42 protein-coding genes and 3 pseudogenes are annotated in these 50,018 nt (G+C 67.1%); 23 read left to right on the top strand and 22 right to left on the bottom strand.

The annotated features are described in order from the left end of the window. The 3 genes and pseudogenes from ABT352_RS38850 to ABT352_RS38840 form a co-directional block, all read right to left on the bottom strand. Nucleotides 1-149: transposase (locus ABT352_RS38850; protein ID WP_502992946.1), on the bottom strand; the 149-nt coding region annotated here is incomplete at its 3' end. After that, nucleotides 107-322: pseudogene (locus tag ABT352_RS38845) on the bottom strand (type I-E CRISPR-associated protein Cse1/CasA); the annotation flags it as partial. The pseudogene ABT352_RS38845 and the gene ABT352_RS38850, both read right to left, overlap by 43 nt. A gap of 46 nt (nucleotides 323-368) precedes the next feature. Beyond that, on the bottom strand, nucleotides 369-932 hold the full coding sequence (locus ABT352_RS38840) for a hypothetical protein (RefSeq protein ID WP_350950058.1): 564 nt from the start codon (nucleotides 930-932) through the stop codon (nucleotides 369-371). 122 nt (nucleotides 933-1,054) lie between these two features. Here ABT352_RS38840 and ABT352_RS38835 point away from each other — a divergent pair, with 122 nt between their 5' ends. Further along, a complete protein-coding gene (locus tag ABT352_RS38835) occupies nucleotides 1,055-4,075 on the top strand; it encodes a Tn3 family transposase (protein ID WP_350950057.1) in 3,021 nt (1,006 codons plus the stop codon). Nucleotides 4,076-4,232: 157 nt separating this feature from the next. On the opposite strand, the gene ABT352_RS38830 is transcribed toward ABT352_RS38835, so the two are convergent. After that, nucleotides 4,233-4,889: a TetR/AcrR family transcriptional regulator gene (locus ABT352_RS38830; RefSeq protein ID WP_350950056.1), complete on the bottom strand. Its 657-nt coding sequence runs from the start codon at nucleotides 4,887-4,889 to the stop codon at nucleotides 4,233-4,235. An 80-nt stretch (nucleotides 4,890-4,969) separates the two neighbouring features. Here ABT352_RS38830 and ABT352_RS38825 point away from each other — a divergent pair, with 80 nt between their 5' ends. Further along, entirely contained in the window at nucleotides 4,970-6,370 is a 1,401-nt protein-coding gene (locus ABT352_RS38825; protein ID WP_350950055.1) for an MDR family MFS transporter, read from the top strand. Nucleotides 6,371-6,642: 272 nt separating this feature from the next. Further along, a pseudogene (locus tag ABT352_RS38820) lies at nucleotides 6,643-7,316 on the top strand (recombinase family protein). A gap of 376 nt (nucleotides 7,317-7,692) precedes the next feature. Here ABT352_RS38820 and ABT352_RS38815 read toward each other — a convergent pair. Next, nucleotides 7,693-7,818: a hypothetical protein gene (locus ABT352_RS38815; RefSeq protein ID WP_350950054.1), complete on the bottom strand. Its 126-nt coding sequence runs from the start codon at nucleotides 7,816-7,818 to the stop codon at nucleotides 7,693-7,695. A gap of 210 nt (nucleotides 7,819-8,028) precedes the next feature. Here ABT352_RS38815 and ABT352_RS38810 point away from each other — a divergent pair, with 210 nt between their 5' ends. From ABT352_RS38810 to ABT352_RS38780, 7 genes are all read left to right on the top strand, one after another. Then, the gene (locus ABT352_RS38810; RefSeq protein ID WP_350950053.1) at nucleotides 8,029-11,022 is read left to right on the top strand and encodes a hypothetical protein; all 2,994 of its coding nucleotides are present in this window, start codon (nucleotides 8,029-8,031) and stop codon (nucleotides 11,020-11,022) included. Nucleotides 11,023-11,691: 669 nt separating this feature from the next. Continuing rightward, nucleotides 11,692-13,266 (top strand): tetratricopeptide repeat protein, encoded by a 1,575-nt coding sequence (locus tag ABT352_RS38805; protein WP_350950052.1) that lies wholly within the window; start codon nucleotides 11,692-11,694, stop codon nucleotides 13,264-13,266. Further along, on the top strand, nucleotides 13,218-14,261 hold the full coding sequence (locus ABT352_RS38800) for a hypothetical protein (protein ID WP_350950051.1): 1,044 nt from the start codon (nucleotides 13,218-13,220) through the stop codon (nucleotides 14,259-14,261). Before ABT352_RS38805 ends, ABT352_RS38800 begins: the two co-directional genes overlap by 49 nt. A gap of 262 nt (nucleotides 14,262-14,523) precedes the next feature. Then, nucleotides 14,524-17,583 (top strand): Tn3 family transposase, encoded by a 3,060-nt coding sequence (locus ABT352_RS38795; protein WP_350950050.1) that lies wholly within the window; start codon nucleotides 14,524-14,526, stop codon nucleotides 17,581-17,583. A gap of 273 nt (nucleotides 17,584-17,856) precedes the next feature. After that, nucleotides 17,857-18,390 (top strand): hypothetical protein, encoded by a 534-nt coding sequence (locus ABT352_RS38790; RefSeq protein WP_350950049.1) that lies wholly within the window; start codon nucleotides 17,857-17,859, stop codon nucleotides 18,388-18,390. A gap of 34 nt (nucleotides 18,391-18,424) precedes the next feature. Next, nucleotides 18,425-22,228: an nSTAND1 domain-containing NTPase gene (locus tag ABT352_RS38785; RefSeq protein ID WP_350950048.1), complete on the top strand. Its 3,804-nt coding sequence runs from the start codon at nucleotides 18,425-18,427 to the stop codon at nucleotides 22,226-22,228. 437 nt (nucleotides 22,229-22,665) lie between these two features. Next, on the top strand, nucleotides 22,666-23,625 hold the full coding sequence (locus ABT352_RS38780; RefSeq protein ID WP_350950047.1) for a tyrosine-type recombinase/integrase: 960 nt from the start codon (nucleotides 22,666-22,668) through the stop codon (nucleotides 23,623-23,625). Here the strand turns inward: ABT352_RS38780 and ABT352_RS38775 are convergent. Then, the gene (locus ABT352_RS38775) at nucleotides 23,622-23,879 is read right to left on the bottom strand and encodes a hypothetical protein (protein ID WP_350950046.1); all 258 of its coding nucleotides are present in this window, start codon (nucleotides 23,877-23,879) and stop codon (nucleotides 23,622-23,624) included. The two genes, ABT352_RS38780 and ABT352_RS38775, sit on opposite strands and share 4 nt — an antisense overlap. A 203-nt stretch (nucleotides 23,880-24,082) precedes the next feature. On the opposite strand from ABT352_RS38775, the gene ABT352_RS38770 reads away from it, so the two are divergent. Further along, nucleotides 24,083-24,820: a hypothetical protein gene (locus ABT352_RS38770; RefSeq protein ID WP_350950045.1), complete on the top strand. Its 738-nt coding sequence runs from the start codon at nucleotides 24,083-24,085 to the stop codon at nucleotides 24,818-24,820. A 1-nt stretch (nucleotide 24,821) separates the two neighbouring features. On the opposite strand, the gene ABT352_RS38765 is transcribed toward ABT352_RS38770, so the two are convergent. The 3 genes from ABT352_RS38765 to ABT352_RS38755 form a co-directional block, all read right to left on the bottom strand. Beyond that, nucleotides 24,822-25,055 (bottom strand): site-specific integrase, encoded by a 234-nt coding sequence (locus tag ABT352_RS38765; protein WP_350950044.1) that lies wholly within the window; start codon nucleotides 25,053-25,055, stop codon nucleotides 24,822-24,824. Between the two features lie 11 nt (nucleotides 25,056-25,066). Further along, a complete protein-coding gene (locus tag ABT352_RS38760; protein ID WP_350950043.1) occupies nucleotides 25,067-25,213 on the bottom strand; it encodes a hypothetical protein in 147 nt (48 codons plus the stop codon). Nucleotides 25,214-25,422: 209 nt separating this feature from the next. After that, the gene (locus tag ABT352_RS38755) at nucleotides 25,423-25,593 is read right to left on the bottom strand and encodes a hypothetical protein (protein WP_350950042.1); all 171 of its coding nucleotides are present in this window, start codon (nucleotides 25,591-25,593) and stop codon (nucleotides 25,423-25,425) included. 243 nt (nucleotides 25,594-25,836) lie between these two features. Here ABT352_RS38755 and ABT352_RS38750 point away from each other — a divergent pair, with 243 nt between their 5' ends. Next, nucleotides 25,837-26,343 carry a hypothetical protein gene (locus ABT352_RS38750; RefSeq protein ID WP_350950041.1) on the top strand — a complete coding sequence of 169 codons (507 nt, stop codon included), beginning with the start codon at nucleotides 25,837-25,839 and terminating at the stop codon, nucleotides 26,341-26,343. A gap of 866 nt (nucleotides 26,344-27,209) precedes the next feature. Then, the gene (locus tag ABT352_RS38745) at nucleotides 27,210-28,760 is read left to right on the top strand and encodes an AbiJ-related protein (RefSeq protein ID WP_350950040.1); all 1,551 of its coding nucleotides are present in this window, start codon (nucleotides 27,210-27,212) and stop codon (nucleotides 28,758-28,760) included. Nucleotides 28,761-28,838: 78 nt separating this feature from the next. Here the strand turns inward: ABT352_RS38745 and ABT352_RS38740 are convergent, their stop codons facing one another. Together ABT352_RS38740 and ABT352_RS38735 are read right to left on the bottom strand one after the other, a co-directional pair. Further along, nucleotides 28,839-30,395, bottom strand: a complete 1,557-nt coding sequence (locus ABT352_RS38740) for a serine/threonine-protein kinase (RefSeq protein ID WP_350950039.1) — start codon at nucleotides 30,393-30,395, stop codon at nucleotides 28,839-28,841. Then, a complete protein-coding gene (locus ABT352_RS38735) occupies nucleotides 30,392-30,574 on the bottom strand; it encodes a hypothetical protein (protein ID WP_350950038.1) in 183 nt (60 codons plus the stop codon). Before ABT352_RS38735 ends, ABT352_RS38740 begins: the two co-directional genes overlap by 4 nt. Before the next feature lie 3 nt (nucleotides 30,575-30,577). Here ABT352_RS38735 and ABT352_RS38730 point away from each other — a divergent pair, with 3 nt between their 5' ends. Further along, nucleotides 30,578-30,709: a hypothetical protein gene (locus tag ABT352_RS38730; protein ID WP_350950037.1), complete on the top strand. Its 132-nt coding sequence runs from the start codon at nucleotides 30,578-30,580 to the stop codon at nucleotides 30,707-30,709. 74 nt (nucleotides 30,710-30,783) lie between these two features. Here the strand turns inward: ABT352_RS38730 and ABT352_RS38725 are convergent, their stop codons facing one another. Next, a complete protein-coding gene (locus tag ABT352_RS38725; protein ID WP_350950036.1) occupies nucleotides 30,784-30,951 on the bottom strand; it encodes a hypothetical protein in 168 nt (55 codons plus the stop codon). A 129-nt stretch (nucleotides 30,952-31,080) separates the two neighbouring features. Between ABT352_RS38725 and ABT352_RS38720 the strand changes: the two genes are divergently transcribed. Continuing rightward, a complete protein-coding gene (locus ABT352_RS38720) occupies nucleotides 31,081-31,317 on the top strand; it encodes a hypothetical protein (RefSeq protein WP_350950035.1) in 237 nt (78 codons plus the stop codon). A gap of 5 nt (nucleotides 31,318-31,322) precedes the next feature. On the opposite strand, the gene ABT352_RS38715 is transcribed toward ABT352_RS38720, so the two are convergent. After that, nucleotides 31,323-31,562 (bottom strand): tyrosine-type recombinase/integrase, encoded by a 240-nt coding sequence (locus tag ABT352_RS38715; RefSeq protein ID WP_350950059.1) that lies wholly within the window; start codon nucleotides 31,560-31,562, stop codon nucleotides 31,323-31,325. Nucleotides 31,563-31,665: 103 nt separating this feature from the next. On the opposite strand from ABT352_RS38715, the gene ABT352_RS38710 reads away from it, so the two are divergent. After that, nucleotides 31,666-32,037: a hypothetical protein gene (locus ABT352_RS38710; protein ID WP_350950034.1), complete on the top strand. Its 372-nt coding sequence runs from the start codon at nucleotides 31,666-31,668 to the stop codon at nucleotides 32,035-32,037. Between the two features lie 1,660 nt (nucleotides 32,038-33,697). Then, nucleotides 33,698-35,656, top strand: a complete 1,959-nt coding sequence (locus ABT352_RS38705; protein ID WP_350950033.1) for a SpoIIE family protein phosphatase — start codon at nucleotides 33,698-33,700, stop codon at nucleotides 35,654-35,656. A 150-nt stretch (nucleotides 35,657-35,806) separates the two neighbouring features. Here the strand turns inward: ABT352_RS38705 and ABT352_RS38700 are convergent, their stop codons facing one another. Beyond that, nucleotides 35,807-36,880, bottom strand: a complete 1,074-nt coding sequence (locus ABT352_RS38700) for a tyrosine-type recombinase/integrase (RefSeq protein ID WP_350950032.1) — start codon at nucleotides 36,878-36,880, stop codon at nucleotides 35,807-35,809. 273 nt (nucleotides 36,881-37,153) lie between these two features. Between ABT352_RS38700 and ABT352_RS38695 the strand changes: the two genes are divergently transcribed. Beyond that, on the top strand, nucleotides 37,154-39,376 hold the full coding sequence (locus ABT352_RS38695) for an NACHT domain-containing protein (RefSeq protein ID WP_350950031.1): 2,223 nt from the start codon (nucleotides 37,154-37,156) through the stop codon (nucleotides 39,374-39,376). A gap of 63 nt (nucleotides 39,377-39,439) precedes the next feature. Here the strand turns inward: ABT352_RS38695 and ABT352_RS38690 are convergent, their stop codons facing one another. Both ABT352_RS38690 and ABT352_RS38685 read right to left on the bottom strand, forming a co-directional pair. Beyond that, on the bottom strand, nucleotides 39,440-40,357 hold the full coding sequence (locus ABT352_RS38690; protein ID WP_350950030.1) for an AAA family ATPase: 918 nt from the start codon (nucleotides 40,355-40,357) through the stop codon (nucleotides 39,440-39,442). Between the two features lie 2 nt (nucleotides 40,358-40,359). After that, nucleotides 40,360-41,859: a TnsB C-terminal domain-containing protein gene (locus ABT352_RS38685; RefSeq protein ID WP_350950029.1), complete on the bottom strand. Its 1,500-nt coding sequence runs from the start codon at nucleotides 41,857-41,859 to the stop codon at nucleotides 40,360-40,362. Between the two features lie 180 nt (nucleotides 41,860-42,039). Here ABT352_RS38685 and ABT352_RS38680 point away from each other — a divergent pair, with 180 nt between their 5' ends. From ABT352_RS38680 to ABT352_RS38670, 3 genes are all read left to right on the top strand, one after another. Beyond that, nucleotides 42,040-42,654 (top strand): recombinase family protein, encoded by a 615-nt coding sequence (locus ABT352_RS38680; RefSeq protein WP_350950028.1) that lies wholly within the window; start codon nucleotides 42,040-42,042, stop codon nucleotides 42,652-42,654. Between the two features lie 64 nt (nucleotides 42,655-42,718). Further along, the gene (locus ABT352_RS38675; protein ID WP_350950027.1) at nucleotides 42,719-43,279 is read left to right on the top strand and encodes a hypothetical protein; all 561 of its coding nucleotides are present in this window, start codon (nucleotides 42,719-42,721) and stop codon (nucleotides 43,277-43,279) included. Between the two features lie 153 nt (nucleotides 43,280-43,432). Continuing rightward, the gene (locus tag ABT352_RS38670) at nucleotides 43,433-44,506 is read left to right on the top strand and encodes a tyrosine-type recombinase/integrase (protein WP_350950026.1); all 1,074 of its coding nucleotides are present in this window, start codon (nucleotides 43,433-43,435) and stop codon (nucleotides 44,504-44,506) included. A gap of 266 nt (nucleotides 44,507-44,772) precedes the next feature. Here the strand turns inward: ABT352_RS38670 and ABT352_RS38665 are convergent, their stop codons facing one another. The 3 genes from ABT352_RS38665 to ABT352_RS38655 are packed head-to-tail and all read right to left on the bottom strand — an operon-like array spanning nucleotide 44,773 to nucleotide 46,779. Beyond that, nucleotides 44,773-45,936 carry an HD-GYP domain-containing protein gene (locus tag ABT352_RS38665; RefSeq protein WP_350950025.1) on the bottom strand — a complete coding sequence of 388 codons (1,164 nt, stop codon included), beginning with the start codon at nucleotides 45,934-45,936 and terminating at the stop codon, nucleotides 44,773-44,775. Next, complete coding sequence (locus ABT352_RS38660; protein ID WP_350950024.1) at nucleotides 45,926-46,531, bottom strand: RNA polymerase sigma factor; 606 nt, start codon at nucleotides 46,529-46,531, stop codon at nucleotides 45,926-45,928. The genes ABT352_RS38665 and ABT352_RS38660 overlap by 11 nt, the downstream gene beginning before the upstream one ends. Then, nucleotides 46,528-46,779, bottom strand: coding sequence for a hypothetical protein (locus ABT352_RS38655; protein WP_350950023.1), 252 nt, complete (start codon nucleotides 46,777-46,779; stop codon nucleotides 46,528-46,530). The genes ABT352_RS38660 and ABT352_RS38655 overlap by 4 nt, the downstream gene beginning before the upstream one ends. A gap of 499 nt (nucleotides 46,780-47,278) precedes the next feature. Between ABT352_RS38655 and ABT352_RS38650 the strand changes: the two genes are divergently transcribed. Further along, nucleotides 47,279-48,211, top strand: a complete 933-nt coding sequence (locus ABT352_RS38650) for a phytanoyl-CoA dioxygenase family protein (protein WP_350950022.1) — start codon at nucleotides 47,279-47,281, stop codon at nucleotides 48,209-48,211. A 100-nt stretch (nucleotides 48,212-48,311) separates the two neighbouring features. On the opposite strand, the gene ABT352_RS38645 is transcribed toward ABT352_RS38650, so the two are convergent. From ABT352_RS38645 to ABT352_RS38640, 3 genes and pseudogenes are all read right to left on the bottom strand, one after another. Next, nucleotides 48,312-48,491, bottom strand: a complete 180-nt coding sequence (locus tag ABT352_RS38645) for a hypothetical protein (RefSeq protein WP_350950021.1) — start codon at nucleotides 48,489-48,491, stop codon at nucleotides 48,312-48,314. A gap of 374 nt (nucleotides 48,492-48,865) precedes the next feature. Then, a pseudogene (locus ABT352_RS40820) lies at nucleotides 48,866-49,067 on the bottom strand (IS1634 family transposase); the annotation flags it as partial. A gap of 345 nt (nucleotides 49,068-49,412) precedes the next feature. Beyond that, nucleotides 49,413-49,715 (bottom strand): WD40 repeat domain-containing protein, encoded by a 303-nt coding sequence (locus ABT352_RS38640; protein WP_350950020.1) that lies wholly within the window; start codon nucleotides 49,713-49,715, stop codon nucleotides 49,413-49,415. Between the two features lie 45 nt (nucleotides 49,716-49,760). Here ABT352_RS38640 and ABT352_RS38635 point away from each other — a divergent pair. Beyond that, nucleotides 49,761-50,018 (top strand): transposase (locus ABT352_RS38635; protein WP_350950019.1); only part of this gene is annotated, 258 nt, incomplete at its 3' end.

The following is a 50,018-nucleotide window of genomic DNA, read 5'->3' as shown; positions in this document are numbered from 1 at the left end:
GAGTAGATCGTGGACCACGGCCCATACCGCTCCGGCACATCACGCCAGCCCGACCCGGTGCGAAACCGCCACAAGATCCCGTTGAACTGATCACGTACCCGCCGCTGATGCGGGCAACGGGTAGTCCGTCGTCCCACAGCTGCTGCCACTGCTCCAGATCATCGGGGCCGTCAATCGCGTCGTGCACGATCGCCAGCAGCAGCCGCAACAACGCGAACTCCTGGGTGCACATATCCCCCACCAGCCGCCGCACGTCCTCGGCCTGGGCGAACACCTGCTGCAGCGACAACTCATCCTGGCTGCCGCCGTGGCGCTGCACCATCAGCCACGGCTCGCGGGTCAAATCAAACGACAGCGGGGCGGTGGGTTCAGTGGGCACGGCTCACCTTCAGACCATCGGTGGGGGTGTAGTGCAGGTCATAGCCCGCCAGGTGGGCCTGGCCCTGCTCATCGAGCATCAAGATCAGCTCCCCGGCCAGCCACGGGCTGTCGGGACTCTGCCAGGCCGGCACGCAGTCGGCCTCCAGCTCCGCGATCGCCCGATCCACGATCTGGGGGGCGGAGAAGTGGTAGGGCAACCGCAGACCACAGGAGGCCACGATGCGCGCCAGCTGCGGGTCAGGGGCGGCGTCGGTGGGCAGCTCCAGCCCGCCCTGCCCCGCCCCCAGCCACGGCAGCGTGATCAACGTTCCGTTGGGGCGGCGCTGCACGACCAGCACCTCTAACGACTCGGCGCCATCACGAACCTGGGCCCGGCCGATGCGGGTGTCGTCGGCGTCGCCGACCCCGGCGTCGACCCAGCCGATCAGCGCCCGGCCGGCCAGGCCGACCTCGTTGATTTGAAAACCGCGGGCCTTGTCTTGTTGCTGCCCCTGGTGGGGGGGCAGACCAAGTACGCCGGAAAGGGGCAACGGGCTGGTCGGAGCCCGCACTGAAGCCTGATGTGTAACCGTCTGCGCTGGTTCGGTTGCGGTTTGGTGAACGGCGGGCGGGTGTTGATCATCTGCCGTTACGGTGGGCGGGTTTTGGAGGTGTTTAGCCGGAAAGGGCTCGCGTGACGTCGATCGAGCGGACCGCCTACCCGCAGTTCAAGCGCCTGACCTCGGCGCGGGTGCCGCACGTGTTCTTCACCCCGACCGCCGAGGAGAGCGCCTGGGCCCAAGAGCGGACAAGCAGTCCACAGGCGCTGTTCGCACTGGTGCTGGCGCTGAAGTGCTTTCAGAAGATGGCACGCTTCCCTTCCCGGCAGGAGATCCCCGAGGTGGTCGTCGACCATGTGCGGCGCTGCCTGGCGCTCGGGCCGGACACCGAGCCCGACCATGGGGCCGGGCGCACCGCCAAGTGGCACCGTAAGCAGATCCGGGCGCGCCAGGGCGTGATCTATGACCAGCCGCGGGCGCGGGCCGTGGCCGCTAAAGCGATCGCAGAGGCGGCGCTGGCGAAGAACAACCCGCCGGACCTGATCAACGTGGCGCTGGAGCGCCTGGTCGAGGCGTCCCTGGAACTGCCGGGGTTCACCACGCTGGATGAGATGACCGCCACCATCCGGGCCAGGGTCAACACCGAGATCTTCACGCGCGTCGTCGAGCGGATGGGACCGCAGGGCCGCCAGCGGGTGCAGGCGCTGCTGACGACGATGGGCCCGGACGGAAGGTCGATGTTCAACCGGCTGAAGAAACCGGCCCAGCGCCCTACCTGGACACGTTTTGCGGCCCAGGCCAAGTACCTGGATGAGATCGACGCCCTCGGCGATACCGGGGCGTGGCTGGACGGGGTGGCCCCCACTAAGATCGCTGACTTCGCGGGAGAGGCCGCCGCCCAGGACGCCGATACCCTGTCGCGCTATGACCCGGTCAAACAGGTGGCGCTGCTGGCGTGCCTGCTGCACACCGCGCGGATGCAGGCCCGCGACGATTTGGCCGAGATGTTGTGCAAGCGGGTGGCGGCCAACCTGAAGAAGGCCAAGGCCGCGCTGGAGGAGATCCGTCAGCGCCAGCGCACGGTCAGCGAGCGGCTGATCGGCACCTACCGCACCGTGCTGGAGCATCTCGACCCCGAGGGCTCCGCACCGGGTGAGGGCGCGGCCCGTGCGGTCGCCGCGGTGCACCGGGCCGGCGGGTTCGATGCCCAGCTGGCCGACATTGAATCGGTGTCGGCCTTCCACGGCGACAACTACGAGGTGCTGGCGCACCGGTTCTTCAAAAAGGACCGGGCGGTGATGTTCGACTTGGTCACCAAGCTGGAGCTGAAGGCCACCTCCCGTGATGACTCGGTGCTGGTGGCGCTGGAGCACGCTCGCACCCACGAAGCCAAGCGGCGCGACTTCATCCCGCTGCCCCCGCCGGTCAGTGCGGGCGGCCTTGAGTCGGGCATCATGTTCGCCTCGGGCAACTGGCGGCGCGCCATCACCGACCGCCGCCAGCCGGGCATGGTGGCGCGCCGCCATTTCGAGGTGATGGTGTTCACCTACCTGGCCGAGGAGCTGCGCACCGGCGATATCGCGGTGATCGGCGGAAGCGAGTACGCCGATTGGAGCACCAACCTGCTGTCATGGGCCGAATGCGAGCCGCTGCTGGAGGGATTTTGCGCCCAGGTCGGGCTGCCGCCCACCGCAGTCGGCTTCATCGAGCATCTGCGCGGCACGCACCTGGCAGCGGCCGCGCACCTGGACGCCGGATACGAAGACAACACCGACCTGACGATCACTGAGGAGGGGGCGCCCGCTCTCAAGCGGCGCCGCGGCCCTACCGCACCGAAGGCCGCCGAGGACCTGGCCGCGGCGATCGCCCGGCGCATGCCCGAGCGCTCGCTGCTGTCCATCGTGGCGCGCACCGCGCACTGGCTGGGCTGGCACCACCACTTCGGCCCGGCGTCCGGCTCGGACCCGAAGATCAAAGATCCGCTGTTTCGGTACTCCCTGGCGGTGTTCACCGGCGGCATCAACATCGGCCCGTACGAGGCCGCCAAGCACCTGACCGGCATCTCGGCCCGGGAGCTGTCGATGGTGCGCAACCGCCACATCGACATCACCAAGCTGAACGCCGCGATCGCCTGCGTCGTCAACGCCTTCGCCGAACTCGACGTGGCCAAGGCGTGGGGGGACGGCAGCGCGGTGGCCGCCGACGGCACCCAGGTGGAGATCTACATCGACAACCTGCTGGCCGAGACCAGCATCCGGTACGGCGGGGTGGGCGGCATCGCCTACCACTACATCTCCGACACCTACGTGGCGTTGTTCTCCCGGTTCATCCCGTGCGGGGTGTGGGAGGCGGTGCACCTGATCGAGGGCCTTTTGGCCAATACCTCCCAGGTGCAGCCGACCACCGTGCACGCCGACACCCAGGGCCAGTCGACACCGGTCTTCGCCCTGGCCACGCTGTTCGGCTTCGACCTGATGCCGCGCATCCGCAACTTCAAAGACCTGACCTTCTTTCGTGCCAGCTCCCAGCTGGTCTACCCGCACATCGACGAGCTGTTCGGCGAACGCGGCCGCAACGTGATCGACTGGGAGCTGATCGAGCGGCACTGGCGCGACCTGATGCAGGTGGCCATCTCCATCAGCGAGGGCCGTCTGTCCTCGGCCACCTTGATGCGGCGGCTGCGCTCCAACTCTCGCAAGAACCGCATCTACAAGGTCTTTCGCGAGGTCGGCCGCAGCGTGCGTACGGTGGCGCTGCTGCGCTACCTGGCTGATCCGGCGCTGCGCGCCCGCGTCACCGCGGCCACCAACAAGGTCGAGACCTACAACGCCTTCTCCCAGTGGCTCGGGTTCGGCAACACCGGCGTGATCGCCCACAACGACCCTGAAGAGCAGGAAAAGCTGATCAAGCTCAACACCCTGCTGGCCAACCTGGTCATTTTTCACAACGCCTTAGACCTGATGGACGTGGTGCGCGGCCTAATCGCCGAAGGCTGGCCCATCACCGCCGAAGAGCTCGGCGCGCTGTCGCCCTACCTGCGTGCCCACATCAGCCGATTCGGCGCCTATGCCACCGACGAGATCGGTGTGCGGCCCGCGGCGTTCAACCCCGAGCTCACCGAGATCGACTTCACCACGGTCGGCCTGGCCGCCTGAACCCGAGATCGGCCAGGTCGTGCTCACAGCCCTGGTTTGATCACGTGCTGCGCCTCCGTCAGCTATGGCGAGCCGCAAAGCCTTCGGTAACGGATCGCCTCCTTCGTGCTGTTACCTTCCTGATGGTCTGTTGGCCAATGGCTTGCCGCGTCGGGTGTCATGGCTGGTCTTGGTGAGCGGGAATGTCGGGTCGGTACGCGCGCAGAAAGATCCGTATGCCGCCCGCGACCAGGTGGTTGATCTCGGCGTCGTCGAGGTGCACGGCTCCGTACCAGGAGCGGTGGTTCACCCGGCCGGTGACCAGCAGCCCGAGGAACTCGGCGGCTTCCATCGGGTCCGGGATGTCAAGCAGCCCTTGCTCGGACAACTCGGTCAGCCGGTCAGCGAGAGCGTGCTGGACGGAACGGTTCGCCGAGTTCGGCTCCAGCAGGGCGGGGAAGTGTGTCGACTCTGCGATCATCAGGCGCATCACGGCGGCCCGTTCCGCCGATCGCGCGATTTCGGTGGCGAACTCGCGGCCGAAGACGGTCAGGGCGGTCTCTACGTCATCGATCTGACCGAGAGTGCGCTCCAGCAGCTTCTGGAACTCCTCCGTCTGTGCGCTTTTGGTCTCCTCCAGGGTTGACAGGAACAGTTGTTCCTTGTCGCCGTAGTAGTCGTAGATGGTGCGTTTGGAGACGCCCGCGCCGGCGGCGATGGCGTCGACGCTTGCACGCGTGTACCCCTCCCGCACGAACACCTCAAGTGCCGCGCGTACGATCGCGGCGCGTTTGGCCGGTGACCCTTGACGGAGCGGGGGCGGGCTGTTCGACATGGCTGGTTCCTTCACAAGCATTCACTATACCGTGCAGTGTAGCCAGCGAACTACACTACACTACACAGTACAGTGCGGCCATGAGTGACACCCCAACCACCACGCGCCTGGACAGCGCCCTGCTGAAGCTCAGTGCCGTTGTCGTCGCAGGCACCATCACCGCCATGCTGGACATGACAATGGTCACCGTCGCGCTGACCGACCTGACCCGCGCCTTCCACGCCCCCATCGCCACGGTTCAGTGGGTCAACACCGCATATCTGCTGTCGATCGCGATGGTCATCCCCCTGGCCGGCCGGCTGGCCGAGCGGTTCGGCACCCGGACCATGTGGCTGTTCGCCCTCACCGCCTTCCTTGCCGGTTCGCTGCTGTGCGGGGCCGCCTGGTCGGTAGGCAGCCTGATCGCGTTCCGGGCCACGCAAGGCGTCGGCGGCGGCATGATCGTGCCGCTGAGCATGATGATCCTCATCCGGGCCGCCGGCCCTGAGCGCCGCGGTCGGGTGATGGCGATCGCGGCCGTGCCCGCGCAGTTCGCGCCCCTCGTCGGGCCACTGCTCGGCGGCCTGATCGTCGACAGCGCCGGCTGGCGCTGGATCTTCTACATCAACGCGCCCATCTGTCTGCTCGCGCTGCTGCTGTCCTACCGTGGTCTCTCCGACGACGGCCGGCGGGAAGCCCGGCACCTGGACCTGACCGGCGTGGCACTGCTGTCCCCTGCCCTCGCGCTGATCGTCTACGGCCTGTCTCGGACCGGCACCCCCGGCGGCGGGCTGCTCCCGCTGGCAGTCGGCACGGCCCTGCTGGCCGCGTTCGTCCGTTACGCGCTGCGCACCTCCGACACCCCGCTGATCGATCTACGCCTGTTCACCCACCGGGCGTTGGCCGCAGCCTCGGCGCTCAACTTCATGTCCCGGCTGTCGATCTTCGGAGCGCTGATCCTGATCCCCCTGTACTACCAGCAGGTCCGCGGCCACAGCGCGCTCACCGCCGGCATGCTCCTGGTCCCCCAGAGTCTGGGCACGATGCTCGCCCTGCCCTACGTCGGCAAACTGACCGACCGCATCGGCGCCCGTCCCGTCGTGCTGACCGGGATCGCCGTGACCACGCTCGGCGCCCTCGCCTACACGCAGGTCACCGCACACACCCACGACCTGATCCTGGCCGCCTCACTGCTGGTCTGGGGCATCGGGATCGCCGCCGTCGCCGTCCCGGTCTCGGCCGCCGCCTACCAAGGTCTGCCACCCACCGCGATTCCGGGCGCGACCAGCGCCATCACCATGATCCAGACGATCGGCGCCTCGGTCGGCGCAGCCGTACTGGCAGCGATCCTGCAAAACCGTACAGCCCATCACCCCGGCGCGCCGGGGGCCGCCTTCGCGGACACCTTCTGGTGGATCCTCGGCGCCACCGCCCTCGCACTGATCCCCGCCCTTCTTCTCCCCATGCAGCGAGCCAGCGAGCCAAGGACTGAGGCCAGGTGAACCCCCGATACTGCGAACGGGCCAGGCTCGGGAGCATTGGTCGAGCGGTAGCGTCCCACAACGGCCTTCCCGGAGCTGTAGCGAGAGACAAAGCAACCCGCGAGTAACTCAAATCGGATCCCCGCGGTAGGTCTACAGGCCATCACAATCGTCAAAAAACCATCGTTTATTGACGATCATGGCAGAAGAGTCTTCGAGCCCCGGAAACCCTTCAAAAACCCCTTCAACAACCCCAGTGCTTCAACAACCCCTGAAGACCGTTTGTTGAGAAAATGGCGGCCGTGACGCCCCTTTCCGATCCGCCCACCGACTTGCTCGCCGCCTTCCCGGCCCGTCCCAGCGACATCCGCATCGGTTACGCCCGCGTCTCCACCAGCGACCAAAAGCTCGAACGCCAACTCGACGCCCTGACCGCCGCCGGATGCCGTCGCATCTTCGCCGACACCAAGTCCGGCAAGAACGTCGACCGGCCCGAACTGAAGGCATGCCACGCCTTCCTGACCGCCGGCGACACGCTCACCGTTCCCTCGCTGGACGCTACGGCCGCTCCCTGGCCGATCTGATCACCATGGTCGGCGAACTACGCCGCCGCGAGATCGGCTTCACCTCGCTGCACGAGAACCTCGACACCACCACCCCGGGCGGACGACTGGTCTTCCACGTCTTCGCCGCGCTGGCCGAGTTCATCCGCGAACTCATCGTTGCCGGCACCCGCGAGGGCCTGGCCGCGGCCAAGGCACGCGGCCGGGTCGGCGGCCGCCCTACCGTGGTCACCCCCGACCTGCTACGCGCCGCCCAGGACATGCTGCCCAACCCCGAACACTCGGTGACCTCGATCGCCAAACTCCTCGGCGTGAGCCCAGGAACGCTCTACAACCACATCCCCAACCTGCGCGAACTGCGCGCCGCCCGCCGCCCGCCCGAACTGGAAACAGGCAGCCGCTGATCCACACTCCCGATCAGCGCGGACTCTGACCAGCCCATTGCCCCTTTCCGGCGTACTTGGTCTGCCCCCCTATGAAAGTTCGCGATCTCTGCGGGTCTGCGATGGCTCTGAGCCGGGGCCGACGAATGAGGGCATGCTGTTGGCGCGGTGTCGCCGACGGGTGGCGATCAAACGGATCGCAGCGGTGGCTACCGGGACCATCCCCGTGGGTGTGAGGAGCACCCTTGCGAGAGCGGCTGTTGTGAGGCGTGGGCGGGAGCAGGCGAAGGGAGATTAACCCTCACACCTTCATTGCCGAGCCCTTCTTTCGCATGATGCGAGGGCTGTGTCTGGCCTCCGCATCAGATACGGAGGCCAGATCAGAGGGTGGGACGGGTTAACGGTGGGTGATCCACCAGATAGCCAGGGTGATGGGAGCCGCTGCCGCTGCCGCGGCGGCGCCGCGGATAGCGGCAGCCAGGGCGGCGCGAGTCAGACGGCGCACGAACCGGCGGTCGATCATGGGTGAGTCTCCTTCCAGCGGGCCCCGAGCTCGTGGTGTCGGGACTGGTAGGGGCGATTGAGCCACTCCGGAATGTTTTCCGGCTTTCGCCCCTCTGTGCCCGGCAGAGCAGGCAGGGTAGGAGACCTGGGAGAAGATGAATGGAGCGGGTTTTCCGGATGGTTTCCGATCCGGATCCGGCGCCGGAAGATGCGAAGCGAGAGAGGAAAAGTGAGCAAGCCCGAACCCGGGCCTGAGGATGTGACGGCCCGGTACGCGACGGCGCTGCGCGCGCTGTATGCGGCGGCCGGTTCCCCGACCGGTGCGACGATCACCCAGCAGGCCGAGGCGCAAAAACCGTCGCTGAAGGTAACCTCTTCGTCCTGGAGCGACTGGCTCAACGGCGTGAACGTCCCATCCAATCCGATGGTCGCGACGTGGTTGATCGAGGAGTTTCTGCGGCCGCGGGCCCGGCAGCGCACCCCGGCTTTTGTGGCTCAGCCCTCTGGATGGTGGCAGGAGACTCGGCGTGCGGCACTGGCGCAACGACGCCAGGGTGTAGGCCGGGGCGGGCGTCCCCCAGCGCCGCATCCGCAGCCCGCACCCGAAGCCGTACCTGCCGAGGGGGAGCAAGTGCGGTGCCGAGTGGGATCAGCGTCGACTTCCGATACAGCGACCACACCGGACGACGAGAAGACCGACAGCCGCACGATTTGCGTATGGCGTCCGGCGGATCTGGCGATCCACCGGACGCTGCGCAGCGGCCTGTCAGAGGAAGCTGAACCGGAGCTGCCCGGCTACCTGCGCCGATCCCATGACGAGAGGTTGGATCGGTTACTTCAAAACCCGGCGGACAGTGCCTTGATCGTGCTGCGCGGCGGATCCTCAACCGGGAAGTCCCGCGCGCTGTATGAGGCTATCCTTCAGCACGAGATGCTGCGGGACTGGCCGCTGCGCTTTCCCCGGGATGCACGCCAGGCAAGGAAGACACTGGACGGTGGGCTATCAGTGCCCGGCGTGCTCTGGCTCGGCGATTGCCAGGACCTGCTGACCAGCGCCGACGGCGCCGCTGTGGCCGCCGATCTGGGAGCGCTGCTGGACGGCGGCGCCGCCGGTCCGGTTCTGATCGTGGCGACGCTGTGGCCAGGAGACTGGGAGAGACTAACCACCGAGCCCAGTGCGCGCCCGGTGCGCGACCTGTTACTCCACCAAGCGACCGTGGTTGACGTGCCGGCCTCATTTACCGAGCGAGAGATGGAGGCCGTACTCGCGGACCCCGCTGCCGATCGGCGTCTGGTCACGGCCGTGCGCACCGCTGGCCCCGACCGCTTGGTCATCCAGACGCTGGCCGGCGGTCCGCTGCTCGTATCGCAGCACGAGCAGCCAGCCACTGCGGAAGGTTGGTACGCCAGGGCCATCGTTGCGACTGCGATGGACGCCAGGCGGATGGGAATGCTCCGCCCGATCCCACCCGCACTGATGCGCGCGGCTGCGCCCGCCTACCTGGAGGGGGACGCTCGCATCGACCCGCCGGAGGACTGGTTCGAACGCGGTCTGAGACGCGCGTCCCGGGACCCGCACTATGGCGTGACGGCCCTGTTCGCCCGGCGGAAGCAGCCTGGCTCGGGACCGGCCGATGGCTACGACCTGCACGACTACCTCGTCCAGCACGGCCAACAGTCCCGCCATGGCAACACCGTTCCCGCCGTGCTGTGGGAGGCGCTCCTCGCGCATGTCGATGACCACGAGGATGCGTTCCGGCTGGCCCTTAACGCGGAACATCGATTGCTACACCGCTACGACCTGCCGCTATACCGGCGATGCCGGGAACTCGGTGGCGAGGGCACCGAGGTCCATGTCGTAAACCTGATGGCCCGTAACGGTGAGCTTGAGGAAATGCGCGCCGAGGCTGCGGCCGGTAGCCGCTGGGCCGGGATGCGGTGGGCTTACGCGCTGATCGAATCAGATCGGATCGAGGAACTGTTCGACCACGCCGCCGCCGGCGACCGTTATGCCGCTGAGGCGCTGGGAGATCACGTGGCCCGGATGAGCGATCCGCACCTAGGCTGGGACCTGCGAGTGCCCGGCGCGGACCTGCGGGCGATCTCGTCGGCTTATGCCCAGGCGCGTACCTTGCTGAATGAGAACCCGGCTGCGGCCGAGCAGTTACTGTCCGAGCACGCCCGGCAGGGTTTCCACTGGGCAGGGCACACACTGGTGGCCATGCTCGATGGCCAAGGTCGTGCGGACGATGCCCTGGCCGCGCTTCGCTGGATCAGGCCGACGCAGCACCCGCAGCACTGGGCTGTGCAGGAACTCTATGGACGACTGGCCGAGCAGGCGGCCGTGACCGAGTTGCGCGAGCTGGCCGAGCAGGACGACGGCGCAACCTGGGCGCTGTGCCGGGCATTGAAGAACGCGGGCGACGCGGACGGGCTCCGATGGCTGGCCGATCGAGGAAACGACGAGGCCACCAGGGCTGTGTGCGATCTGCTGATCGAGCGGAACGAGCTGGAGGAGGCGGCGACCCGGTTGCGGGCACAGTTCCGAGCGAGACCGTACCAGACGGTGGATGTCGGCCGTTTTGTCTCGGTTCTGGTGCGGCTGGAGCAGTGGGATGAGATCGGCGATTTGGCCCGTGGCGGCATCCGCGAGGCGATGGCGGTCTGGTTCGAGTGGAGGCTGGGGGGCAACGAGATCACGGAGATTGCCGAACTGGCTGTGGCCGGAAACCAGGAGGCGGTCACCTACCTGGCTCGTTGGTACCTCGACCACGACCGGATGGCCGATGCGATCGAACTGGTGCGCATCACCGACTCGATAGTGGCACAGAATGCGGTGGTTCAGGCGCTGGTGGCGGCAGGGCGGGCCAATGATGCAGTCGCGCTTCTGGAATACCGGCTCGAGCACGCGAGCCCCGACGACAGGTTTGCCATCATCAGTCTCGGCGCGCTGCTTGACCAGCTAGGTCGGGGCTGGGAGAAGTACCGGGTCCTGCTCAAGCACGCCCGTCAGCCGGGCTCACTGGCTCAAGAGCCAGTCGCGCGCGTCGCCGCAGGCCTCAACGACGTCGCCACGCTGTTCGAACAGGTGGTTCGCTACGGTAGCGGAGCGGCGGCGACCCAACTGCGTGAGCTGGCTAGCAGGGGCGGACTGCCTCCGGACCAGGCAGCGGCTCTTTTGGCAAACGGCTTGACCCCGGATGGTGAGATCGATTACAGCTGACCGTGCCGCTGGGGAAGACGCATCTGGGACGCCCAACTGCACGCTTCTCGGCAGGAGAGAGGACGCCGAATCGGCCTCCTCCTCCCATCTGAGCTAGCTCTTCTGGGGTGTCACATTGGTGTGTTTGGTCTGGTCTTCCTTCTCAGTCGGGTGGCATGTCGACGAAGCGGCTGTAGTGGCCCTGGAAGGCCACGGTGATCGTGGCCGTGGGGGGGCGGCCGGAGTATGCCAGAAACACACCGTGCCACCACATCCCCGCAGGCCACCGCCACCATGTCCGGCCGGGCTGATCTGAGCATGTACCAGATAATGTGCTCGAGTCGCGCGGCTGCCGTCTTCACGCCACTGCTGGTCAACGGCACTATGACGTCGGCGATGTACCGGATAACGGCCCCTTATCCGGCACATCGCCCGATCCGCAGTGTCCTTCTGGCGTACTCCGGCCGCCCCCGACAGATGGCGGCTGGTGGATCGAGCCTTACCAACACCCCTAACGGCGCGGACCTGAATCATCGCTTCATGGCAAAAAGCCACTCCAGCTATAATTGGGGCAGTTCGGATATAACGGACTTTAAGTGCTAATCATGGACGCCTTTCTTTTTTGTCGCTATTGCGGCTCGCTATGCGAGAATCCGTGATGCCGAAGATCGGGTAGATGACGAGGATTCCGTGACCATAAGCGTCAAAGACCGCAAAACGCTCTGGACGCGCGCCCGAAATAACTGCTCCTACCCGGGGTGCAGGCAAAAACTCACGGTCGACGGTGTCAACGCAGCCACCGGCACGGTCATGGTCGCTGTTGTCGGGGAGGAGGCCCACATCCGGTCCGCCCGCTCGGCGGGGCCGCGGCATGATCCCGCCTTTCACAAGGACAGGCTGGATGCGTACGAGAACCTCATCCTGCTCTGCCCGACACATCACTCGATCATCGATGCCAATGGCGGAGCCGCGTTCGGGGCCGAAGCGCTCGTCAGGATGCGTGCTGCCCATGAGCGGCGGCTTTGGCGACGCTGGTCACCTCCGGTGGCGGCGGTGCTCGTGCTGGTCGTCGCTGGCGTCGGCTGGTGGACGGCCGACGCCGATCCGGAGTGGCCAAGGCCGATGCGCGGGGACTTCAACATCGCGGTCGTCCGGTTCTCATCCGGCGACCGGCTCCAGGATTTCGCCAACCAGATCCCGGGTGAATTGCGACAGCGGCTGCGCGCCCGTCATCCGGACCTACGTACCGACGTGATCGCCGTCACGCTGGACCGATCTCCCGGCACGGACGGGGCCATGTCCGAAGTGGCGGCGCGGCTGAATGCCCACATCCTCATCTGGTCAGTGGTCCGAGTCGACGGCGACGAGACCATCGTCTCGCCACGGCTCTTCGTTACCCCCGCTCATGTGCGCGACGCGCCCGAAGTCGCGGGCGAGCTGGAACTCGACGATCTCCGGGTGCTGGGACGGCTTCCGCTGGACTCGCTGGCATCCGCCGAACTGCGCGGAGAACTCCTCGCCGCAGCGGCGGCCATCGCCGAACTCGTGCCTGGGCTTGCCTACTACGAGCACCAGGATTACAACAGAGCGCGGGAGGCGTTCCGCAGGGCGGCGGACGGGAAGAGCGCGGCCGTCCGAATCATCGCCCATCTGATGCTCGGAAACATCCAGATCCGTCAGGACAACCTCGCCGGCGCCGAACGGCACTATCGGCAGACCCTGGCCGACCGTCCGGAGTTTGTCCGGGCCGAACTCGGGCTCGCCCAGCTCGTCTACCGGCGGTCCTTCCGTGAGTGTGACGGCCCCGACGCACCCGGGCTCGACGAGAGCCAGCGGCTCTACCAGAACATCCTGTCGGACGCCTCCGCGACATCGATGACCCGAGCGCGGGCCGATTTCGGCCTAGGCCAGATCCACGTCTGCCGGAGTCAGGCCCTCCTACGCGACGAATGGCAGCAGGCGAGGACGGCCCTCACCCGCGTCATCCAGCAGTACCACTCAGACGGCAACCTGTTGATGCGCGAACTGGCCAGCGAGGCGTACGCCCTGCTGGCGTTCGCCGACTCACCGGCCGAGGGCGGCGGGCCACAGCAGGAGAGAACCCGCCAGGCCATCCTCCAATTCGACAAAGCCGCCCAACTGGCTCTGGACGGAGAACGCAAAAAGCTTTTTCTCGACTTCAAAGCCAATCTACAGAAAAGGCTCGACGAAACCCCATGTCCGAGCGTGTCCGCGCCACTCTCGAACGCGACCGTAAGGTGCTGACGTTGTCCCGAATACTCGTCTCCGCCCTTCTCACCCTCGCTCTGTCGGGGTGTCAGTCTCCGCTGCCACCAGGCGAGAGCACTCCGGAGCCGCGGGCGACCGCCGCCGATAAGAGCCCCACCGTCGAAATCGGCGCCGACACCGTCGGTCTGTTCAAGCGGCGTGAAGCCCCGGAGAACGGGGTGCCCGCGCTTCTGACGCAGAGCATGGGTGCCGACGGATCCGGTTGCGCCGATTTGTACGACGAGCCCCTGGAATTGAAGATCCGCAACCAATGGGTAAACGCCGGACTCGCTGGCCATCTTCCGGGGAAGCGGTGGACAGAGGAACCCGCGGATGGCAACATCTCGGAATTCGGCTGGCCGGTCTATCTATTTATCGCCGGTATACCCCTTCGTGACGCTACGGCCGAACCACCGAAACCCGGCGATGTGATCATCGAGACGCCGTCGGACCAGAGGATCCGGTCGACCCTCCCGACTTGCGCCACCGAGTTCGTCATACTCCCGGGAGGCGAATACCAGTTGGCGGAGTCGTTCGGAAAGCTGACGGGAGAACTGCTCGGCAGATACCGCGTCATCCTCTCCTACGACGGGGCCACGGTGACAGGTGAGTTCCACATGCGACGGTCGCAGCACCCTCGTTTGATCACCACTATGACGGATTCGCCTCCCCCCGACCCGGGATCCGTCGTGCGCTTGGGTGTGGTCGGCGTTCCGCCCTACAGCCGACAGACCATCGGCCTCTATCTCGCGAAATCCGTCAGCATGACCGATTTCACCTTCCAGACCGCGTTTCCTGTGCAGACAGACGCGAACGGAGAGGCCACATTCGATCTCACTGTCCCCCCTCGGCCTGAATTCGGCTGCTACCTATTCGCCCTTAATCCGACCGACTACCCCACGGCACAAGATGCGCCCATTCCCCCGCATCGGATCAAGTTCTGTCCCTACGACCGCGCCGAGTACGAGAAACTGGCGAATCCGGCGGGGTAAGCCCCTTCAGGTTTCCCCGAGGATCTCCAGGGCGACCTGAGCGGTCAGCCGGTCGCGTAGTTCTCCAAGCCCAGGTCGGCGATCTCCTCCACCCACGCGAGAGTAGATCCATGCCTGGCCGCGTCGGGGTCCCCGTAGCGAACAGCGCAAATCCAACGGATAGGCCTCTGAGCTGCGGTTACCCAGGTTTCTGGGACGGTTGTTGATCTTCTCGACTACGGTTCGTCATGGTTCGTGTGTTCTGTGACGTACGAGGTGGTTGATGTCAACGCGGTTCCTGTCGGATGAGCAGTTGGAGCGTCTGCGGTCGTTCCCGGATATCGGACGCGAGGAGCTGAACAAGTACTTCACGTTGACGCCGCGCGAGCATGGGTTTCTGGACGCGCCGGGCCGGGGCCCGGAGGCTCGGTTGGGGCTGGCCGTTCAGCTGTGTACGTTGCCGTGGCTCGGTTACATCCCCGACGACCTCCTTGAGATCCCGCAGGCGGCGCTGCTGCGGCTGGCGGGCCAGATGGCGGTGTTCCCCGGGATGCTCGAACAGTACGACCGGGTGACGCGGAAGCGGCCACAGACCCGCAGCGATCATCTGAAGGCGGTTCTGAAGTACCTGACGTGGAAGAACCCAAAGCCGGGCAGTATCCAGTGGAAGGAGCTGGAGCAGTTCCTTTTGGATCGGGCGATGGAGCACGACACTCCGAGTCTGCTGTTCCAGCAGGCGGTGGAGCACCTGCAGGCCGCCCAGGTGGTGCGGCCCGGTGTGGTCACGCTGATGGAGCTGGTGACCACGGCCCGCGCAGCGGCGGGGAAGCTGACCACTCAGAAGGTCGGGCATCTGCTCACCCGATCCATGCGGGCCGGCCTGGACGGTTTGCTGCTGGATGATCCGGAGATCGGGACGTCCCGGCTGCGGTGGCTGACGACGCCGGCGGTGGAGGCGAGTGTCCCGGCGATCGGGGTGTCGGTCGACAAGCTGCTGTATCTGCGGGGGATGGACGCCCACCAGCTGGACCTGTCAATGCTGCCCCGGGAGCGGCGCCGCTTCCTGGCCACGGTGGCCCGCCGGTCCACGGTGCAGGGCTTGGAACGGCGGGCCGAGCGCCGCTACCCGATCTTGCTTTCGCTGGTCGCGCAGTCGGCGGTCGACCAGCTGGACGAGGTCATCGCCTTGTTCGACCAGGCGGTATCGGCGCGCGAGTCCCACGCGAAGGCCAAGACTGACGAGGCCCTGGCGGAGCGGGCCAAGAGGGGCGAGGCCCGTCAGCTGCTGATGGATGTGATCTTGCCGGTGCTGAACGACCCGGGCATCGCGGACGAGGAGGTCGGCGGTCTGCTGCGCGACCAGATCGGACTCGACAAGCTCCGCGAGGTCGCCTCGGTGTCGTGGAAGCCGTTGCCCCGCGACCACGGGCGGCTGGCGGCGCTGGAGGCTTCCTACACCTACCTGCGCCGCTTCACTCCGAGGGTGCTGTCGGTGATCGATTTTCAGGGTGGGCCCGGCGCCCAGGATCTGATGACCTCGTTGATGATTTTGAAGGAACTGAACCGCACCCACGGGCGCAAGGTCCCGGCCGAGGCGCCGACGTCGTTCGTTGCGGCTCGGTACGCCGACTACCTGGCCAAGGCCCGTAAGGCTGGTGATGACACGGCGTTTCGGCACTACTGGGAGCTATGCGTGGTACTCGCCCTGCGAGACGGGCTCCGCTCCGGAGATGTGTTCGTGCCCGGCTCGCGCCGGTACGCCGACCCGGGCACCTACCTGTTCACCCCGCAGCAGTGGGAGGGCAAGCGGGCGGAGTTCTGCCAGCTGGTCCGCAGGTCCGCCACCGCGTCCGAGGCGATCGACCAGGTCAAGGAAGAATTCCACCAGGCGTTGGAGGAACTGGAGGAGACCCTGGCGAACGCCGCTCCGAACGACGTGGGCGCGGTCCGCCTGGACGAGGAAGGTCGGCTGGTCATCCCGCCGCTGTCGGCCGAGGACATCCCCGCCGAGGCCAAGGCGCTGCGCGAAGAGCTGGCGGGGATGTTGCCGTTCGTGCCGATCGCCTCGCTGCTGATCGAGCTGGACGTTCGCACGAAGTTCCTGGACTGCTTCACCCATGCCGGCGGCCGGAAGATCAACCTGTCAGTGGAGACCCGCCGCAACATCCTCGCGGTGCTCATCGCAGGCGCCACCAACCTCGGACTGACCCGGATGTCGGAGGCCTGCGGCGTCTCCTACGACACCCTCGCCTGGACCCAGGAGTGGTACGTGCGGGAGGAGACGCTGCGCGAGGCCAACACGGTGCTGGTCAACCACCACTACCAGCTGGAGCTGGCCGGGAAGTTCGGCGGCGGCACCATGTCCTCCTCCGACGGCCAGCGCTTCCCCATCCGCGGCAAGTCGTTGACCGGCCGTGACATGAACATCCACGGGGGAAAGGTCTTGTCGACCTACACCCATGTCTCCGATCAGTGGTCCACCTACGGCACCAAGCAGATCGTCCCCACCACCCGCGAGGCCAACTACACCCTGGACGAGCTGCTCGGCAACGAGACCGACCTGCCGATCCACGAGCACGCGACCGACACCCACGGCGCCACGCTCGTGAACTTCGGGCTGTTCGACCTCGTCGGCAAGGCGCTGACCCCGCGGATCCGCGATCTGGGGAAGATCACGATGCAGCGGGTCGACAACCCGACCGCCACCAACGCCCTCTACCCGCACGCCGGACCTTTGCTGGCCGACCGGTGGAACGAGGATCTGATCCGCGCCACCTGGGACGACATGCTGCGGATGGCCGGATCGCTGAAGTTCGGGGAGGCGACCGCGTCCCTGGTGGTCGGGAAATGGTCGGCGGCCTCACGGCAGAACACTCTCGCAGCGGCGATCAAGGAATGGGGGCGCATCCGCCGCACGATCCATGCCGCCCGGTACCTGTCAGACCCGGTGTACCGGCGGAAGATCTCCCGGCAGCTCAACAAGGGCGAGAGCTTGCACGCGCTGCGCCGGGACCTGCACTACGCCCAGCAAGGCACGATCGTCCGGCCCCACCTGACCGACCAGACCGAGCAGTCCTGGTGTCTGACCATCCTCACCAACGCCGTCATCACGTGGACGACGGAGTACTACGCAATGGGCATCACCGAGCTGCGCGAGCAGGGCCGCGAGGTCCCCGACGAGCTGCTGTCGTTCATCGCACCAGGCCACCGAGAGAACATCAACTTCTTCGGATTCATCGAGGTCGACATCGAAGGCGAGACCGCCAAGCTCGACTACGGATGGCGGCCGCTGCGCCCGACACTGGTGAACGAGGCCGGCACCACCTTCCTGCTCAACCCCTGACCTGGCGATCGTTATCTTGGGTTCGTGGCCGCTTCTCGCAGGCCAGCGCGAGATGATCTTTTCTTTCGCGTGTGCCACGTTGGCTGATCTTCGCGGTGCTCAAGGTGCCGACGCCAAGAGTGGCACAGGCGTCGCCGATGAGATGGCGCAGGGCCCGGCGGCGTTGCATCATCCAGAGGGTTCCAGGCTGTCCCGCAACCAACGGTCCCGCCGACGGTAACGCTTTGCTGCTTTCGGCCCCGCTCGCGCCGGTTCGGGGGGCACTCTGGAGGCATGTCGAAGACGACGCCCGAGGCGGGGCGAGCGACGGGTTCGCGGCTGTGGCGCGGCATGGCGATCATCGCGTTGGTGGTGCTGGCGGCCTGTCTGGTGGCGGGGCTGCTGTGGTTCTTCGCCGACCCGCTGAACCTGCCCCCGAAACTGCTGGACAGTTTGGACCAGCGGGCCAGCGTGATTGGCATGTTCTCCGGCATGCTGCTGGGCGCGGCCGGGCTCGTGGTCTCGGTGCTGGCGTTGCGCGCGCAGGCCCGCGCCGGCCGCATCCCGGCCGGCATCGCCCCGCCCGAGACGGCAGCAGCCGCGCAGCAGGCTCCGCCGGTGGCGGCCGATGGCCGGCGACCGGTCTCCGCACCCGCCGACGCGGGCGACAACGGGGGCGACGAGCGCGCCCCGCGGCCTGGTGACACCGATGAGCCGTCCACCGGCACCGGCAAATACGTGGTGGACCTGCGGCATGCCCACGCCGTCCAAGTCGGTGAGCACCTCACCCAGCACAACACCTTCCACCCGCCCACCGACCCCGCCTGACCCGACCTGACCCCCGCAGGACACGAGGCCCCCGATGGATCCGCAGCCCGCTCCCGGCCCGCCTGCACCTCCTGCCGGGCCGTCCGCAACGCCGACCGCCGAGTCGAATGCTGAGCCGGGCGGGGACGGCCCGCAGTACGTGATCGACGCGCGTACCGCGACCGGGGTGCAGATCGGCGAGGGCAACACCCAGATCATCTACAGCTACGGCCGTCACACCTGGAGCGACACGGCGGGTGTGCCGCCGCTGGTGGACGTGCGCGGCACAGTCGACTCCCCCTACCGCGGACTGAACGCCTTCCAGGAACGCGACGCGGCCTACTTCTTCGGCCGCGAGCAGGTCACCGGCCGGCTCATGGCCCGCCTGTCCCGCCAGGCGGCGGCCGGCGACCTGCTGATGGTCTCTGGGGTGTCCGGCGCGGGCAAGTCCTCCGTGCTGCGCGCCGGGATCCTGCCCCGGTTGCGCGGCAGCGGTCTGGACGGCGCGCCGCACGCGGCCGGCTGGCCCTGCCTGCTGTTCACCCCGACCCGGACCCCGCTGGAGGAACTGGCGGTCCGGGTCGCGGCCCTGGCCGGGGCCGATGCCGGCACGGTCCGGCACGCCCTGGCCCAGGATCCGGAAGGGTTCGCCCTGACCGCCCGCCAGGCCGCCCTGCACGCCGGCGCCGCACCACCAATCCCCCCACCACCAACCCCGCCGGTGCCACACCCGCCGACATCAGAACCGGACGGGCAGGAGCTGGCAATCCCAGAACCGGATGGGCAGCGGCGGCTGGTCCTGCTCATCGACCAGTTCGAGCAGTTGTTCACCCAGTGCGCCGACGACGGCCAGCGCGCCGCGTTCATCACCGCGCTGCACGCCGCCGCCACCGTCGGGCACGGCCCCGACCAAGCACCGGCGGCGCTGGTGGTGCTGGTGGTCCGGGCCGACTTCGAGGCCCGCTGCGCCGACTACCCGCCCCTGGCCCAGGCGGTCCAGGACCGTCACCTGCTCACCGGAATGACCGAGCGGCAACTGCGCCTGGCCATCACCGAACCGGCCCGCCGGGCCGGCTCGGAGGTGGAGGACGACCTGGTCCAGACGCTGCTGCGGGAGATCCACACCCACCGGCCCACCTCACCCGGCCCGCCGTCTGCCGCGGCGGCCGGCGGCGCCGGGACGCTGCCGCTGCTGTCCCACGCGCTGGACCAGGCCTGGCGCCACCGCACCGGCCAGCTGCTGACCCTGGCCGACTACGAGCGCACCGGCGGCATCGAAGGCGCGGTCGCCGACAGCGCGCAACGCGTCTACAACCGGCTCACCCCCGCCCAGCAGGACCTCACCCGGCAGATCTTCCTGCGCCTGACCACCACCGGCAGCGACGGCATCGACACCGCCGACCGCGTCCCCCGCGCCGCCCTGACCGACGGCCGAACTCCCGCCCAGGTAGGCGAGGTGGAGGCGGTGCTGGAGGCGTTCGCCGCCGAACGCCTGCTCACCCTGGCCGCCGACACCGTGGAGATTAGCCACGAGGTACTGCTGCGCGCCTGGCCCCTGCTCGGCGAGGAATGGCTGGCCCAAACCCACGCCGACCGCCTCATCCACACCCGGCTGCGCGCCGCCGCCGCCGAATGGGCCCCCAGCCGCGACCCGTCCTACCTGTACACCGGCAGCCTGCTGGAAACCGCCGCGCAACGCCTCGCCGACCCCACCTTCCCTCTGCCCCTCACACCCGCCGAACACGAATTCCTCGCCGCCGGCACCCGCGCCCAGCAGCGCCGCACCCACCGCCGCCGCGCCACCACCACCATCCTGGTGGTGCTGGTCGCGCTCCTGGCCACCGCCACGATCTTCGTCCAGCGCAGCCGGCAAGACGCCGAACGCAGCCAGCAAGCGGCTGTGGGTCAACGCGACGCCTCCATCGTCGCCCTGCTCAGCAAACGAAGCGAAGCCACGGACGACAGCGACCCCGTCCAGGCCAAACGGCTGAGCATGACCGCCAGCAGCATCAGTGACTCCTTGAACCAGAACAGCCCCGCCGCGATAGAGGCCGAGTACAGCCTCAAGGCCGCAGCCGCCCGCCCCGGAATCGCCGTTCTTGTCGACCTCCCGCGCTCGGTTCGCTCGGTGGCGTTCACGTCGGACGGCCAAACTCTGGCCAGCGGCGGCGACGACGGGGCGGTGCGGTTGTGGGACGTGGCCAGCGGCCGGGAAACAGCTCAGCTCACCGGCCCAGCCCAGCCCACCATCCACCAAAAATGGGTCCACTCGGTGGCGTTCACGTCGGATGGCCGTACCCTGGCCGCCGGCGGCGGCGACGGGGCGGTGCGGTTGTGGGACGTGGCCAGCGGCCGGGAAACAGCCCGGCTCACCGGCCACAAGGGCTGGGTCGAATCGGTGGCGTTCACGGAAGACGGCAAAACCCTGGCCAGCGGCGGCGGCGGTAGCGACGGGGCGGTGCGGTTGTGGGACGTGGCCAGCGGCCGGGAAACAGCCCGGCTCACCGGCCACAAGGGTTATGTCACCTCGGTGGCGTTCACGGAAGACGGCAAAACCCTGGCCAGCGGCGGCGGCGGGGCGGTGCGGTTGTGGGACGTGGCCAGCGGCCGGGAAACAGCCCGGCTCACCGGCCACAAGGGCACGGTCGCCTCGGTGGCGTTCACGTCGGACGGCCGTACCCTGGCCAGCGGCGGTAGCGACGGGACGGTGCGGTTGTGGGACATGGCCAGCCGTCGGGAAACAGCCCGGCTCACCGGCCACAAGGGCACGGTCGCCTCGGTGGCGTTCATGGAAGACGGCAAAACTCTGGCCAGTGGCGAAGACGGGACGGTGCGGTTGTGGGACGTGACCAGCTACCAGGAAACCTATCTCACTAGCCGCCAGGACTGGGTCAACGCCGGGGTCTACTCGGTGGCGTTCACGCGAGACGGCAAAACCCTGGCCGCCGGAGGCGACGACGGGACGGTGCGGTTGTGGAACGTGACCACCCGCCGGAAGAGAGGCAATCCCCTCACCGGCCACGAGGGCCAGGTCTACTCGGTGGCGTTCACGTGGGAGGGCAAAACTCTAGCCAGTGGCGGCGAAGACGGGACGGTGCGGTTGTGGGACGTGGCCACCGGCCGGGAAACAGCTCAGCTCGCCGGCCACAAGGGCCCGGTCCTCTCGGTGGCGTTCACGCGGGACGGCAAAACCCTGGCCAGCGGCCACCGCGACTACGGGGGGCTGCGGTTGTGGGACGTGGCCACCGGCCGGGAAACAGCTCGGCTCGCCGACTACCAGGGCGTGGTCGGCTCGGTGGCGTTCACGTCGGACGGCCGTACCCTGGCCGCCGAAGGCGACGACGGGACGGTGCGCTTGTGGGACGTGGCCAGCCGCCAGGAAACAGCCCGGCTCACCGGCCACAAGGGTTATGTCACCTCGGTGGCGTTCACGGAAGACGGCAAAACCCTGGCCGCCGGAGGTGACGACGGGACGGTGCGCTTGTGGGACGTGGCCAGCCGCCGGGAAACAGCTCGGCTCACCGGCCACCAGGACTGGGTCAACTCGGTGGCGTTCACGCAGGACGGCCGCACCCTGGCCGGCGGCAGCTACGACAGGACGGTGCGGTTGTGGGACGTGGCCAGCGGCCGGGAAATAGTCCGGCTCAACGGCGGCCAGGGTCTGGTCTACTCGGTGGCGTTCACGTCGGACGGCCAAACTCTGGCCAGCAGCGGCGAAGACGGGGCGGTGCGGTTGTGGGACGTGAGTTATCTTGTCGATACCTTGGGATTTCTGTGTGCCCAGGTGGGCCGTTCCTTTACTCGGGAGGAATGGAAGCAGTACGTGCCGGAAGGCCCGGCGTACCGAAAGATCTGCTGACTGGACATGCGCCCGGAGCCGCTCATCCATCGTAAATGCCCCCGAGGCCCTCAACCGGACCATCAGCTGACCCAGTCACGCACATCGCTGCGAACTGCATCACCTACCTGATCGCGCATCACAACACGCCCCCTGCCCAGAGCGTTGCAGCGGGGTGCTGCACCTTTTATAGAGGTCAATCGCCGCACTGAACTCATCTGAACACCGGACAGTGCTCAGGCACGCCTACTCAGGCCTCCGTGCCGGCAGAGGATCGGCGATACCGGGCAATTCTCACGCTCACCGCCGACGCCACCACTTTGCTGTACGTGATAATGGACCATTATCGCGTACATGAGCGTTGAGCGATCTTCGCCGGGCTGGGGATCCGCCCTCGTGGCCGGTGTGCGACTCGGGCACGTTATCCGGTACATCGCTCCCGCATCGGGCGGCGAGCGGTGAGCGCGGCCAACGCGAAGGTCACCGCGCTGCACGGCGCCGCGATCAACCTCGGCGACGCGGCCGACGAATTCCTGTCCACCCACCGGGTCGCCAACGACAACACCCGCCGCGCCTACGCCTCGGCCATCGACCGGACCATCGCCGCGGTCGGCGGCCGCGAGCGGCTCCTGGCCGACGTCGCCGACACCGAGATCGGCGATGCCCTCACCATCTTGTGGGGCGGATGCGCGCCGGCCACCTGGAACCGCAACCGCGCCGCCGTCTCCTCCTGGCTCACCTGGTGCGCCACCAAGAAGAGATGGGCGGCGCCGTCGGTCCCCGCCGACGCCGAACGTCGCCGCGAGAGCGTCGACCACACCAAGGCCGTCGCCAAGACCAAGCTGGAGCGGCTGCTGTCCCGGCGCGACCTCCCGCTGCGAGACAAGACGCTCTACCGGATGCTGTACGAGACCGCCGCCCGCGCCTTCGAAGTCCTCTCGTTGAACGTCGAGGACCTGGACCTGGAGAACCGGCGCGCGCCGCTGCGGTCCAAGGGCGGCGACATCGAGTGGGTGTACTGGGACGCCGGCACCGCCCGCCTCCTACCCCGCCTGCTCCGACTGCCCAACGGTCACCCCGACGGGCTTGTCCGAACACGCGGCCCGCTGTTCCTCGCCCACCGACGCCCTGTCCCCGCCCGGCGTCCCAGCCCCGAGCACATCTGCCCCCACACCGAACGACCCCGTTTGGGCTACGACAGGGTGCGCGTGCTCATGGAGCGGCATCTCGGCCTCGACCCGCACCAGCTGCGCCATTCGGCCGCCACCCACCTGGGCGAGCAGAAGGTGCCGCTCCAACTCATCATGGCCAAGACCCGCCACAAGAACCCCCGCACCGCCATGCGCTACACCCGCCCCGGCGGCGAGGCCCTAGCTGAGATCACCGGCATCCTCGCCCCACCACGCCGAACCCATTAACCACAGGTCAGATCCATATCCGTTGGATTTTCGCCGTTCGCTACGGGGACCCCTCCCGGATCCCAGCCGCTGACCCCGACCATGCACGCTGGGCCCGACATTCGCTCCCCGCCCAGCCAGCGGGTCATCACGACGGCGTGCACGATGCCTGAGGAGCGCACCCGAAGGTTGGAGCCGTCGGCGTAAGCCGAGCGCGCCGCAGCGGCGATCGTGGCCAGCGCCTCGTACAGGTCCGGCGCGCTCTCCGCGCTCATCGGCCCGCTCCACCGGGGACGGGAGCCAGCGACTCCTCGGTGCCCTCGTGCGCGACCTGCAGCCCCTCCTCACCCATGGGGCCAACCTAAGCGCTCTGCGACACCACCATCACGGTGTCGGCCGGCTACCTCGCATGCCCGCACGCAATCACTTCTCTTGAGACACCCCTTTGGTTTCAAAGAAGTACCTCTATGATTGAGGGATGGCCGACGACACTCCCAAGTTCCCTCCCTTCGACACGTTCAACGACGCGCGTGCCCACCTCCTCGCCGTGCTCCCTCAAGTCCAGTTCCTGCCGACCTTGTCCAAACACAGCAGCAACCCCGACCACGAGGTAGAGATCTACTTCGACTTCGCCACCGCGACGGCTTATTCGGTCCACGCCGAGGACTGGGAAGGCGGGCCCCCCTTTGTCATCGAGGTGACCTCCGGAGAAGCTCTCCTGCAAGAGTGTGAACGGGAAGTCACGGACGCGGTGGTGTACTTCAACGACCCCATGTCCTACATCGACGACGCCGACATCGATGAGGCCAACAGGCGGTTCCGCTTCCACCGGGACCGGCAAACCGATCTCGCCACCATTGACGAGGCGAACAGCGTCGAACTGGCCTGGATGCGCGTCAAGAACGAACGCCGCAAGGTAGAGCTGGCTGCCTCACCCCCACCGTTCGCCGAGTCTGGCGACGGCGACTACGACTACGACCCCATTGCCGGTGTCGAGTTCCAGCTCACAGCGCGGATCATGGAAGCGCGCGCCGAGATGACTCGCCTGGCCATGGCCCGTGCGATGCACATGCGCAACCTGCTGCAGAGCTATCCCAGCCAGCACGGGGCCAAGGCCGCGCTCGCCCGGCGCCTGGGGATCCCCGCCCAGTCCGTGCACGACGCCCTGGGCGCCGATGCGCGGCGGCGCGTCGATCCCGCCGCGCACGAGTCCTAGCTCACAGGCCGGTGACCGGGTTGTCGCTCCAACGGTCGGCCTCTTCGATGTAGCCGAGCAGTGCGGTGGAGCCGTCGGCCCAGCCGCCGTGGCGGGCGGGCAGATGCCGGTACTGACCGTGGCTGGCGACGATGAGCAGCTCACCGTGATCAGCGCGGCCGACCTGAACTGAGCGGAGGTTCGCGGGGTGGCGCGGGCCGGGACCGGCCGAAAAACCGCAGCCCGGCGTGGCCACCCTGGCGAACCTCAGCGGTCGTCGTCCTGCTCCTGCTCCTCGTGCTCGTGACGGTCGGCGGCCGACTGTGCTCGCCGGTCGAATCCGCTCTGCTTGGTGGCACCGCCCGGGTTCTTGTCCCCTGAGGACTGAATCTTCCGCGAACGATCCTTGTTCATACAGCCTTCGTGTTTTCCCATGTCAGAGGCCATACCCGGACAACGGGCGTTTTCATGCCTTCTCGGGAGCGTGCGTTACATCGCTCGCCTGCACGAGGCGGCCGCCGCGACGTAACCCCCGGGGTGCTCGGCGATGCGGAAGGCGCCCGCGGTGGCGGGCGCCCTGGAAGCCGTAAAGAAGTTTTCATCCCCTCATACTGAGCGGCTCTCTACGAGATCACCCCGTTCACGAAGGTCGCGGTCCCCACAAAGGCGCCAGCGCCGATCAGGATCGCGGTGGGCCAGGACTTGCTCTCCTTCAGGGCCAGGGCGACGGCAATGGATGCGGCGCCAGCGGCCATACCAAAGACCAGAGCGGCGCGGACGGTCAGCAGAGCCAAGACGTTCTCCTCAGTGCTCACGCAAAGACGCCCTTCGTCTTCACTGCTGAGCGCCACCTACAGCTTGTGCGAAGAGGCGCTCGAATCCAGGCTCAGCCCTGCTCAGAGCAGTGGGACCCAAGGGATCAACCAGGTAAAAGACGGTCAGCCAATGTGCACGACGGCCATCGAAAAACCACGACAAGTCACGAGTTGCCAAACGTAGACTTCGCTTGCCACTAAAAGTTATAGGGAGGCAGCGCGATGGCCAAGGGCAAAGGCATCCGGATGCCGTCCCTGGACGAGGTCCCAGACGGACCCCACCGGCGCCTACTGGAGGAGCTCCACTACATGTACCGGCAAGCTGGCCGCCCGGTACTGCGCGCCATCGTGGCGCAGGCTAACCGAATGGATCTTGAAGGAACCGCCAGTCAAGAGACGATCCGGCGCGTCCTCAAAGGGCTGTCGGTACCCGGACGGTGGCCCACCATGTGGGCGATCTACGCTCCGTTGTGCGTCCTGGCCAACATCGACCCCGACGACGTGTATGAGGAAGACACAGGCGGATACGACGAACCAGACCGCATCACACATCGCGACGAGCTACAACAGCGATGGAACGCCGCGATGGATGATGACCTTCCCATCCGGCACCGTACGAAGTACGTACCCCCCAGGGTTCCACAAAACGATCCGTGGGCTTCCACCACGCCAGTTTCCTCGCAGGACGGCTTCGGGGGAGCGAAGTTCAGCGATGAGCCATTGTTTTAAAGCCTCGCCACGGAGCAGATGATGCACGTCGCTGACGACGAGTGAGTGCGTCAGTTTTAGAGCCGCTCGTTCATGGTGCCCGTGCTCAGGCAGCAGGAACCCGCGGAAGGTGGTGATGACCCACCAGGCGCCGGACTCTTGACCGTCCTGGCGGTAACTCACCTCAAGGCCAGGGGCCAGGCAGGTCGACAACGTTACTCGGCGGTCGTCTCGCTGACATCCACGACGACGCCCTGGACGTCACCGAGAACATGGACTTGTACATCAAGATGTTCCGCCTGTTCGAGGGGAACCTGATCCGCGACGGACGTTCCTCGGGTGGACTCGAAGGGGCGCGTGGCTGGCTGCCGCGTACGGGCTGGACGTGAGCGTCCTCCCGTGGATGCCGCGCGTCTAGCGACGGCGTAGGGCCAGTGGTACGCGAACGGCGGCCACCCCTTCGAGGGGAGCCGCCGTTGTGCCATCTGCGTCATCTTTTCCGCCACCTGCGACATCACCGACGCCGCAGACTCCATCGCTGCGCAAGGCCGTCTGGTCGATCCCGACGACCTGGTCACCATCTCGCCTACCTCACCCACATCATCCTCAGATTCGGCAACTGACCCTCTCTGGCCGCCGTGCCCACGACGCGCCTCGACCTCGAATCTCGCGCCCTGTTCGCCACGTGAGGCGATGGATGTTCCCGAACTCCCGCGGCTCCCGGGGGTGATTCCTGCATCCGAGGGCTCAGTGCTCGGTAGCGCGGCTCAGCACACCTCTGCCCGAGATCAGAGTGGCCAGGGGATAATGCGGCGATGCTTCCCGGTAACCCCTTCTTGAAGGGTTTCAGTCAAACGCCGAACGGAACGATCTTCGATTCTGCGCGGGTGGAGCAGCTGTGCAAGGGGCCGTTGGAGGACCTCGCCGATGTGGACGCCGCGTCAGCGCTGGCCCGTCTGACCTGGGACGAGCTGTTGGAATACGGCACCGAGCGGAAGAACCTCCGGCTGGACAACACCGAGATCGTCGTCGCGTTGAGGGCTCTGCGTGCTGTCCTGGGACGTCTTCGCATCGTGTTCGATCCGCCGTTTCGCGACCAGTCCAGTTTCCATCAGTACTGGAAGAGCCGGGGAATGTCGGATGCGGGAGGCTGGGCCAAGCGGCGGGCCTACCTCACCGGCCTGTTCGAGCCGGTGCTCGCGCAGTTGGAGACCATCGAGGACACGCAGAGCGGGCAGCAAGCCGACCATGATGGCGCTGCCGGCCAGGTTACGGAGGTCACCCGCCGTAGGCTCATCGACGGTCTCGACGCGGTCCGCAAGAAAATCATGGATGAGCTGGCGAAGGCGGGCACCTCGGTCGAGCGCCCGGATCTGTTTTGGTGGGGCACCCTCGACGAAGTCGCCTTTCTCGACCGCTTATACGATCTGGACCGGATGCCGAGCTTCGACTCCCGGTACGCCACCGCCCGCTTGGATCTCATCCAGCACTGCATCAACAACGACGACTTCCCTGTCGACTGGATCTACCGAGACGAGCGGTTCGGCATCGGCGCGCATGATGGGCGGCTCCTGCGGTTCCTGGCCGAGACCCTTCACCCCGTGGTACGTCCCGAGCAGGTCGAGGTCCGGCATCTGCACGCCTTCTACAACTCCGTCCTTGCCCATGACGGGTACGAGCTCGTCCAGGTCGACCAGATTAGCGGGGCGCCGATCTTCGCTGGCCGCAGGATCGGCGGTGGTGTCTCCGGGACGATGAAGAACATCATCTTCGCTGCGGACGGACCCAAACCTGAGATCGTGCTCGGGGACGCGGTGAACAACGACATCCGGATCATGCGCAATGCCGAAAACTGCCTGGTCTACGACAAGCCCCTGACACCCGAGGGGCTCACCTGGACCGACCTGCTGTCCTGGTGGCGCGACCGCCAATCCCTTCCCACCGAGATATCCGATCTCGATGCCGGACGAGATCTGTGCAATCGGCTATGGAGGTCCCTGGCGAGCAAACCCGAGCAGGTCCTCTTCCGCGCCTACGCCCAGGCCTATCTCCTGCGCGAACACACCATCCGCTGCCCCGCCCTTATCCCGCAGGTGTACCTGCACTACGACCCGCAGACACGAAGGCAGCGAGGCGGCAAGGACAGCGTGCTGGGACGCGAGCGCATGGACTTTCTGCTGCTCCTGCCGCACAGTGCCCGTGTCGTCCTGGAAGTCGACGGCCAGCAGCACTACTCCGACGGCATGGAGGCAGGCGCGGCCGCCTCACCTCACCTGTACTCCAAGATGGCCGCCGAAGACCGGGCGCTGCGGCTCAAGGGGTATGAGGTGTACAGGTTCGGCGGCCACGAGCTGACCAGGAACGAGGCTGCCGTCACCGCGATGCTCCAGGACTTCTTCGAAGCCCTGCTCGCCAAGCACCCTTTCACGGCCCCCTGATCCAACCCGCCGCCCTCACCGAAACCAGGTTCGACTGAAGGCGCGTCACCAAGACTGCCGACTCTCTCGGGGAGCGTTTCAGAAGCCGGGCTTGTCGGTGAAGAGGTCGGCCAGCCCGGCGCGAAGAGCTGGATGCAAGGTGCGCACGACCGAGTCTCCGACCGTCCATGCGGCTGTTTCTGGCTCTGCCTCGCGAAGTCCCTCCAGGGCGGCGAGGGCCTCGTCGGTGTCGCGGATGCGCTGGAGCATCGTGACGGCCACGTCCCTGACGTGCCACCGGTTGTGATGCATCCCGAGTTCGGCGAGCCCGCAGATGGCCTCCTTCAGGATCACCAGGTCCTGGGTCACTCGCGCCGCGCGCTCGGCGAAGTTCGCCAGATGGTCGCATGTAGTGAAGCCGAAGTTGCCGCCAAGCCGCCGGACGAACGCCTGGAAGACTCGGGTGAAGGTCGTCGGGTTGTCCTCCCACCACCGCTCCACCGACTCGACGGGCAACGCGCAGAACGCCCAGGCGAACTCGCCCATGTCGTCGTAGTCGTTCAAGTCGATCTCGTTCGCCCACTGCTCCAGTTCGTCGAAGGCCGTGGGGTCGGCGATGTAGCCGGCCTCCAGCCGAGGGAACAGCCGTTGGGCCCTGTCCTCCGCTGTTTCCCAGAAGCCGGTGGGAACCGGACTGAAGACGGCTTCGATCGCGTCGAGCAGCTGCGTCGCGCTCCCATAGCGACGCTCCCGGTCCGGCGAGATCGCACGCTGGACCACCCCACGCAACGGGCCCGCTGGAATGTCGTCGTCGACGGGCAGGCCCTTGATGATGAGCGCCTGCATGATCTTGCCAGCGGAGTAGACGTCCGCACGCGCGTCGACGTGCTTGGAGTCCCTCATCTGCTCGGGGGCCATGTAGTAGTGGCTGCCCATGACGTCGTAGGTCTCGGTGAGCACGCTGCTCTCGTTCACGATGCGGGCCAGCCCGAAGTCGGCGATCGCCCACTCTCCATCGCGGGACCGCAGCACGTTTTCGGGCTTCAGGTCGCGGTGAAAGATCCCCTCGCTGTGGATATGGGCCAAGCCCCTGCAGACCGCGCGCATTACCTTGCCGATCTCCTCCGGCTCCGTAATGTTGCCGACCTCGTCGGCGAGGCTTCCCAGCGCGAGGGGCATGGCGTACCACATGCCCACGTCGGAGTCGTTGCCGCTGGCGATGACCGGCATCAGGTTCACGTGGTTGAGCTCAGACATCAGTCGGAGCTCGCGCTCGAAGCGGGCGGCGGTGTCCGGATCGGCCTCCCGCAGGATCTTGACCGCTATAGGAGCCTGGTCACCGCCTGCCGCGAGATCTCGGGCCCAGTAGACATTGGCGAATCCGCCGTCGCCGAGCTTGTTGCCCAGCTCGAACCTCCGGCCCACTGACCGTGGGCCGGCCGCCGCCTCAGGACGACCCGCGCTGCGACGCAAACCGCTGCCGCGCCACCGACGGATCATGTCCAGGTCCCAAACGGCGCCAGCACTCAGTTCGGCGATCGGCGCGGGAAATCCGGGCCGCTGGCGGAGCTTGGTCACCTGCTGCCGAGTCACCCCGAGTTCATCGGCGACCTCCATCACCCCGCCAAGGCGGAGCGCGAAGCTATTAGCTGTCATGACATCAACCATATCGGAATAGTTGACACTATGACGCCTATTACTTCGTGATGCGGCAGCAGCACAGTATGCGCCTGCTCGGCGGCGCTTTGCGTGACGGTCGCGGCCTGCTCCGCCGATGACGCCCTCGCGACGGTAGCGGCCAAGTCCTTCTTCAGTTCGCGATTGGGCTTGGTCAAGTCATGATTGGTCGTGACCGCCAACGGCTCGGCGCGCTCGAATTCGCGCCGCTGCAGAGCCAGGGCGTGCGTGGCGGCCGCGGTCTGGTCGGCGACGGTGCGCCGTCCTTCGAATCCAGCTCCATGCCTCAGTGACCCGGCGCCCCATCTCGGCCTCGGCGGTCGTGTTCTCAGCCGTCTCGACCCCTATGAGAACAATTCGGCAATTCTCAGCGACGCTTGCCGCCGCCTTGCTGGTGAACGTTCTTGTCCGCGCCCGACTGGGCCTTGCGGCTCAGGCCGCTTTTGGCGCTGGGGCTGTTCGGGTTCTTCGCGGTGTTGGACATGATGCGCGCCTTGGCGCCCTCGTCCCACGGTGTGGGCTTGTCTTTGCTCATGTCTAGGGTGTACCCGGGTGGCTCGGATTCTTTCGGCAATCGCGTCGACCAGCTGCCGCGTGAGGTGCCGGCCCCCATGTCGAACACGCCTACATCGCCGCGCGCCCCGAAGGTGATGAGTTCACCAACGTGCACGTCAACGGCATCACCGGCGAGGTCGCCGCGACCCCCGAGGAGGTCAGCGTCCTAGCTGGAGACGCCGTCGGAGAGGGACGTCGGCAACGACTCGTCCTCACTGGCTCATGCGAGATCTGCGGTGGCGAGTACGCCATTGTCTTCACCCAGCACAAGGGCGAGACCTACATGGAGACCGTCCGGATCAACGAGGGGCCGATCTACCGGACCGGCCGTACCGACTGGCGCTGACGGGGTCAGGCGTCTCCGGCGAGGATGGCGGCCATCCGGTAGGCGGCGTGAGAGTCGAGCTTGCGCCGTCCGCGGTTGTAGCGCTGGGTGGTGGCCGAGGAGGCATGGCCGAGGAACTCTTGGACGTCGGCCAGCGGCACTCCGGCGTCCAGGGCGGCCGTGGCGCGGGCGATGTGCGGGTGAGTCCGGCGTGGTCGATGCCGGTGGCGATCGCGGCCTGGCGCAGCGCGGTGGTGGGACGCCAGCGGTCGAAGGGGCGGCCGTCCTTGTCGACGAACAGCGGCTCGCCCGGGGCGGGAGCGGGGTGCGGTCGGTCTTGCCGCCCTTGCGCCGGAACAGGATCACGGTGTGCCCGGCGTCGACGACCACCGAGCCAACCGTGAGAGAGACGAACTCGCCGACGCGGACGGCGCACACGCTCAGCAGCGCCACCGCCGCGGCGTCGGCCGGGTAGGCAGCGGCGATAGTCTCGGCGCCGTCCTGCAGCGCGGTCGCCTCTTCGACGGTGCGGGCCGGGGTGGTGCCGACGGTGGAGACCTCCCGGCGCTCGACCGGATCGGCCGGATTGAGGACGATGACGCGGCGGCGGACGGCGAGCCGTACAGACTCGACAGGCTCGACAAGCGCCGGGCCACCGTGGCGGGGGCGAGCGCAACACCCAGGCGGCCCAGGCGGCCCAGACCGGCGCGGGCGGTTCCGGTGGCGATGGTGTCGCGGTAGTAGGTGAGGTGGTCCTTGCTTACTGCGGGCAGCCGTTGACGCCGAGAAAGATCTTGATCGTGGTGACGGAGCGTACTGGCCTACGCCTTCAACTCGTCGTGACAACTTCCTGAGCATCCAGGGCATCGAGGGAGCCGGACGATTTCAGTAGGGGAGTCACATCGGGCTCGGCTGCGGTGGCCAGGCACAATGCATTATCAGGAGTCAGAACGCCGAATCGGGCCATCGCGCGCCGACACCAGCCCACCCAGGTCGACGTGCCACCGCGGCCGGTCTGGATCGACCCGGTTCGCGCGAACTGCCCGAAGCGCTCGCCGAGTCCCTCCTGCGGGCGTGGACGGCGCACCAGGAATCGTCAACGCTCCAGCTCTGTGATGTCACGGAAAGACCGACACTCACCGACCTGACACCCCATCGAGCGAACAGCCTGGACAGCCCCCTGCGCCACCACGACGGCAACTTCTGGCGCCCCCGGAACCGGCGGTGATCTGAGCCCGTGACCGGCTGAGGGCGTTGCCGTCATCCGGCGCTTGAGCGTCTCCGAACACGGGAAAAGGCTCTGCGGGTCCTCGTCCGCATCGCGCTGCGAGACATCCACATCAAGAGGGCGGTGCGAACGGCGAAGGCCCCAGGGCAATCCCTGTCTTCCACCATCGAATGTCCGCGATCTTGCTAAATCGGGCATCGGGGTTTCGGTAGGGGCTTAGCCTGGGGCCTCGTGTCACCGGTGCATCGGGCTACTTGAAGTAGGCCCATGACGCGGCTGCAACCGCGATCAGGATGCACATGCGGATGGTCCGGGGAGTGCTGTCAACAACGTCCCGGACCGTCCGCGCCACCTCCCCTATCCAGGAGGAGGGCTCCGAGACGCCGGGCGGCTCCTGGGCAGGAGGCTCGGCGTCGCCAGCGGACCGTATGGCCGTCATTCACCCTTCCTTTCCGAACATCGACAACATCCGACAAACCCCTCTGAAACTACGAAAGGCTCGTGCAGCACCCTCGTGCCATCGGCAGATGACACAAGAGCGGCGCGCGAGCCTGGTCGACAGCTCTGGCCTCCCCCAGGCAGCCGAAACACAGGCTTGACCGCTCAGGAGGGAGGGGATCCAGAGTTGTTCGGTCACACTCAACCGTCCCCAAGGTCATCCGCGCAACCGAATCGGCACACTCCGCTAGTTCTCACCATGAGTGATCGAAAGAATACAAAGAGCGCTGTTGGGGTGCCATACGGGACGCAGGTCATCCGGCTTCGGATGGACGGGTGACGTTGTTCCGCGTGCTGATCGTGCGGATCTGGAAACTGTCATGACCAGAGGAAGCCCCTTAGGTGCTGGCGAGCTTGTCGGCGGCAGTCTTGCCTCCCTTGTGAGGATTCCGGCGGCCATACCGAAGCTCGGGGGTGGCCCAAGGACAAGAGCGGACCGAATGGTCAGGAGTGCGGGTGTTGATTGAACCGGGCGACGCACGAAGATTCCTCTTTTTCCGTTATGTCGCCGCACAGCGGCGGAGCGGGTGTGGATGCTCGGTTCTAGAAAGCCAGAATCCAGGGGGGTTGCGCCGCACTGCAACGGTCATGCACGGGGGGTTGCAGACATTTGGCAACGCTCGCAACAGCTGCGGTTCGTCGCGGAAAGCGGCCTGGGGCGGCGATGATGTGCGGGTGAGCGAGATCGCCCGCCGTCCAGTCGAGTTAGCGCCGTTGAGCCCGGAGCTCAGCCCGTCGGTAAGGGTCTGGGCAGAAGAGCTGCGTGCTCAGTTCACTGCCCTGAGTATGTCGATCAGCCTGTTCTGCCGACTCCATCCGATCATCGACAAGGGCACCGTATCCCGGTACTTGAATGGCAAGCGCGTGCCCACCAACCGCTGGTTCCTCGACCAGGTTCTGAGCCTACGCGCGAGTGCGGATGTCCCGGTGACCGACGAGGTCCGCGCGCACCTGATCGATCTTCAGATGGCCGCCCTCCAGGTTGCCCACCCGCACGAGTACCGGGTCCGGCAGGTCAGCGACGAGCTGGAGATCGCGGTAACGAGCTGGAAGGAGGCTGAACGCTATGCCCAGAGCCTGGAGCATCAGCTCACAGAACGCACCCAGGCTCTCCAGGACCTGCGCGTCGAGACCGAACGTCTGCGTGCCGCGTGGGATCACGATCGCGCTCGGTACCACGAGGAGATCACCTTCCTGGATCGGGAACTGGAACTGGCTCGCGAGCGGGCCCACCGAGCAGAACACCGTGTCCAGGCACTCGCGGACCTTCTCGACCGGTTGGAGACCCAGCAGACAGCGCGGGGAGAATTTCCCGCCGACACCGACGTCACCCCGCAGCGGGAGGCCGAAGAGATGCGCAGTCGGCTGGCCGACCAGCTCGGCGCCGCGACCCTGCGGGCCGCGCGGTTGCAGGGCGTCACCGCGATGCTCGCCGAGACATTCACTGTGGAGCAGGTGGTCCAAGTCATCATCGACGTGGGCCGCACAGCCCTGGCCGCGAACCGTTCGGCGGTGGCACTGGTCGACGTCAATCGGGCCGTGCTGAAACTGATCAGCAGCGGAGGCATCCCGGACGTACTGGAAGCGCCGGGTGACGAGATCCCGCTGTCGCACTCCAGCGTGATGACGATGACGGTCAACAGCCAGCGTCCTGTCTTTGCGGAATCGCCGGAGAGCTTGAAGGCTCAGCTCGTGGAGGCTGGAGGCGATGAGGTGGTGATTGATGGGTTCATCACCCACAGCGATGAGCGGGCCTGGGTGGGCTTGCCCCTGCTGGCCGCGGGCCGTGCGCTGGGTGCACTGCGGTTCTCCTTCACCCGCCCGCAGAAGATCTCCCAGGAGGACGGCCTTTTCCTGGAGGCGCTCGCGGGCCAATGCGCCCTCGCCGTTGAGCGGGCCACCCTGTTCGAGCGCGAGCACCGCACCGCCGAGACGCTCCAGCGCAGCCTGCTGCCCAGCCGATTGCCGGTGGTACGCGGCCTGGTATTCGCCCAGCGGTTCCGCTCGGGAAGCCGCCACATGCAGGTCGGCGGCGACTGGTACGACGCGTTCGTCCTCCAGGACGGCCGGGTCGCGGCGGTGGTCGGCGACGTCATGGGCAAGGGCGTCAAGGCCGCGGCGGGAATGGGCCGCATCCGCAACGCCATGCGAGCCCTGGCGCTGACCAACCCACCACCCGCCGCGGTGCTCACCGGCCTCGACAGGGTCTTCGAGACAACCGAGGAGGACGAGCAGGTCACCACCCTCGCCTACATGGTCGTCGAGCCCGGCACCGGAGAGGGCACGCTCGCGCTCGCCGGTCACCCACCTCCACTGCTGGTCTCCCCGCAGGGCGTGCCGCTGCTGTGCGACGGCGATCCAGGTACCCCGCTGGGCTGGCCCACGAGCCGCCGGCAGTTCCGGTTCTGCGTCCCGCCGGGTCACACCGCCATCCTGTATTCGGACGGCCTCGTCGAGAACCGCAAACGCGGACTGGAAGCCGGCCTCACGGAGCTTTGCTCTGCTGTGATCGAGGCCCCGTTAGAAGTTGTCAGAAGCCCTCATATGCTCCTTGATTTCCTGACGAATCGGATGCTGACGGGGTATGAGCAGGATGATGACGTTACGGTGCTCGCGATTCACGTTCCTTCTTAAACCCGCTGCAGAGAAGGCAGGCTGCGTGAATCAGCCGCGTCGTGCTGAGGTGCACTCGCGCCGCTCGATGGTGTTCGCCACAGGCTCTCGGCCCAGGCAAGCACCGATGGTGTGCTTCCCGGTCAGCACGACTGCTCGCCCTGGTCTTTGTCAGTAATCGAGGGCGCGGTCGATGAGGTCGGCGACTTCGGTGGCCGAGGCGCGGAAGTAGCGGGCGGTGGTCTCGATGGAGGCGTGCCCGAGCAGGGCTTGGATCTGGGCGTGGTCGGCGTCGGCTTCGCGTAGCCGGGTGGCGTAGGTGTGGCGTAGCCGGTGCGGTCGCAGGCCCGGCAGGCCCGCGGTCTTACCGACGACGCGCACCACGTCGGTGACACCGTCGACCGTCAGCCGTCCGCGCTGGCCGACCCACAACCCGTCGCCGACCGCGTCGGCCAGGGCGGGCCGCGCGGTCAGCAGCTCGGCGCGCGCGAGCAGCCAGGCGGTCAGGCGTTCGCGGGCCGGGACCGGTAGTGGGACGGTGCGGACTTCGTCGCTTTTGCCGTGCAGGCGGGCGGTGCCGCTGCGTGCGGTGATGGGGATGTCGCCGATGCGTAGGCGCTGTGCTTCTTCGGCGCGGGCGCCAGCGCCGAGGAGGACGGCGATGAGGGCGGCATCACGGGGTCCGCGGCGGTCGGCGGCGCGGCGGATCGCGTTCTCCTGCGCTCGCGACAACGCGTCCGGGGCGCCGGGCTTGGGTACTCGGGCGCGTTTGACCGCCAGGCGCAAGGCGGGTCCGTGTTCATACAACAACGTCACCGCGGCCAGCGCCTGGTTCACCGTCGCCGGCGACGCCCCGGCGGCGAGCAGTTGGCGGCGCCAGGCGGTGACGGCGGCTTCGGCGCCGACCAGGTCGACGAACGCGTCCGCGTGCTCGGAGGCATGCGCGAGCAGCCAGTCGCGGTAGACCAGCGTCTGGCGCCGGTAGGCGGTCACGGTGTTCGCCGCGAGTGCGCACCGATCGAGATGCGCACCGAACGCGGCCAACGCCACCTCCGCAGCGGCCGCCACCGACCCTGGCTCACGGCCAGGCCGAATCGCCACCACATTGCCCGCCCCGGAGCCACCCCGATCGGCAACGCGGTTGTCGACTTGGCCGTCACTCCGCTCGCCATCGTGATCGTCAATCTGGTTGCCGGGTTCGCTGTCGCCGTCGTTGTTGATCTTGTCGGTGGCGCTCGCGGTCACTCGCCGGACCCCTCTCCTTCTTATCCGGGGAGTTTTTTCGGCGTTAGCTCAGGCCCCGCCCTGTGATCTTCGTGGATATCTGGCGCTGATTCTGTAGGAATCGGTGTCGCGTTCCGAGGGAGATCATCCTGGGCGGCCTGGTACGGCGAACGCGCCTGAGCGGGGTGGAAGGTATCGATTGCGCCGCCTTTCCGGCGGTATCGATGGTTGAGGGGTTCGCCGTAGGGTGATGATGCGCGTGTGCGCAGGCCCTCCCCGATCACCATGGTGCTGGTGACAACCGCGCTGGCGGCCGCGATCAACCTGGTCACCAGTATCGTCCAGGTCGAGAAACCTTGGTGGCCGCCCTTGGTTGCGACGCTGACCGTACTCCTGGTGGTCGCCGCGATCATCGTTGAATGGTATGAGCGGCGCAGCCAGACCGGCCGGGCCGACGAGTTGGAGCGGGTTGCCGACTGGCTGGCTGGAAAGGTCCGTAACCAGTGGGAACATGAGGCGGTGCTGCGCCGCCTGCACGACCCGATGCCGCTACAAGTGCACTGGCGCTCAACCCGTCGGCCGGTGGCCGCCGACCGCGCCGTGGTGCTCGACGACCAAGCCGGCGCCGACTGGGAGATGCTGCCTCTGCGTGGCCACGCGGAGGAGATCGTGCGGGCCTTCCTGGATTTGCCGCATGGACGTCTGGTGGTACTGGGCGAGCCGGGCGCGGGGAAAAGCGTCCTGGCGATACTGCTCACCCTGGGCCTGCTCCAGCACCGCCAAACCCTGCCCCCTGAAGAGCGGGATCGGGCACCGGTACCGGTGCTGGTACCGATCGCCTCCTGGAATCCGGAAGCCGAGCATCTGAAAGCATTCCTGGCCCGCCGTCTGGGCGAGGAGTACCCGCGTCTGCATCAGATCGGCGAGGACGGGATCAGTCCGGCCGCAACGCTGATCGCCGACCGTCTTGTGCTGCCGATCCTGGACGGCCTGGACGAGCTGCCGGCGTCTCAGCATGCCAGCGCGGTTGGCGAGCTCAACGACTACGCCGGCGCCGGGCCTGGTCTGGTGGTGACCTGCCGCAGCCGTGAATACGAGCAGGCCATCACCACGCTCGGAGCGGAGCTGGCCCGGGCGGCGGTGGTCGAACTGCAGGCAGTCACGGCCGAGCAGGTCATCGCGTTCCTGTCACATCCGGCGGTTGCCCGGCCCCGCTGGCAGCCGGTCTTCGATCACCTGCGCGCCTCACCAGATGGTGTGCTGGCGAAAGTGTTGTCCACCCCGTTGATGGCGTCGCTCGCGCGGGCCGCCTACACCAGCCTCCTCACCGATCCCGGCGAGCTGCTGAGGATGACCCGTGCCTTCGACATCCGGGCCCGCCTGATCGACGGATTCGTCACGGACGCCTATCTGAGCGATCGGCCCGCTCCACCGGGTGTGCGGGCGCTGCGCCGTTATCCATCGGCGCGGGCGGGCCGCTGGCTGTCCTGCCTGGCCTTCCAATTGGCCGAGGCGGGCCGGGTGGACTGGTGGTGGTGGCAGCTACCGGCAGGCCTGCTCGTCGTGCGTCGCCGGCGTGAGAAGGTCATGATCGCGGTGGGGGCGGTCACCGCCGCGGCGGGGCTCGCCCTGACGGCCGGGCCGCTTATCGCGGCGGCGGTCACGGGGCTGGTGGCGGTCAACGCCTTAAGGCTGTGGCAGCCGCTGTGGCCGGAGGGCTACCCGCCCTTCTTCCGCTCGATTGCCCGCCGCCGGCTGGTGCTGCTGCGGATGGCGTTCGCCGCGACTGGACCCGTCCTGACGGGACTGGTGCTGTCGGCACCCCTGTTCGGTTCGACGCTCGGGCTGATCAGCGCTGTGGCGGCAGCGATGCTGCCGATCCGGCAAAGCGGTCATACGGTGCGTGGCTCATGGCTCGCTGGAGCCTGGATCGGCAGGTGGCGAATGGGGCGGATGCGGCCGATGTCGCGCCGTACTGGGCCTGACGCCACCCTGCGGGCCAACCATCGGGCCGCCGCCGACACCGCCGTCTGGCACGCTGCGCTCGGGGCATCGATCGTGGGCCTGGCCGCTGCCGTGGTTCCCGGATCGCCCGACGTGGCCGCAGCGGCGCTCGCGGGCGGGCTGGTGTATGGCGGCAACGCCGGGCTGGCCGCGGGATGGTGGACTTGGATCCGCTACCGCCTGATCCATCTGTCACTCGCCACAGGTGATCTCTTGCCCTGGCGACTGTGGCGCTTTCTCCACGATGCTCACCTGCGTGGTGTGCTGCGTCAGGCCGGAACCTCCTGGCAATTCCGTCACGTCCTCCTCCAGACCCGCTTGGCCAGCCCAACCCGCACAGACCATCTCCGCGCCCGCGCCGACGCCGGGGACGCGTGGGCCGCCAGGCGGCTGGTGGACCTGCTCGCCCAGCAGGGCCAGATGGAAGAACTACGGGCCCGCGCCGACGCCGGGGACGAGTCGGCCGCCGAACGGCTGGCGGACCTGCACGCCCAACAGCTAGAGGGCGAGTGACGTTGGGCGCTTCGTAATGTCAGTGGTTGGATCTTGCCGAAGGATCGAACGATTTCCCGAGCGCTACAGCGTGCCGATCACGAGGGACTCGCGGGCGGTTTCGACGACTTCCTTGGTGATGGTCCGTAGTCCGTTGATCTCCAGGATGCGGGTGATCTGGGAGAACAGGCGTTGCACAAGGCGGAAGTTGCCCATCGTGATCCGGTGGACCGCGGCCAGCGCTTCGGTGTCGGTGAAGTCGTCGGCGGCCAGGCTGAGCCCGATGGTGTGCCAGTGGTGGTGCAGGACGAAGGTGAGCTCATCGGATGAGAGCGGCCGGTATTCGTGGACGAAGCCGATCCGGCTGTAGAGCTGGGGGTAGCGGGCCAGGCGTTTTTCGATGCCGGGCATGCCGATGAGGATCATGCCGAACCGGCTGCGGTCGTAGTGGTCGCGCAGCTGTTCCAGGGCCGTGGTCTTGAGCCGGTCGACTTCATCGACGATGAGCAGCTCGACGAAGGCCGGCAGGCCGTGCGGGTCGGTGAAGGTACGCCGGTCGTAGGGGTCGGGGGCGCACAGGGTGGCGAAGTCCCAGCCCATGTGGGTGAGCTCTTTATCGATCGTGCGCGGGGTGGCTCTGACGGTCGGGGTGTACAGCAGGGTGTGCCAGTCGTCGCGCTCCTTGCCCAGAGTGACGTTGCGGGAGGAAGCACGCAGCAGCGGCGCCACCTCCTGCCAGCAGGCGTAGCGGCGAGCCGACAGGGTCTTGCCCACCCCGGGCGGGCCATGGCAGAGGCCGATGTAGCAGTCGCGGCGGACCGAGTCGGCGAATTCGATGAAGCGGCGATGTTCCTTGGTCACGATGAAGGCGACATCGTCCAGGGGAACCTGCGGTCCCGACAGTTCGACCGGCGGGAAAGCGCGCTCGACAAGATCGATCGAAGGATGGACGTCGTCGAGGATGGGCGGTACCGGATCGGACGGGCCGGAGCCGGGATGCATGGTTACTCCTCGCGGTAGCGCTTGAGCCGCCGCGCCGGTGGCGCCTGGGCAGGGGTGGGTGGCGGTGGGAGCGGCCGGGGGTCGGGTACCTGGTGGGTCTCGATCAGGCGGTCGACCACACTGGCGCGTTCACGCAGCTGGGAGCGCAGGTCGCGGCGGCGGGCGTTGCGGGCGGCGGTGATGTCTTTCAAGCTGATGGTGCGGTTGGCCAGGTCGGGGCAGATCGCCCGGCACAGGAACCGGCCGGTGTGGAAGATGCGGATCTCGGCCATGTCGCGTGGGTCGTAGCGGATGACGACGCTGTCGCCGACGTAGGCGGCCAGGACCGGATCCAGGTAGCGCAGGCCCTGGAAGTGGATCCCGTCGGGGTGGATCTTGCGGGGTTTGGCAATGTTGAGCAGCAGTAAGTCCAGGTGTTCCAGGGAGTCCGGCATTCGGGGGATGAACGAGGCGGATTCCCAGCGCTGCTGCGGCGGGACGCCGGTCTCGCCGTGCGGGGAGTGGTTGTAGATCGTGCGGATGAAGTGGCCGATGGCGGTATCGAGTTCGGCCAGGGTGAGCTGGGCGCGCCCGGCCCGGTCGTGGGTGCCGCGCGGAGCGTATCCGGGCAGGTGGGCCAGGCACATCTGGTTGACGGTGCCGAAGATTCGCTCCACCTTCCCTCGGCCGCGTGGTCGGCCAGGAAGGGAGAAGACGGGGCGGATGCGCAGGTCGGCCATCACCTGCTCCAGGTGCAGGGAGGTGAAGTCGCTGCCGTGGTCGACGTGGAAGATCTCGGGGATGCCGCACACGTGCCAGCTGGGATCGCTCTTGCGCCAGATCGCCTGCCGCAGTGCCAGCGCGGTCGTCAACGCTGTGGGGGCGCCGAGGTTGACCGCGTATCCGGCGATTGCCCGGGAGTGGTCGTCCTGGATAACGGTCAGCCATGGTCTGGCCGGTCGGCCGGAGGGGGTGATCACCCACAGGTCCAGCTGGGTGTGGTCGGCCTGCCAGATCTGGTTGGGCCGCTCGGCCTGGCGGCGGTGCACCAGGTCGAAGACATCCCGGTAGCGTTTGTCCCCTTCTAGCGCCAGGGTGGCCATGGCCGGGGTGATCCGGCGGACGATGTCGTAGACGGTGGCGTAGGACGGGATCGGCCAGCCCTGGTCTCGGGCGACTTCGGCGGCCTGGTGGGCAACGATGGCGATGCTGGTCCGCGGCTCGCGCAGTGCCAGCCCTTCGATCAGTAGCCGCAAGTCGGCAGGGAAGCGCCGCCGGCCCTTGTCGGCGCGCGGGCGGCGGGCCAGGCCCGCGAGCCCGTCGTTCCGGTAGGCGGTCAGCCACCGGTGCAAGGTCCGCGGCGAGGCATCGGTGTCGGCGGCGAGCCGGGTGATCGCAACCCCGTCTTCCAGATGGGGGCGAAGAAGCCGCCAGCGGCGCATGGCCTGCTGCCGTTGTTCCTCGGTCAGCTCGGCGAGTGCGGCAACCGGATCATCCGGTCGTCCGGCCACAGATGGGCGCATTCCATCAGAATCACCCGGGTCGGTGATCGTTCGCAGGCTGTCCCACAACCTTGGAAGTGGAACACCTCGCCCGCGCCGACCTTCAAGCCGCGAAAACCCACCCCCAACCGTTCCGGAAATCGTTCCACAAAAAGCGTTCCATAATCACGGTACGGAGATGAATTCCGGTACGATCTTGGGATGGCAACCGGTCACGATCACCCCCACCGCGGACTCGAACTCGGCTACGCCCGCGTCTCGACCACCAAACAGAGCCTGGAGCGCCAACTCGACGCCCTTGCCGCGACCGGCATCCCGAACGAGCGGATCTTCACCGACAAGAAGACCGGCACCAGCATCGACCGCGACGGCCTGACCGCCCTGCTCACCTACGCCCGAGCGGGCGACACCATCGTGGTGCACACCCTGGACCGGCTGGGCCGCAACCTTCGCGAAGTCCTCAACCTCGTCCACGACCTGTCCGAACGCGGCATCGGCGTACGCTCCCTCGCCGACCCGCTGCCCATCAACACCACCGACGAGGGCATGGGCCGCATCGCCTTCCTGCTACTGGCCCTGTTCGCCGAGATGGAACGCACCTTCACCGCCGAGCGCGCCGCCCACGCCCGCGCCGTCGCCGAGAGCGCCGGCCGCCACATCGGCCGCCCCGTCGCCCACCCGGCCGACAAAATCGAGTACGCCCGCCTCCTGAAGGCCCAAGGCCACACCCTCGGCCAGGTCGCGGCCAAGACCGGCATCCCCAAAACCTCCCTGCACCGCTACCTCACCCCGCAACCCGCAGGAGACGGATCGTGAACACGGTTACCTCACCCTCGTCAGACCACCAGCACGACGGGCCCCCAAACTGATGAGCCGACCGGTGTGGTTACTTGACGTCGACGGGGTGATCAACGTCTCCCGGCCCGGCTGGGGCGCCGCCCCACGCAGTGGCAATGCCTACTCCGCCGGCGAGGCGTACCGTATGCGCTGGGCGCCGGCCCTGCTCGAACGTATCCGCACGCTGCACTACGCGGGCATCGTCGAGATTCGCTGGTGCAGCACCTGGTGCCCCGACGCCGACCAAGTGGAACGACTGTTCGCCCTACCCCGGTTGGACCGTGCCTGGTCCGACCACCTCACCGACACCGCCGCAGCGGCGGCGAAACTCGCCGCCGCACGCCAGGTCCTCGCCCAAGGACGACGACTCATCTGGACCGACGACGTCGAAGTGCCCACCTCCGGGCCAGTGCACGACGAACTCACCAAAACCGGCCGAGCTCTGCTGATCGCACCCTCACAACGCCGCGGACTGCAGCCCGAACACATGGACGCGATCGAGGCATTCATCTCCACTCCCTCGACCGAGGCCCTCAGCGCTGTCACAGATGACGCCTCAGCAGCTGACGCCATGCTCTTCGCGCGACGCCTCCTCGGCAACTGACACGTCAACACCGCAATACTGCGGCTGCGAACGACCACCACAGAGCAGTCAGATAGCGCTGAAGATTCACCGCCACTTATCAATGAAGGTCACAGCGAGGCCGGAGCTAACGCCGGAAAAACTCCCCGGATAATAAGGAGAGGGGTCCGGCGAGTGACCGCGAGCGCCACCGACAAGATCAACAACGACGGCGACGGCAAACCCGACAACCAGATTGACGATCGCGATGGCGATCGAGGCGACGGTCAAGTCGACAACCGTGTTGCCGATCGGGGTGGCTCCAAGGCGGGCAACGTGGTGGCGATCCGGCCCGGCCTTGAGCCGGGATCGGTGACCGCGGCCGCGGAGATGGCGTTGGCCGCGTTCGGCACGCATCTCGACCGGTGCGCGCTGGCCGCGAACACGGTGACCGCCTACCGGCGTCAAGCGATCGCCTACCGCGACTGGCTGCTCGCGCACGCGGCCGAGCACGCGGACGCGTTCGTCGACCTGGTCGGCGCCGAAGCCGCCGTCACCGCCTGGCGCCGCCAACTGCTCGCCGCAGGCGCCTCACCGGCGACGGTGAACCAGGCGCTGGCCGCCGTCACGCTGCTGTATGAACACGGGCCCGCGCTGCGCCTGGCGGTCAAACGCACCCGGGTGCCCAAACCCGGAGCCCCGGATGCCTTGACCCGGGCGCAGGAGAACGCGGTCCGCCGCGCCGCCGACCGGCGCGGTCCCCGCGACTCAGCCCTCATCGCCGTCCTGCTCGGCGCCGGAGCCCGCGCCGAGGAATGCCAGCGCCTGCGCATCAGCGACGTGCCGATTACCGCGCGCAGCGGCACCGCCCGCCTGCACGGCAAAGACGACGAGGTCCGCACCGTCCCGCTGCCGGTCCCGGCCCGCGAACGGCTGACCGCCTGGCTGCTCGCGCGCGCCGAACTGCTGGCCGCACGTCCCGCCCTGGCCGACGCGGTCGGCGACGGACTATGGGCCGGCCAGCGCGGACGACTGACGGTCGACGGCGTCACCGACGTCGTCCGCGCAGTCGGCAAGGACGCCGGACTGCCGGGCCTGCGCCCGCACCGGCTGCGGCACACTTACGCCACCCGACTGCGCGAAGCAGGCGCCGACCACGCCCAGATCCAAGCCCTCCTCGGGCACGCCTCCATCGAAACCACCGCCCGCTACTTCCGCGCCTCGGCCACAGAGGTCGCCGACCTGGTCAACCGCGCTCTGGACTACTGACGGAGAAACGATGGGAACGGTTGCGTTGAGCCGGCGAACAGCATCACGCCGCCGAGCTGGCCACCGCCCGCGCACAGGTCGACGCCGCCCGCGAGGCGCTGACCCACGAGCGGACCCAGCGCGCGGCCGAGGCCGCGCTGCGCGCCGGTCCCGCGACGGGCAAGGCGTAGTTCTTGCACGGTCCTACGCCCCGAACGCCCTGCCAGAAAGGGGGCGCGCCGCACGCCGTGCCGTGGGCACCCGCAGATGAGACATTGGGGGTTTTCTTATCGGCGATCGATGATCTGCATGATGTCGGCGGGCGTGTTCGACTCCTGCTCTCCGTGTTCGGCAAGAGTAGCCCGATCCAGACGAGCGAGATATTCGACCTGTTCCCCGTGCTCGTCCAGAACGACCATGAACGCCTCGATCATGGTGGGGTCGAAGATCTTGCCGGCATAACGGTGCAGCTCGGCCACTACCTTCTCGATGGGCAGCGCAGGGTGGTAGCAGCGGGCGGTCGTCATCGCATCGAAGGCGTCGGCCACGGCGATGAGGCGGGCGATCTCGGGGATATCATGGCCCGCCAAGCCATGGAGATAGCCGCGGCCGTCGAAGCGCTCGTGGTGATACAAGATCCCATCGAGAGCGTGGCCGAGGAGAGTCGCGGCCGCGTTCGTCTCATGAACGTCGCGCAGCTGCGGGACCTGGCCGACGATGCTCACGCCGTGGGTGACGTGCGCTTGGATCTGCTGAAACTCGTGTTCGGTCAGTGGCCCGGCCTTGCGTAGCACGGTGACGGGGACGGCGAGTTTGCCAATGTCGTGCAGTAGCCCGCCCAGGCGGGCGGCCGCCAGGTGATCGTCGGACAGGCCGACTTGCCGGCCGAGCAGCGCCGCCATCTCACCGATGCGTTGACTGTGGTGAAGGGTGTGAGGGTCTTTGGCCTCCATCGCGGCCAACAGCACCTCGGCCAGGTCCTCAATGTCGGCGTCGATATTGGTCGTGGCCTGGTGAGGCGGCATCGAGCGGTGCCACAGCCGCGCGGCAGTGGTGTTCTGCCGCCGGTAGGCGGCGTTGACGATGAGGCGCTCGGCTCGAAGGTCGGCCACGGCTTGGCGAAGATCCGACTCAATGAAGTCATCGGGTCGCCTGGCCAGCAGGTGGGTCACGAGGGCGGCGGTGTTCTCGGCGCCTGCGGGGATCGCCCGCAGCAAGAAAGTCTGGGCCGCTTCGGCGTCTCCGTGATCCAGCGCGGCCAAGCCCTGGTCATAGGCCGACAGCTCCGTGTCGATGGCCTCGGCCAGCTGGTCGATACGCGCCGCCTCACCCGGATCGGTGTCGACGCGCTGAGCGGCGGCGGTAAACCGGGCCCAGGCTGCCTCGTCGTCGTGGTCGTCGTCGCCGGTGCCGCTTGTCGCTAGGTGCCGAACCAGCTGATCAATGCTCATAGGAGCCTCCTTTCTGCCTCGGCTGGTCGCAAACGGTGCGCTCGTCACGGTCTTTGAGTCGTCTGAGGGTCTTCCTGGCCGCGTTGAGCTGTGACTTGACGGTTCCTACGCTGATGCCCAGGATCTCGGCGGTCTGTATTTCCGACAGATCGGCGATGAGGCGTAAGGCGGCCACGTCGCGCTGTCGATCGGGCAGCTGACGAAACCAGTTGATCAGCATGTGGGTCAGTTCGAGGCCGGCGATGGCGTCAACGGGCTCGGCTCGCGCGGCGAGGTGGGCTTCGTGGTCGTCGCGGTAGCCGCCTCGGTGGTTGCGGGCGGCGTGTCGGTGCCACAGCCGGATCGCCACCTTGTACAGATAAGCCTTGGGGTCGTCGTAGTAGGCGATGGTTGCCCAACGTCTGCGCACGATCAGGAAAGCGTCTTGGACGATGTCGTCGCAGTCGCTGTCGGCGCAGCCCTGAGCCAGCAGATAGCGGAGCAGCGGCCGACGCTGGTGCACGAAGAACTCCGATAGGCCTTCATCGACCGGACACGCCTGCAGTGCCACGGCTCTGGCGGCGGGGCGGTCCGGTTGCGGTAGCGGCGCGCTCACGAGGGCGTCTCCGCAGCCGTCGAGGTCGTGCCGTCCTGGTGGTGCCAGGATGAGCACGCTGATCGCGCCTGGCCTACACGGGCCAGACGCACGACCTCCATGATCGTTTCTTGGTGAGCGTGCTCGGCAGCGGCTCTTCGTTCGCGTCTGTGCCGGACTTCCCGCAGCACCTCCCCGCTCATGACCACGAACGCGACCAAGGCAGTCATCGTCTCGGGATCGATCACGACAACCAGCACACCGGTCACCTCCCTTCCTCGGCCTCTGTTCACCTGACATTTCCTTAAAGGCGGGAAAGCCAGCAGAGGTTGGGGCTTTGAGGTAGCTGTTCCATCGTCTTGGGGGTGGGGCAGGTGCCGCAGCGTTAGCGGCTGCTCAGTCTTCGGTTTCGCGCCGGTGAGGTCAATCCGCATAACTGGTGAGTCCTGACCGACAACGCGTCGGCCATTACGGTAACTGCGGCCTGCAGGTCGGTTCTCAACCTCTTTCCCAGTGCGTTGGCCTCGGCGTTTCGGGAGTGTTCGCGGACGAAGGCCGCAAGGACTTCCATGACCGTGGGCTGGTCGCGGGCCGAGTCGCGGGCGATGCGCTCCAGCGCGTAGATTCCGCCCAGGCGGCCCTCCGCTCCCGAACGTGTCCCCAGCCGCCAGGTAGCGATGTGCGGTTCAGTTGGTCCAGCGGGCCGGAGGAACCCGTACGTATGAAAAATCGATTGCCTGTGGTGCTCGTACGGATGATCCTGGGTGGATGGATCTTGAGAGCGCTGCGCGGGACTGGCGGGCCGATGGCTTCGTGATCCTCCCGGGGTTCATCCCTGCAGAGGAGTTGACGGCGGCGGTGAGCGAAGTGGGTCTGCTGTTCCCCTCCGCCGACGGCTTCCATGATGGCACCGACCCGCGCCGCGGACGCTTCATCGGCGACGAGTTCGCCGGGATCGACACATTCCCCTTCGCCAGTACCGAGATCAGCCTGCTAGCGGTGAACCATCGCATCCTGGCGCTCGCCCAGGCCCTGCTGGATGACAGCGACGTCCACATCTACACGGCCGAGGCGTGGGCGAAGTACACCGGTGCTTGCGACTATGACCAGGACCTGCACCGCGACTACCTCAACCACACCCTGCTGGTCCCCAGCACGGCACCGGGCTGCCAGCAGCTGGAGATGTTCGTCTTCCTCTCCGACGTCCCCGAAGAGCTCGGACCGCCACATCTCCTCTCACGTACGCAGACGGCGGACATTCCCGCCGTCCCGAACTGGTTCCTGCGGCCGGGACAGCACAGCGCATGGCGATTCAACGACGACAGCGGCAGCCCACAGATGTACGGGGCCGAGGTCTCTGGTGCAGGGCCCGCCGGAACGGTCATCGCCTTCGAGTCCGGTACCTTCCACCGAGGCACTCAACTAACAGCACCTCGCGGCGCCCGCTACAGCATGCACCTGGGCTTCCGGCCATCCAGCCTCTCGTGGGGGCAACGTGTGGGATGGGCAGGGCGCAGCTTCGAACGAGAATGGGTCGACTTCGTCCACCGCGCTACACCTCGCCAACTCCAAGCCTTCGGGTTTCCCCCACCAGGGCATTCTTATTGGACTGCGCAGACGCTGGCCGGCATGGCACTGCGATATCCGGAACTTGACCTCACGCCCTGGTCGGCCTCCGCTCCCGCACCACGCAGGTCTTGATTCCCTCCTGTGCCTTCGCGAAGGATGATGGGATTAGAGGGTTTGTCGACACATGCTTAGCCGAACATGAACCCGCAGATAGTGACTGTCGAGAACTTGTTTAGAACAAGCCCAGGCTCGCTATGATCGCCAGGGCAAGTGTCACTGTTCCGGCGAAAGCCACGCCACCCTTGCTGACCGCCGCATGGGTCTCGGCCCCACCCATCTTCGCCAGGAAGCCGATGAACAGGGCGGCAATGACGCCGAGCAGCACGGCCAGCGTGACGAGCAGTGGTCTCACAGATGTCATTGTTAAGTTTCCTCGTTCTCGTGTAGGCGATGCGGCGCGACAAGGTCGTCACGTCCCTCCTAGATGAAGGGCAGGACGAAGTCACCGGATGCTCCGGCTGATGATGTTTGGTGACCGCGCCGACGGGAGCCGTCATCCCCACGAGCTCCATGCTCTCGGGCGGATCAAGCTTTTGGCCTGGGCCGTCCGTTGTGGCGCTTTCTAAAAACAACCTGCCACGGCCTGCGTTCCGCGTAATTCGAAGCGGCTAGAGCTCGAAAACGGCACCTGACCTGGGAAAACATGCGGGGACATACCGAGTGGGCGTGTCTCTAGGAGTTCGAGCACGGGTCCGAGGTCAGAAGGGGGGTGGCGAACTCGATGACCTACTGAGGCGAGGTGATGCCGAGCTTGACCAGCAGGTCACGATGGACATTGGTGGGCTCGGTGCGCTGATGGAAGCCGACCGGGACCGTGAAAGGTAACAGTCTGCAGACCCAGAAACAGGGCAAGCCAGCACAAGATGACGTGGGCGCGGATACGTTCCTCACGACGGTGGTAGACGGGCCGCAGGTCGATGATCGACTGACCAGCCGAGTCCGGCCGGGCGGATCACCCCGGGGAATGCACATCCCCACAGGGAATTACCCCCGCGCACAGGGGGGCGCGTGGCGCGCCCCCCTTGGCCACGATCCCCGCCCAGGTCACGGGCGGTTTCGGCGGTGGCCACCGCCGTGAGGTAACCGGTCTGGAGGCGAGGAGTTTTCAGAGTTTCGCGAGGGGTCTACGCGCGGCCGCGCGAGGTCTATGGATTCCGATCACAGAAGCCTGGTTCTATGATTCCCTCCGGCGGATCATCTGGTCCCCAACCGGCCTCCGGGGGGATCGGGCCGGGTTTTGGCGGTAGGGCTGAAGCGGTGATGATCTACCGGGTCAGCGGGTCGGCCACAACTTCACGCTGTTGTTGCTGCTGCCGCTGACGAGGGTTTTGCCGTCCGGGCTGAACGCCACCGAGCGGACCCAGTTGGTATGGCCGGTGAGGTTGGCGCTCGGTGCGAGGTTAGTGGCGCTCGATGTGGGATCGGAGGTGCTCTGTGTGGGGTCGAAGGTGATCGGTATGACGGTGCTGCAGGCGGCCATGGTCGGTACGCCGACGGCGGCCAGGGCGCCGAGCCCGCCCAGGAGCAGGGTGCGGCGAGATAGTGAGCGGCGCGGCCGCAGAGGGGTCGTAGTCACCCCCCTAGGCAGTTTCGTTTGGATCAGCCGGTCGTTGGTCCGGGTGTGCCGTTGACTGACGCGCAGTGGGCGCGGATTGAGCCGTTGCTTCCGGACCGGCCGCCGAAGCGAGGCGGCCGGTGGAGGGAGCACCGGCAGGTGATCGATGCGATCGCCTTCAAGTTCCAGACCGGGACCCAGTGGGTCCACCTGCCCGACAGGTATGGCAACTGGCGAGGTGTCTACAACCGGCTGAGGATGTGGGCCGTCGATGGCACGTGGGAGCGGGTGTTCATCACTTTGGTGGCCCAAGCCGACGCGGAC

The organism is Streptosporangium sp. NPDC000563, from assembly GCF_040299985.1.
Lineage (GTDB): Bacteria > Actinomycetota > Actinomycetes > Streptosporangiales > Streptosporangiaceae > Streptosporangium.
The sequence above is the reverse complement of the archived record's forward strand: the minus strand, read 5'-3'. Positions and strand labels throughout refer to the sequence as shown.

Bases quoted from the DNA above. Each gene is read 5' to 3' on its own strand.
- ABT352_RS38740 (WP_350950039.1), bottom strand. From the start codon at position 30,395: ATGACAGCTAATAGCTTCGCGCTCCGCCTTGGCGGGGTGATGGAGGTC.
- ABT352_RS38825 (WP_350950055.1), top strand. From the start codon at position 4,970: ATGAGTGACACCCCAACCACCACGCGCCTGGACAGCGCCCTGCTGAAG.
- ABT352_RS38815 (WP_350950054.1), bottom strand. From the start codon at position 7,818: ATGATCGACCGCCGGTTCGTGCGCCGTCTGACTCGCGCCGCCCTGGCT.
- ABT352_RS38785 (WP_350950048.1), top strand. From the start codon at position 18,425: ATGGATCCGCAGCCCGCTCCCGGCCCGCCTGCACCTCCTGCCGGGCCG.
- ABT352_RS38775 (WP_350950046.1), bottom strand. From the start codon at position 23,879: ATGAGCGCGGAGAGCGCGCCGGACCTGTACGAGGCGCTGGCCACGATC.
- ABT352_RS38665 (WP_350950025.1), bottom strand. From the start codon at position 45,936: ATGAGCATTGATCAGCTGGTTCGGCACCTAGCGACAAGCGGCACCGGC.
- ABT352_RS38690 (WP_350950030.1), bottom strand. From the start codon at position 40,357: ATGCATCCCGGCTCCGGCCCGTCCGATCCGGTACCGCCCATCCTCGAC.
- ABT352_RS38790 (WP_350950049.1), top strand. From the start codon at position 17,857: ATGTCGAAGACGACGCCCGAGGCGGGGCGAGCGACGGGTTCGCGGCTG.
- ABT352_RS38730 (WP_350950037.1), top strand. From the start codon at position 30,578: ATGATTGGTCGTGACCGCCAACGGCTCGGCGCGCTCGAATTCGCGCCG.
- ABT352_RS38830 (WP_350950056.1), bottom strand. From the start codon at position 4,889: ATGTCGAACAGCCCGCCCCCGCTCCGTCAAGGGTCACCGGCCAAACGC.
- ABT352_RS38760 (WP_350950043.1), bottom strand. From the start codon at position 25,213: ATGAACAAGGATCGTTCGCGGAAGATTCAGTCCTCAGGGGACAAGAAC.
- ABT352_RS38650 (WP_350950022.1), top strand. From the start codon at position 47,279: ATGGATCTTGAGAGCGCTGCGCGGGACTGGCGGGCCGATGGCTTCGTG.
- ABT352_RS38725 (WP_350950036.1), bottom strand. From the start codon at position 30,951: ATGAGCAAAGACAAGCCCACACCGTGGGACGAGGGCGCCAAGGCGCGC.
- ABT352_RS38680 (WP_350950028.1), top strand. From the start codon at position 42,040: ATGGCAACCGGTCACGATCACCCCCACCGCGGACTCGAACTCGGCTAC.
- ABT352_RS38800 (WP_350950051.1), top strand. From the start codon at position 13,218: ATGTCCGAGCGTGTCCGCGCCACTCTCGAACGCGACCGTAAGGTGCTG.
- ABT352_RS38795 (WP_350950050.1), top strand. From the start codon at position 14,524: ATGTCAACGCGGTTCCTGTCGGATGAGCAGTTGGAGCGTCTGCGGTCG.
- ABT352_RS38770 (WP_350950045.1), top strand. From the start codon at position 24,083: ATGGCCGACGACACTCCCAAGTTCCCTCCCTTCGACACGTTCAACGAC.
- ABT352_RS38685 (WP_350950029.1), bottom strand. From the start codon at position 41,859: ATGCGCCCATCTGTGGCCGGACGACCGGATGATCCGGTTGCCGCACTC.
- ABT352_RS38750 (WP_350950041.1), top strand. From the start codon at position 25,837: ATGGCCAAGGGCAAAGGCATCCGGATGCCGTCCCTGGACGAGGTCCCA.